The organism is Halosimplex rarum, from assembly GCF_047715405.1.
Taxonomy (GTDB): Archaea; Halobacteriota; Halobacteria; order Halobacteriales; family Haloarculaceae; genus Halosimplex; species Halosimplex rarum.
Genome location: NZ_CP180412.1, coordinates 1,279,420 through 1,334,643 on the forward strand (window position 1 = coordinate 1,279,420; position 55,224 = coordinate 1,334,643).

The 55,224-nt window shown below is 66.0% G+C and carries 55 protein-coding genes, 3 tRNA genes and 2 pseudogenes (1 of these 60 only partly in view); 18 read left to right on the plus strand and 42 right to left on the minus strand.

Going from position 1 to position 55,224, the window contains the following annotated elements:
- The 13 genes from ACMGFH_RS06200 to ACMGFH_RS06260 form a co-directional block, all read right to left on the minus strand.
- Positions 1–55: the beginning of a DJ-1/PfpI family protein gene (locus ACMGFH_RS06200; RefSeq protein WP_415381975.1), read on the minus strand. It extends 536 nt beyond the left edge of the window; only the first 55 of its 591 coding nucleotides appear in the window; it begins with the start codon at positions 53–55; its stop codon lies off the left edge, out of view.
- 108 nt (positions 56–163) lie between these two features.
- Entirely contained in the window at positions 164–976 is an 813-nt protein-coding gene (locus ACMGFH_RS06205; RefSeq protein WP_415381976.1) for an HAD-IIA family hydrolase, read from the minus strand.
- Between the two features lie 129 nt (positions 977–1,105).
- Positions 1,106–2,545, minus strand: a complete 1,440-nt coding sequence (locus tag ACMGFH_RS06210) for a hypothetical protein (protein WP_415381977.1) — start codon at positions 2,543–2,545, stop codon at positions 1,106–1,108.
- On the minus strand, positions 2,542–3,333 hold the full coding sequence (locus ACMGFH_RS06215; RefSeq protein ID WP_415383210.1) for an ABC transporter ATP-binding protein: 792 nt from the start codon (positions 3,331–3,333) through the stop codon (positions 2,542–2,544). The genes ACMGFH_RS06210 and ACMGFH_RS06215 overlap by 4 nt, the downstream gene beginning before the upstream one ends.
- 191 nt (positions 3,334–3,524) lie before the next feature.
- Positions 3,525–4,448 (minus strand): NAD-dependent epimerase/dehydratase family protein, encoded by a 924-nt coding sequence (locus ACMGFH_RS06220; RefSeq protein WP_415381978.1) that lies wholly within the window; start codon positions 4,446–4,448, stop codon positions 3,525–3,527.
- 85 nt (positions 4,449–4,533) lie between these two features.
- Positions 4,534–6,225: a PH domain-containing protein gene (locus ACMGFH_RS06225; protein WP_415381979.1), complete on the minus strand. Its 1,692-nt coding sequence runs from the start codon at positions 6,223–6,225 to the stop codon at positions 4,534–4,536.
- On the minus strand, positions 6,222–6,974 hold the full coding sequence (locus ACMGFH_RS06230) for a PH domain-containing protein (RefSeq protein ID WP_415381981.1): 753 nt from the start codon (positions 6,972–6,974) through the stop codon (positions 6,222–6,224). The genes ACMGFH_RS06225 and ACMGFH_RS06230 overlap by 4 nt, the downstream gene beginning before the upstream one ends.
- Positions 6,975–7,105: 131 nt before the next feature.
- Positions 7,106–8,254, minus strand: coding sequence for a PQQ-binding-like beta-propeller repeat protein (locus ACMGFH_RS06235; RefSeq protein WP_415381982.1), 1,149 nt, complete (start codon positions 8,252–8,254; stop codon positions 7,106–7,108).
- Positions 8,255–8,333: 79 nt separating this feature from the next.
- Complete coding sequence (locus ACMGFH_RS06240) at positions 8,334–9,308, minus strand: aldo/keto reductase (protein WP_415381984.1); 975 nt, start codon at positions 9,306–9,308, stop codon at positions 8,334–8,336.
- Between the two features lie 80 nt (positions 9,309–9,388).
- Positions 9,389–10,516 (minus strand): ABC transporter permease, encoded by a 1,128-nt coding sequence (locus ACMGFH_RS06245; RefSeq protein WP_415381985.1) that lies wholly within the window; start codon positions 10,514–10,516, stop codon positions 9,389–9,391.
- The gene (locus ACMGFH_RS06250) at positions 10,506–12,497 is read right to left on the minus strand and encodes a PrsW family intramembrane metalloprotease (RefSeq protein ID WP_415381986.1); all 1,992 of its coding nucleotides are present in this window, start codon (positions 12,495–12,497) and stop codon (positions 10,506–10,508) included. Before ACMGFH_RS06250 ends, ACMGFH_RS06245 begins: the two co-directional genes overlap by 11 nt.
- On the minus strand, positions 12,494–13,393 hold the full coding sequence (locus ACMGFH_RS06255) for an ATP-binding cassette domain-containing protein (RefSeq protein WP_415381987.1): 900 nt from the start codon (positions 13,391–13,393) through the stop codon (positions 12,494–12,496). The genes ACMGFH_RS06250 and ACMGFH_RS06255 overlap by 4 nt, the downstream gene beginning before the upstream one ends.
- Positions 13,394–13,933: 540 nt before the next feature.
- On the minus strand, positions 13,934–14,359 hold the full coding sequence (locus tag ACMGFH_RS06260; protein WP_415381989.1) for an ArsR family transcriptional regulator: 426 nt from the start codon (positions 14,357–14,359) through the stop codon (positions 13,934–13,936).
- Positions 14,360–14,496: 137 nt separating this feature from the next.
- Between ACMGFH_RS06260 and ACMGFH_RS06265 the strand changes: the two genes are divergently transcribed.
- Together ACMGFH_RS06265 and ACMGFH_RS06270 are read left to right on the plus strand one after the other, a co-directional pair.
- Entirely contained in the window at positions 14,497–15,144 is a 648-nt protein-coding gene (locus ACMGFH_RS06265) for an aminopeptidase (RefSeq protein WP_415381990.1), read from the plus strand.
- 66 nt (positions 15,145–15,210) lie between these two features.
- Positions 15,211–15,642: an SRPBCC family protein gene (locus tag ACMGFH_RS06270; protein WP_415381991.1), complete on the plus strand. Its 432-nt coding sequence runs from the start codon at positions 15,211–15,213 to the stop codon at positions 15,640–15,642.
- 64 nt (positions 15,643–15,706) lie between these two features.
- On the opposite strand, the gene ACMGFH_RS06275 is transcribed toward ACMGFH_RS06270, so the two are convergent.
- The 3 genes from ACMGFH_RS06275 to psmA all read right to left on the minus strand — a co-directional run bounded on the left by ACMGFH_RS06275 (position 15,707) and on the right by psmA (position 17,667).
- Positions 15,707–15,946 carry an HVO_2901 family zinc finger protein gene (locus ACMGFH_RS06275; RefSeq protein ID WP_415381992.1) on the minus strand — a complete coding sequence of 80 codons (240 nt, stop codon included), beginning with the start codon at positions 15,944–15,946 and terminating at the stop codon, positions 15,707–15,709.
- 140 nt (positions 15,947–16,086) lie between these two features.
- Positions 16,087–16,812 (minus strand): ribosome assembly factor SBDS, encoded by a 726-nt coding sequence (locus tag ACMGFH_RS06280; RefSeq protein ID WP_415381993.1) that lies wholly within the window; start codon positions 16,810–16,812, stop codon positions 16,087–16,089.
- 87 nt (positions 16,813–16,899) lie between these two features.
- Positions 16,900–17,667, minus strand: a complete 768-nt coding sequence (gene psmA, locus ACMGFH_RS06285) for an archaeal proteasome endopeptidase complex subunit alpha (RefSeq protein WP_415381994.1) — start codon at positions 17,665–17,667, stop codon at positions 16,900–16,902.
- 261 nt (positions 17,668–17,928) lie between these two features.
- Here psmA and ACMGFH_RS06290 point away from each other — a divergent pair, with 261 nt between their 5' ends.
- On the plus strand, positions 17,929–18,258 hold the full coding sequence (locus ACMGFH_RS06290; protein ID WP_415381995.1) for an L-rhamnose mutarotase: 330 nt from the start codon (positions 17,929–17,931) through the stop codon (positions 18,256–18,258).
- A 54-nt stretch (positions 18,259–18,312) separates the two neighbouring features.
- Here the strand turns inward: ACMGFH_RS06290 and ACMGFH_RS06295 are convergent.
- The 5 genes and pseudogenes from ACMGFH_RS06295 to ACMGFH_RS06315 form a co-directional block, all read right to left on the minus strand.
- Positions 18,313–18,657 (minus strand): annotated as a pseudogene (locus tag ACMGFH_RS06295) (Rpp14/Pop5 family protein); the annotation flags it as partial.
- Positions 18,654–19,334 carry a class I SAM-dependent methyltransferase gene (locus tag ACMGFH_RS06300; protein ID WP_415381997.1) on the minus strand — a complete coding sequence of 227 codons (681 nt, stop codon included), beginning with the start codon at positions 19,332–19,334 and terminating at the stop codon, positions 18,654–18,656. The pseudogene ACMGFH_RS06295 and the gene ACMGFH_RS06300, both read right to left, overlap by 4 nt.
- Before the next feature lie 39 nt (positions 19,335–19,373).
- Positions 19,374–20,087 (minus strand): RNase P subunit p30 family protein, encoded by a 714-nt coding sequence (locus ACMGFH_RS06305; protein WP_415381999.1) that lies wholly within the window; start codon positions 20,085–20,087, stop codon positions 19,374–19,376.
- Positions 20,088–20,120: 33 nt separating this feature from the next.
- Positions 20,121–20,546, minus strand: a complete 426-nt coding sequence (locus ACMGFH_RS06310) for an RNA-binding protein (RefSeq protein ID WP_415382000.1) — start codon at positions 20,544–20,546, stop codon at positions 20,121–20,123.
- Between the two features lie 10 nt (positions 20,547–20,556).
- On the minus strand, positions 20,557–20,739 hold the full coding sequence (locus ACMGFH_RS06315; protein ID WP_415382002.1) for a DUF1918 domain-containing protein: 183 nt from the start codon (positions 20,737–20,739) through the stop codon (positions 20,557–20,559).
- A gap of 275 nt (positions 20,740–21,014) precedes the next feature.
- Here ACMGFH_RS06315 and ACMGFH_RS06320 point away from each other — a divergent pair, with 275 nt between their 5' ends.
- Positions 21,015–21,578 carry an NUDIX hydrolase gene (locus ACMGFH_RS06320; RefSeq protein ID WP_415382004.1) on the plus strand — a complete coding sequence of 188 codons (564 nt, stop codon included), beginning with the start codon at positions 21,015–21,017 and terminating at the stop codon, positions 21,576–21,578.
- Between the two features lie 58 nt (positions 21,579–21,636).
- On the opposite strand, the gene ACMGFH_RS06325 is transcribed toward ACMGFH_RS06320, so the two are convergent.
- The 4 genes from ACMGFH_RS06325 to pyrB form a co-directional block, all read right to left on the minus strand.
- Positions 21,637–22,464, minus strand: a complete 828-nt coding sequence (locus ACMGFH_RS06325) for a hypothetical protein (protein ID WP_415382006.1) — start codon at positions 22,462–22,464, stop codon at positions 21,637–21,639.
- 321 nt (positions 22,465–22,785) lie between these two features.
- Positions 22,786–23,616 (minus strand): manganese catalase family protein, encoded by an 831-nt coding sequence (locus ACMGFH_RS06330; protein WP_415382007.1) that lies wholly within the window; start codon positions 23,614–23,616, stop codon positions 22,786–22,788.
- Positions 23,617–23,725: 109 nt separating this feature from the next.
- On the minus strand, positions 23,726–24,187 hold the full coding sequence (gene pyrI / locus ACMGFH_RS06335; RefSeq protein ID WP_415382008.1) for an aspartate carbamoyltransferase regulatory subunit: 462 nt from the start codon (positions 24,185–24,187) through the stop codon (positions 23,726–23,728).
- Entirely contained in the window at positions 24,184–25,098 is a 915-nt protein-coding gene (pyrB, locus tag ACMGFH_RS06340) for an aspartate carbamoyltransferase (RefSeq protein ID WP_415382009.1), read from the minus strand. The genes pyrI and pyrB overlap by 4 nt, the downstream gene beginning before the upstream one ends.
- Positions 25,099–25,249: 151 nt before the next feature.
- Between pyrB and ACMGFH_RS06345 the strand changes: the two genes are divergently transcribed.
- Positions 25,250–25,894, plus strand: coding sequence for a MinD/ParA family ATP-binding protein (locus ACMGFH_RS06345; RefSeq protein WP_415382010.1), 645 nt, complete (start codon positions 25,250–25,252; stop codon positions 25,892–25,894).
- Positions 25,895–25,922: 28 nt separating this feature from the next.
- The gene (locus tag ACMGFH_RS06350) at positions 25,923–26,552 is read left to right on the plus strand and encodes an RAD55 family ATPase (protein WP_274323675.1); all 630 of its coding nucleotides are present in this window, start codon (positions 25,923–25,925) and stop codon (positions 26,550–26,552) included.
- A 478-nt stretch (positions 26,553–27,030) separates the two neighbouring features.
- Here the strand turns inward: ACMGFH_RS06350 and ACMGFH_RS06355 are convergent, their stop codons facing one another.
- On the minus strand, positions 27,031–27,549 hold the full coding sequence (locus ACMGFH_RS06355; RefSeq protein ID WP_415382011.1) for an NUDIX hydrolase: 519 nt from the start codon (positions 27,547–27,549) through the stop codon (positions 27,031–27,033).
- Between the two features lie 125 nt (positions 27,550–27,674).
- Here ACMGFH_RS06355 and ACMGFH_RS06360 point away from each other — a divergent pair, with 125 nt between their 5' ends.
- Positions 27,675–28,073, plus strand: coding sequence for a hypothetical protein (locus ACMGFH_RS06360; RefSeq protein ID WP_415382012.1), 399 nt, complete (start codon positions 27,675–27,677; stop codon positions 28,071–28,073).
- Positions 28,074–28,095: 22 nt separating this feature from the next.
- Here ACMGFH_RS06360 and ACMGFH_RS06365 read toward each other — a convergent pair whose 3' ends face one another.
- From ACMGFH_RS06365 to ACMGFH_RS06380, 4 genes are all read right to left on the minus strand, one after another.
- Entirely contained in the window at positions 28,096–29,076 is a 981-nt protein-coding gene (locus tag ACMGFH_RS06365) for an FKBP-type peptidyl-prolyl cis-trans isomerase (protein ID WP_415382013.1), read from the minus strand.
- Positions 29,077–29,126: 50 nt separating this feature from the next.
- Positions 29,127–30,053, minus strand: a complete 927-nt coding sequence (locus tag ACMGFH_RS06370; protein ID WP_415382014.1) for an SMP-30/gluconolactonase/LRE family protein — start codon at positions 30,051–30,053, stop codon at positions 29,127–29,129.
- Positions 30,053–31,021, minus strand: a complete 969-nt coding sequence (locus ACMGFH_RS06375) for a mannonate dehydratase (protein WP_415382015.1) — start codon at positions 31,019–31,021, stop codon at positions 30,053–30,055. The genes ACMGFH_RS06370 and ACMGFH_RS06375 overlap by 1 nt, the downstream gene beginning before the upstream one ends.
- A 67-nt stretch (positions 31,022–31,088) precedes the next feature.
- Positions 31,089–31,967: a hypothetical protein gene (locus ACMGFH_RS06380; protein WP_415382016.1), complete on the minus strand. Its 879-nt coding sequence runs from the start codon at positions 31,965–31,967 to the stop codon at positions 31,089–31,091.
- Between the two features lie 250 nt (positions 31,968–32,217).
- Between ACMGFH_RS06380 and cyaB the strand changes: the two genes are divergently transcribed.
- From cyaB to ACMGFH_RS06425, 9 genes and pseudogenes are all read left to right on the plus strand, one after another.
- Positions 32,218–32,814, plus strand: a complete 597-nt coding sequence (gene cyaB / locus ACMGFH_RS06385) for a class IV adenylate cyclase (protein WP_415382017.1) — start codon at positions 32,218–32,220, stop codon at positions 32,812–32,814.
- A gap of 60 nt (positions 32,815–32,874) precedes the next feature.
- A complete protein-coding gene (locus ACMGFH_RS06390) occupies positions 32,875–34,077 on the plus strand; it encodes a methionine adenosyltransferase (protein WP_415382018.1) in 1,203 nt (400 codons plus the stop codon).
- A gap of 96 nt (positions 34,078–34,173) precedes the next feature.
- Positions 34,174–35,391, plus strand: coding sequence for a tRNA sulfurtransferase (locus ACMGFH_RS06395; RefSeq protein WP_415382019.1), 1,218 nt, complete (start codon positions 34,174–34,176; stop codon positions 35,389–35,391).
- Positions 35,392–35,415: 24 nt separating this feature from the next.
- Positions 35,416–36,063, plus strand: coding sequence for a DUF5804 family protein (locus ACMGFH_RS06400; protein ID WP_415382020.1), 648 nt, complete (start codon positions 35,416–35,418; stop codon positions 36,061–36,063).
- Positions 36,064–36,147: 84 nt separating this feature from the next.
- Positions 36,148–37,746: a hypothetical protein gene (locus tag ACMGFH_RS06405; RefSeq protein ID WP_415382021.1), complete on the plus strand. Its 1,599-nt coding sequence runs from the start codon at positions 36,148–36,150 to the stop codon at positions 37,744–37,746.
- A 91-nt stretch (positions 37,747–37,837) separates the two neighbouring features.
- Positions 37,838–38,596: a hypothetical protein gene (locus ACMGFH_RS06410; RefSeq protein WP_415382023.1), complete on the plus strand. Its 759-nt coding sequence runs from the start codon at positions 37,838–37,840 to the stop codon at positions 38,594–38,596.
- Between the two features lie 44 nt (positions 38,597–38,640).
- Positions 38,641–38,741: transfer RNA gene (locus ACMGFH_RS06415), tRNA-Ser, on the plus strand.
- Between the two features lie 313 nt (positions 38,742–39,054).
- Positions 39,055–39,174, plus strand: a pseudogene (locus ACMGFH_RS06420) (NAD(P)-dependent oxidoreductase); the annotation flags it as partial.
- 263 nt (positions 39,175–39,437) lie between these two features.
- Positions 39,438–39,629, plus strand: coding sequence for a hypothetical protein (locus ACMGFH_RS06425; RefSeq protein WP_415382024.1), 192 nt, complete (start codon positions 39,438–39,440; stop codon positions 39,627–39,629).
- Positions 39,630–39,671: 42 nt separating this feature from the next.
- Here the strand turns inward: ACMGFH_RS06425 and ACMGFH_RS06430 are convergent, their stop codons facing one another.
- From ACMGFH_RS06430 to ACMGFH_RS06445, 4 genes are all read right to left on the minus strand, one after another.
- Positions 39,672–41,657, minus strand: coding sequence for a DUF262 domain-containing protein (locus ACMGFH_RS06430; RefSeq protein WP_415382025.1), 1,986 nt, complete (start codon positions 41,655–41,657; stop codon positions 39,672–39,674).
- A gap of 245 nt (positions 41,658–41,902) precedes the next feature.
- Complete coding sequence (locus ACMGFH_RS06435) at positions 41,903–42,193, minus strand: hypothetical protein (protein ID WP_415382026.1); 291 nt, start codon at positions 42,191–42,193, stop codon at positions 41,903–41,905.
- Positions 42,194–43,736: 1,543 nt separating this feature from the next.
- Positions 43,737–44,198, minus strand: coding sequence for a hypothetical protein (locus tag ACMGFH_RS06440; protein ID WP_415382027.1), 462 nt, complete (start codon positions 44,196–44,198; stop codon positions 43,737–43,739).
- A 103-nt stretch (positions 44,199–44,301) separates the two neighbouring features.
- Positions 44,302–45,399, minus strand: a complete 1,098-nt coding sequence (locus ACMGFH_RS06445; RefSeq protein ID WP_415382028.1) for a tyrosine-type recombinase/integrase — start codon at positions 45,397–45,399, stop codon at positions 44,302–44,304.
- 139 nt (positions 45,400–45,538) lie between these two features.
- On the opposite strand from ACMGFH_RS06445, the gene ACMGFH_RS06450 reads away from it, so the two are divergent.
- Positions 45,539–45,622 (plus strand) — tRNA-Ser (locus ACMGFH_RS06450).
- A 96-nt stretch (positions 45,623–45,718) separates the two neighbouring features.
- On the opposite strand, the gene ACMGFH_RS06455 is transcribed toward ACMGFH_RS06450, so the two are convergent.
- From ACMGFH_RS06455 to ACMGFH_RS06485, 7 genes are all read right to left on the minus strand, one after another.
- On the minus strand, positions 45,719–46,063 hold the full coding sequence (locus ACMGFH_RS06455) for a hypothetical protein (RefSeq protein WP_415382030.1): 345 nt from the start codon (positions 46,061–46,063) through the stop codon (positions 45,719–45,721).
- Between the two features lie 339 nt (positions 46,064–46,402).
- A complete protein-coding gene (locus ACMGFH_RS06460; RefSeq protein ID WP_415382031.1) occupies positions 46,403–47,170 on the minus strand; it encodes a Nif3-like dinuclear metal center hexameric protein in 768 nt (255 codons plus the stop codon).
- Positions 47,171–47,307: 137 nt separating this feature from the next.
- Positions 47,308–48,249 carry a hypothetical protein gene (locus tag ACMGFH_RS06465; protein WP_415382032.1) on the minus strand — a complete coding sequence of 314 codons (942 nt, stop codon included), beginning with the start codon at positions 48,247–48,249 and terminating at the stop codon, positions 47,308–47,310.
- Positions 48,250–48,346: 97 nt separating this feature from the next.
- Positions 48,347–49,153: an agmatinase gene (gene speB, locus ACMGFH_RS06470; RefSeq protein WP_415382034.1), complete on the minus strand. Its 807-nt coding sequence runs from the start codon at positions 49,151–49,153 to the stop codon at positions 48,347–48,349.
- A gap of 1 nt (position 49,154) precedes the next feature.
- Positions 49,155–49,529 carry a translation initiation factor IF-5A gene (locus ACMGFH_RS06475; RefSeq protein WP_415382035.1) on the minus strand — a complete coding sequence of 125 codons (375 nt, stop codon included), beginning with the start codon at positions 49,527–49,529 and terminating at the stop codon, positions 49,155–49,157.
- Between the two features lie 171 nt (positions 49,530–49,700).
- A complete protein-coding gene (locus ACMGFH_RS06480; RefSeq protein ID WP_415382036.1) occupies positions 49,701–50,777 on the minus strand; it encodes an aminotransferase class I/II-fold pyridoxal phosphate-dependent enzyme in 1,077 nt (358 codons plus the stop codon).
- Between the two features lie 48 nt (positions 50,778–50,825).
- Positions 50,826–53,030, minus strand: a complete 2,205-nt coding sequence (locus ACMGFH_RS06485; RefSeq protein WP_415382037.1) for a DUF4350 domain-containing protein — start codon at positions 53,028–53,030, stop codon at positions 50,826–50,828.
- Positions 53,031–53,265: 235 nt separating this feature from the next.
- Here ACMGFH_RS06485 and ACMGFH_RS06490 point away from each other — a divergent pair, with 235 nt between their 5' ends.
- Positions 53,266–54,810: an HVO_2922 family protein gene (locus ACMGFH_RS06490; RefSeq protein ID WP_415382038.1), complete on the plus strand. Its 1,545-nt coding sequence runs from the start codon at positions 53,266–53,268 to the stop codon at positions 54,808–54,810.
- Between the two features lie 266 nt (positions 54,811–55,076).
- On the opposite strand, the gene ACMGFH_RS06495 is transcribed toward ACMGFH_RS06490, so the two are convergent.
- A tRNA-Glu gene (locus tag ACMGFH_RS06495) sits at positions 55,077–55,151 on the minus strand.
- Between the last annotated feature and the right edge of the window lie 73 nt (positions 55,152–55,224).

The following is a 55,224-nucleotide window of genomic DNA, read 5'->3' on the forward strand; positions in this document are numbered from 1 at the left end:
CTTCGAGGTCCTCCCCGAAGTCGCCGGTTATCAGCAGGATTCGCTGTCCACTCATGGTTCTGTGACCCCCGCTGGATCCACGTAGTAGTTGGCTGCGCGACAGTATAAGCGTGTCTCGACCTGTCGGGATCGGGACGGAAACGAGCCCCCTCGTGGTCCGAATCTACGCGATAACGGACGGGAGATCGGCCAGCGAGTCGAGGACGAAGTCTGGGTCGACCTCGCTCTCGGCGGCGTCGGCGCGGTCGGAGACGCCGGTGAGCACGAGCGCGGTCGCCATGCCGTTCCGGGCGCCCATCGCGAGGTCCGTGTCCAGGCGGTCGCCGACGACGAGGCAGTTCTCGGCGGGGACGCCGAGGCGGTCGAGGGCGTCCGCGGTCGCTTCCGGGGATGGTTTGCCGAGGACGCGGTCGGGTTCGCGACCGACCGTCCGGGCGATTGCCCCCGTTATCGCACCGGACCCGGGCACGAACCCGTCGGCGGTCGGGATGGTGCGGTCCGGATCGGTCCCGAGGAACGTCGTCCCGTCGTCGATGCCCGCCAGCGCGTCGGTCATCGCGGCGTAGTCGAACGTCTCGTCCCACGAGGAGACGAACACGGACGCCTCGGCGGGGTCCTCGACCAGGTGCTGGCCTGACTCGCGGAGGTAGTCGGCGAGCGACGCCGAACCCACGAGATAGGTCGGGTCGTCCGCGTTGTGGTCCCGCAGGAAGTCCCGCGTCACGGTCGAGGCGGGCAGGATCATCGATTCGTCGGCCTCGATGCCCATGCCCGCGAGGCGGTCGACGTACTCGGCCGGCGTCTTCGTCGGGTTGTTCGAACAGAAGCAGACGCGGATCCCGCGGGAGCGCAGTTCGGCGATGGCGTCGGCGGCGCCCGGGAGGACGCCCTCGCCGCGGTACACTGTGCCGTCGAGGTCGACGATCACGCCGCGCACCTCCGAGAGGTCTCGCGTCGGTTCAGCGGTGTCCGTCATTCGGTTAATCGGGCGCGTCTACGGACCGTCGGGTCAATAGCCCACCGGTGGGTGCGGCGAACGCGCGGCCGGGGCGGCGCCGCGAGTGGGCGACCGCGACCGCGCCGGCGCCACGAGGTGCTCGCCCCGTCACCGAAGTTTCCGGTTCCAGCGCGGGCCGGCGCGCCGTGAGAGCCCGAGACCGACGAGCGCGGCGACGAGCGAGACGCCGAGCGCGACACCGGTCGCCGTCGTCGGCGCCTCGCTGTAGACCAGCGCGGCGACCACCAGCGGGGTAGAGACGACGGCTAGCGCCGCGCCGAACGCGGCGAATAGCGGCGTGTCGAACAGGAGTTCGTTCGGCGAGAAGCCGGTGACGTACGCCGTCACGCCGAAGACGTAGACGGCCACGAGCAGGAACACGACGGCGCCGATGGCGACCTCGGCGGGGGAGAGCCAGACCAGCGAGAGCGCGAGGTAGAGCAGGCCCGCGGGCACCGACAGGAGGAGGTAGGCGGCGCGCTTGCCGGCGAACACTTCGTCCATCGGGACGGGATAGCGGAGGTACTCGTCGGCGCTGTCGAACTGCGTGACCCAGCTGTAGGTCGTGAAGGCGCCGAGGCCGAGGAAGGTCCCGACGGCGATGCCGTAGGAGGGCGCCAGCGCCGTCGCGTCGGCGACCTGCCGGACGAGCAGGACCGTGACGCCGAAGAGCACGCCCATCGAGAACAGCACCTTCCAGACCGACCCGCTGGAGCGGGCGACCTCCAGTACCGTCCGCGTTGCGATCCCGCGGTCGTCCCCGACCGCCGAGCGCAGACGACTGTACCGATCGGGCGCCGAGCGAGTTGCCCCGTCGTCCCCCGGCCGGAACGCGAGTGGACCGACGACCGCGAGCGCAACCGCCGGGCCGAAACCCGATAGCGCCGTTCGGAGCGACGGGTCGAGGTAGAACCCGTAGGGCGACAGCGTCGCGAGGTCCAGCCGTCCCGTCACGACGCCGGCGGCCAGTGCCGCGACGAGCGCGAGGACGGCCGCCCGGCTCCGAGTCCCTACGCCGGAGAGCGTCAGGCTCGTCCCGACGCCGAGCGCGAAGGTGCCCGTCGTGGTCAGCCAGAACAGGCCGATCCGCGCCGGGGGGATCCCCACCGAGAGCGCGACCGCGGCGTATCCCACGGCGAGCGGCGCGAGGAAGAGCCCGGAGTAGTACAGCAGGTCCTTCACGAGGAACACGGCCAGGAGCCGCCGCCAGCTCACCGGGAGCGTCCGGGCCGAGAAGACGAGCAGCGTCACGTCGCCCAGTACGTCACGCAGCGCGTCGCGTCCGACGAGGCCGATGGTGCCGACCTGCAGGCCGAAGAAGAAGACCAGCCCGTGCATGCCCGCGGCGACGGCGTCCATCGGTGTCCCGGTCAGAGTCAGCAACCACACGCCGACGCCGGCGAACGCGGCCACGGCGAACGGGAACGCGGCGAAGCGATCGCCGAACAGTTCCGCCTGCAGGCGCCACTCCTCGCGCATCATCCGGGCGAGCAGGCGCGTCGAGAGGCCGCCCCCTGGGCGGTCGGACGCGCCGGCACTCTCGCTCATCGGTCAGTCTCGCCGGCCGCTCCGAGCGGCCGGCCGCCGCCGTCGGTCGCTGCGGCTTCGGTGTCGGTCTCGGCCGATCCGGACGCTTCGACTTCCTGCCGGAAGTAGTCGAGGAGCTGCTCGTCGCCGTCGAGGTCGCTCGGGTCGCGTTCGGCCACGAAAGCGCTGTCGCGGATGATCCCGACCGACGTGCACAGCTCCTCGGCGACTTCGAGGAAGTGCGTCGAGAGGAAGAGCGTGTTGCCGCGCTCGCAGTACTCGCGCATGTGGTCTTTGACCTCCGCCTGCATGATCGGGTCGAGGTTGACCAGCGGCTCGTCGATGAACACCAGGTCGGGCTCGTGGATGAACGTCTGGGCGAGCATGACGCGCTGGCGCTCGCCCTCCGAGAGGTCCGTCGAGAGGGTGTCGAGCTTGTGGTCGAAGCCGAGGCGGTCGGCCCACTCGCCGATGCGGTCGTCGACGGCGTCGAACCCGCGGACGTCGCCGACGAACTGGAGGTACTCCCGCGGCGTCAGGAAACTCGGCGGGTCCTCTCGCTCGGGTAGGATCCCGACCGCCTCGCGGACGGCCTGCGGGTCGGCCACCGGGTCGTGGCCGAGGACCCCGGCGGTCCCCTCGGTCGGGTCGAGCTGTCCGGTGAGGATCTCGATGGTCGTCGTCTTGCCGGAGCCGTTCGGCCCGAGCAGGCCGAACAACTCGCCCTCGGGGACCGAGAGCGACAGGCTGTCCAGCGCCGTCACGTCGCCGTAGCGTTTCGTCAGGTCGTGAGTCTCGATAGCTGCCATGGTGAGTGCCCTGAACCGCCCGATTCCCGCGACGGGCGGCCCCTGTGCGTACGGCGCGTACATCTGGTGTCAGAGACCATAGAACTTCGGGGATTCCGACGCCCGTCGGTGTCGGAATCGCGTCTTTCCACGCCCCACCCCGCTGTGGACCGACCCCGCTCGCTCTGCCGCGCGCCGCCCGGACGGCGCGCTCACCGCCAGCCGATCCCCGGCGAGGCAGAGTCGTCCGCCTCCCGCCAGGAGTAGGCGGGCTCCCACCCGAGTCGCTCTCTCGCCTTCTCGTTCGAGAGCGCGGCCTGCTCTCCCTCCAGGTCACAGCGTTCCGGCAACTCGCCGGCGACCGATTCGATTATCTCGGCCGTCGGCTGGCCCAGGTAGTTCTCGTCGGCCACGCAGAGGTACGTCTCGTGACCCTCGTCGTCGCTCGCGAGCGCTGCCTCGACCATTCGGGCCACGTCGCGCACGTCGACGTACGACCAGAGGTTCCCGCTCAGCGAGCCCGACTCCAGGTCGAACCCCTCGCGCTGCGGACGGGCGCGGTACGCCTCGGGGGCGTAGACCGTCGCCGGCCGGATCGTCGTGACTGACACGCCGTACTGCCGCGCGACCATCCCGGCGATCGCCTCGCCGCAGTACTTGGACGTGCCGTAGGGGTCCTCTGGCCGTCGCTCGTGGGCCTCGTCGACCGGCAGGTAGTCGGGGAGCCACGGGTCGTCGGCGAACAGCATGCCGTAGGCCGCCTGGGAGGAGGTCCAGACGACCTCGGCATCGGATCTGCCCGCCGCCACGAGCGTGTTGTAGGTGCTCATCGTGTTGTTCTCGAAGACGCGAGTGCCGGGGTCGTCGAGCGGCCCCGAGATGGCCGCGGCGTGGACCACCGCGTCCGGATCCGCCTCGTAGATCGCCTCCCACGCCTCGCCCTGGTCGGTCAGGTCGACGGCGCGGAACTCCGCGTTCGCCCGGTCGCCGTCGGGCCGTTCCAGGTCCACCCCGACGACGTGGACACCGCTGTCGGCCAGTCGCTCGACGATCCAGGGTCCCAGAGCACCAGTCGCGCCGGTCACGACCGCCGTCTCGACGCCGTGGTCGAACTCGCCGCCGCCGTCTCGTGACATACGCTACCATGCGTCGCCCACCGCCGAAATACTTGGGTCGAACGCGTCAGACAGCCCTCGCGGGGTCGTGGTGGACCGACGGGGCTCAGTCGCCCGTCGGCCCGTCGGCCACGCCCGTCGGGCTTCGATCTCGGGCGTCCGTCCCCGATGCGGACCGGCGACGGGCGAGCGCGCCGTAGAGCTCGTCGGGGACCCGTTCGCGGATCCGATCGGCGGTCCCGACGTCGACGTCGACGGCCTGTGCGTCGTCGCCGGTGATGCTCTGGGAGCCCGCGGTGTCGATCGTCACCGTCGCGAGGTCGCGCCGCCGCTGGAAGATCGTCTCCGTCGTGAAGACGGTCTGGACGCGGTGATAGGGGACGACCTTCTGCTTTCGCACCCAGAACCCGTTGCGCGTGACGACGTGTTCCTCGCCGAGCGCGTAGCCGCGGTTCGCCCACTTGAGGTGGGCCGCGACGGGGACGAGCGGTAGCCCGAGCAGCGGGACGTACCAGAACAGCCCGTAGTCGGTGACGACCGTCCCGAGGTACAGCAGCGCCACGACAACTGCGAGACCGATTGCGTACCGGAAGGCGTAGCGGAGCCGCGCGCGCTTTGGCGGGCGCTCGAAGCCCGTGGCGTCGAACGCTTCGAGCGAGCGGGCCAGGCTGACGACGCGGTCGCGTTCGGCGACCGGGATGGCGGACTGCGAACCGTTCGATTCGCCGCTCGTGGGCGTGTAGCCCGCAGTCTCGATGGTCAGCGCCGCGTACCCCAGCGCCCGGGCGAGGACGTTCTCGCGGACGGTGAGCGTCTGCACCTTCGAGAGCGGGATCGTCCCGCGGAACCGCTGGAGGAGGCCGCGTTCGTAGCGCAGTTCCTCCTCGCCGCGGTCGAGCCTGAACCCGTAGTAGCGGGCGGCGTTGAGCGCGCCGGAGATCAACGCCAGCACGAGGATGCCGACCAGCGCCGCGGCCGGGCCGAGGACCGCCCCGAGGATGCTCTCCAGTCCGATCCCGTACTCCCAGATCGACTCCGGTTCGAACGCCGAGACGGCCGAGGGCGCGAATATCGACGCGCCGAAAAAGAGGAACGAAGCGATCCGGAGGTCGACCGATATCAGCGCCAGCACTCCGAGCTCCCGCTGGCTCATCTCGAAGATCGTGTCGAAGCGCTCGGCCTCCGGTTCGGCCGTCTCGCCGTCGGCCGCCTCGACGGCCCGGCTCAGTCGGCTGATCTCCGACTGGAGCCGCTCGGCCTCCTCGTCGCCGACGTAACGCAACTGGGCCTCGGTCTGGCCGCCGCCGGCGGTCTCCAGCCCGACTTCCGCGATGCCGAGGAGGCGCTGGACGACGTTCTGGGAGATATCGACGTTCTGGATCCGCCGCAGCGGGATTTCGCGCTTGCGGCGGGAGAACACGCCCGACCTGATGTCGAACGTGTCCGACGTGAGTTCGTACTCGAAGCGACGGTAGCTGGCGACGAGGTAGCCGACGATGGCCGTCGCGCCGAGGACGACCGCGAGCGCGGCGGCGATCGCGAGCAGGCTGCGGCCGGACCCGAACAGCGCGGAGACGCCCGGGACGCCGAAGACGACGAGCGCGATGGCGATGCTGATCCCCTGCTGCGCGATCTGGTAGGGCACGGTGAGAACGTGCAGCGACCGCGGCCCCTCGATTCGGGGCGTCGTGGACGAGCCGCTCTCGGACCCGGTATCGGTCGCTTCCGCTCCGCTCGGGTCGTGGCCTCGGTCCGCGCCGGGCGTCCGGTCCGCGTCGGGTGTGTCGTCTCCGCTCATACGGCGTCTTCGTCCTCGGAAGCGATCGCGAGTCGTTCGAGCCTGGACTGCAGGTCCTCGGCGGTGTCCGGTTCCAGTCCCGGGATCGTCACGTCTGCGCCGCGGGACCCGGCGGTGTAGACCACCAGCGTCGAGAGCCCGAGCACCCGCTCGAAGGCCGACCGGCGGGTGTCGATGTGCTGGACCCGGACGTAGGGGACGACCGTCTGGACCTTCGTGAAGACGCCCCGAGTCAGGTACAGTGACTCCTCGCGGACGACGTAGCGCCAGGACCGGTAGAGGAGGATCGACCGGACGATCCCGTAGAGCGTGAAGACCGCGAACACCGCAACCGCGACCGCGGCGGCGCTCTCGAGTCGCCCGAGCGGGAGGAACTCGTGGGCGACCGCCCACGTCACCGCTCCGACGATCAGCGCCATGACGGCTGTGCCGATCAGTGGCCCGACGATCCACTCGTATCGGACCGTGGGGTCCAGCGTTCGCGGCTCGCCCGGCGTCTCGACTGACTCGACGCCGCCGGCGCGACCGGTGGCGGACCCGGTGGTCGACCCGCTCGACTCCGCATCGGTCGATTCCGCGGCCTCAGACGTTCGGGATCCGGTCGCGTCCGTCGTCTCGGTCGACGAATCCGTGGGCTGTGGATCCGTCGGCCGCGGGTCCGAAGTCTCCGACTTCGTCTCGGAGTCGTCGGCCGTCACGCCGTCGGGCGGCGGGTTCGAGCCGTCGCCGTCGTCGCGGGGATCTGTCATTGAATCGTCCGTGGGCCGGCCCCGATAAAGTCGTACCGACGGCTCACTCGTGGCCGGCCGAGTTTCGTGGTATCGGCGTCGTCGCCGCTCGGTGGACGTCCGTTCGCGAAGTCGTCCATCGCGGGAGCCTCCTAGTCGACGAGCCCGCCGAACAGCCGGATCCGGTTCCAGGTCGTGAGGATCACGCCTTCGCCGCGTCCGGCGAGCCCGCTCGCGACCCGGGGGCCGAGCGGCCACCTGCACCGGTCCCCGTCGCGGTTGTGGGCGACGAACCATCGGTCCGCCACCTCTCCGCTCTGCGGATCGACGCGGTACAGGTGCCCGGCCTGGTCTATCGCCCAGGTGTACTCCTCGGCGACCGCGACCGCGCCGACGCGTTCGCGGAGTTGCGTCCGCCACTGGACGGTGCCGTCCGCCGTGACTGCGGTGAGTTCCCCCGTCTCGTCGCCGACGAGCAGGCCACCGTCCGTCCGGTCCAGCGCGGTCGGGTTCCCCGAGAGCGGTCGCCGCCAGCCGACACCGTCCGGTCCGACGCCCGCGACGCCGGGCGAATCACCGCCCGTCGCGAGGAACACCCGATCGTCGCCAGCGAGCGGCCGCAACGGTTCCGATCCCGGGACCGTCTCGCGCCACAGTTGATCGCCGGTTTCCGCGGCGACCCCCGAGACGGCTCCGTCCGCCGTCGCCACGACCACCGTGTCACCCGATTTCGCCGGTGGAAGATACGCACTCCCGGGAATGTTGGTGCGCCAGCGGACGGCCCCGTCGGCGCGGTCGAGGCCGACGACGAGCGACTCGTAGCTGTCCCCCTCGGTCCTCCGAGTCGCGGCGGTTACCACGCTTCCGGACGTCACTATCGGCCGATCGAACAGGCCGACGGTTCCCTCGCCGGCGCCGTCCGCCTCGAAGGACCAGCGGCGGTGACCGGTTTCGAGTCCGAGCGCGCGCACCTCTCCGTACCCGACGCCCAGAAACACTGTGTCCTCGTGGACCCGCGGAATGCCCGCTCCGGAGTCGACTGCGGTGTCGATCCACTGTGGACTCCCGGTTCGGGCGTTGAGACAGACGATCCGCGACTGCGGGGAGAGCGTGTAGCCGTACTGCTCGCTCGCGAGCAGGAACTTTCCTTCTCGGACCGGGGGCGACCAGTGGGTGCCCTCGAAGGCCCAGGTCGGGGATTCGGGAGTCGGGCAATCGGTGGACGCGAGCCAGTATCCGGTCCCCGCCGCGCCCGCGCCCGCTGTCCCCAGCAAGACCCGCCGCCGTGTCAACTCGACCATACGAAGCCGGCGGCCGTGTCTGTCAAATGTTTTCTGAACCGACACTCGAAAATTGCCGGATAGCGCGGTCCCCGACGGATCACTCGTGACCGGACACCCGGACCGGCTCGTACGGTTCTTCGAGGTATTCGACGTCGGAGTCCGACAGCGAGATGTCCAGCGCCTCGACGGCCTGTTCGAGGTGCTCGATACTCGTCGTCCCGACGATGGGCGCGTCCACCCACTCCTTGTCCAGCAGCCAGGCGAGGCCGATCTGGGCCATCGTGGCGCCGTACTCGTCGGCCAACTCTTCCACGCGCTCGTTGATCTCGCGACCGCCGCCCTCGAAGTAGGGGTGTTCGCGGGCGTAGTCGTCGGTCTCGCCGCGCGTCGTCGCGTCGTACTCCTCGTGGGGCCGGGTGAGATACCCGCGCGCCAGCGGCGACCACGGGACGACGCCGACGCCCTCCTGCTGGCAGTAGGGCAGCATCTCCCGCTCTTCCTCGCGGTAGAGCAGGTTGTAGTGGTTCTGCATCGTGACGAATCGCTCCAGCCCGAGGCGCTCGCTCGTGTGCAAGGCGTCCGCGAACTGGTGGACCCACATCGAGGAAGCGCCGACGTACCGCACCTTCTCCCGTCGGACCGCGTCGTCGAGCGCCCGCAGCGTCTCCTCGATGGGCGTGTCGTAGTCCCAGCGGTGGATCTGGTACAGGTCGATAGTGTCCATCCCCAGCCGCTCCAGGGAGTTGTCGAGTTCCTGCTCGATGGCCTTCCGCGAGAGGCCGCCGGAGTTCGGGTCGTCCTCGTCCATCTGGAAGAACCCCTTCGTGGCGACGACGCTCTCCTCGCGGTGGCCCTCCAGCGCCTTCCCGAGGACGCGTTCGGACTCGCCCCGGGAGTACATGTTCGCCGTGTCGAAGAAGTTGATGCCCAGGTCTCGGGCGCGTTCGACGAGTTCGATTCCCTCCTCCTCGTCTAAGACCCACTCGCGCCAGTCGCTGTCGCCGAAGCTCATACAGCCCAGGCAGATGCGGCTGACCTCGACGCCGGTCGAACCGAGCGTGGTGTACTCCATGCGCGAGCGCTTCGGGCCAGCGGCGCAAAAAGGTGCGTCTCGCGGTCGCCGTCGCCGATAGCGGGCTATCGCCGAGCGGTTCAGAGCCCTTCGGGATCGGTCCGCGCGACGAGCCGGCGGGCGAGCCCGAACACGACGGCCGCGGCGACGGCATAGGCGGCGACGTGGACCGTCGTGGTCGTCGTCGGGCTGTCGACGGCCAGTTTTGCGACTGTCGTTGCGGGGTGTTCGGGCGCGAACGTGAGCGCACCGAACCCGAAGATCACGAGCACGGAGTACAGCAGTTGGGCCTGCCGGCGTTTGGCGGTCAGGACGCCGAGCGAGAGCCCGAGCGTGACGACCAGCGTCGTCAGCGCGGTCACGACGACCAGCAGCTGACCCACGTTCGCGATGTCGATGCCGTTGAACCCGAGCAGCCCGATCCACAGCAGCGCCTGCAGCGGCGCGATCAGCACCATCGCCAGCGCCTTCCCGTCGACGATGTCGACGAGCGACATCGGCGCGACTCGCAGCAGTTCGAGGGTGCCGCGCTCGATCTCCTCGGTCAGCGAGTCGACGGCGACCGAGCCGCTGATGAACGGCGGGAGGAAGAGGAGGAGCGGCACGAGCACCGTGTAGGTGAACCCGTAGTACGGGCTCGCGTCGACCTCCTCGGGCAGCGGGACAGGCGAACGGTCGAGGTGCTCGGCGCGGACGACCCGCTCGTTGCGCTCGACCTGTTCGAGGAGCGTCCGCACCTGGTCGACGATCAGCGTCGTCTCGATGCTCTCCGTCGGCGCGATCACCGTCACGTCGATCCGATCGCCCGAATCGCCCGCTACCATCACGGCGTGGACGTTTCCGCTCTGGTACGCGTCGCGGGCCTCGTCCGGGGAGGGATAGGTTATCGCGCGGAGCCCTTCCTGGTCGTTCGCGGCCCGGACGAGCGCGTCGTCGTGCTCGCCGGCGACGCCGACGACCACCTCGCCCGCAGAGACTGACCCCGGGCTGTACAGCGAGGTCAGGCCCACGACGAGGAACGACGAGAACGCGGCGACGAACAGCTGGATGAGCAGCGCGAGGACGATCGTCTTCTCGCGGCTGAGCGACGTGAGATCGCGCTTCGCGATGGTGAGTCTGGCGTCCGAGAGCAGGGTGCGGTCCGTCGAATCCTCAGGGGTAGACGCCGAGGCGGACGGTTCGACGGGGGGCGGGGACTCACCCGACAAGGGCGCTCACCACCGTTAGGTTGTACGCGACGTGGACGCCGACGGCTATCACCAACGCAACCGCGTACGAGCGGCGACCGCCGCGCGCGCCGACCGCGGATATCGACGCCGTGACGACGTGGAGCGCGAGCGGCGCGAGCAGGAGCGCGCCCAGGACGACCGGCAGCGGCAGCCCGGCGGAGAGCGCCGCCTGGCTCCCCATCTGGGCCTGCCCGATGGGCAGGCTCTGGAGGTCGGCGAGTCGGACGATGAGCGTGAACTTCTCGGCGACGAAGAAGCCGAGGCCGCTGAACGCGCCGACGACGAGCGCGCTGCGGAGTCGCCCGTCGAACCGGGCGTGGGCGTACCCGGCGTAGACGTGCAGGCTCTTGGCGAGTTCCTCGATGACCGCGATGCCGACGAACGCGACGACGAGGACCACCTCCAGGCTCACTCCCTGGCTGAGGGGATAGAGGAACGCGACCAGCACGAGCTCGCCGACGAGGACGAACGGCAGGAGCACCGCCGTGACGAGCGCGACGCTCCGGCGGCGCTTGATCGGCCCCGCCAGCGCGTCGAGCACCTTGTACGGGATCGGCCGCTGGGTGAACATGTCTTCCTCGCGGTACAGGCCGGCGCCGAGGCCGAAGCAGACCAGCGCCGTCAGCGTCGGCGGCAGCGTCGAGAAGGCGAACTGCCCGAGGCCGATGGCCTGTCCCTGCAGGTCCCGAACCACGAGCGTCAGCGGCGAGATGAGCGCGATGGGTGTCACGTCCGTGAATATCGCCGGGACGAACGCGTAGGACGTCAGCGTGACCGTGATCGTCACCGTCACGAAGGTCAGCTCCTTGAACGACCGGGCGAACATCGCGCCGAGGAACGTCGCGGCGAGGAAGAGGAGCGCGAGCGGAACCATCGCCAGCACCGAGACCGCCGAGCCCTGCAGCAGCAGGGTGATCACCGTCGCGACGCTCAGCGCGGCCGCGAAGTACGGCAGGGTCTTCCCGACGATGATGTCGCCGCGGGAGACCGGCGCGACCAGCAGGAGCTCACCCCGGCGGTTGATCCGCTCGCTGAGGACCGTCGACCCGTACGCCTGGATGACGAAGTTCAGCGGTAGGACGAACACGAACGCGAGGACGAGCGACCGGAACGGGAACGGCGGCGTGATGTCCGAGGGCGCCCCCGAGGTGGACCCGCCCGTCAACCGCGCGCTGATCGACGACCCAGCGACGTTGCTCCCCTCGCTCGGCCGAGTCACGTCGGCCGATCCGTCGCCACCGGTGTCTCCGTCGTTCGTCCCGTCGCCGTCGTCGCTCGATCCGTCGTCTCCGCCGTCGGCTGCCGGACCGTCGTCTTGCCCGTCCTGCCCGTCGTCGGGCCCGTCAGTCCCATCGCCGTCGTCTCCGCCCTCTTCGCTCCCGATCGTGATCGCCTGCTGACCGGGCGCGATGACGCGGCTGGCCTCGCGGTCGACGTACGTGAGGTTCACGGTGACGGGGAACGCCGCGGATTGGTTGTCCTCCAGGTCCATGATCCCGTCGTTGTACCGCATCGTCGACGACCGCAACTCGTCGACGGCCGCGCGGCCCTTCGTGGAGTTTGCGTACTCGCGGACCTGCGGACCGACGATCCTGATCTCCTGATACCCCGCCTGGACCGCGGCGGAACTCGGGTCCTGCACCCGGAACGTCGGGTCCAGGTAGACCGGGTCGTAGTAGGGGTCCTCCTCGACCACGCCGACCCGGTAGATCCCCTGGTCGAGCGCGACGCCCTGGCTGACCGCCATCGGCGCCATCGCGCCGAGGCCGAGGACCGCCAGCAGCGCGATGGCGATCGTCCGCCGGTCGACGCCACCGGCGTTTTTCGTCACTTCCCAGCGGGCGATCCGACCGACGTTCTCCGCCCGCGTGCGAACCCATCGGCCGAGTCGTTGGACGACCGATGGACGGGGACCGTCGGTTCCCGATTCGCCGCCGGACGGCGGTCGACCTCCGCTCACGGTTGCGCCCCGGAACCGCGTTCGGCCCCGGAGTCCGACTCGGCGACGTTGAGGAAGACCTCTTCGAGGCTGGACTCCTCGGTCCGGATGTCGACGACCTCGCCGCCCGCCGCCTGTGCGGCCTCACGGGTCTCGTCGACGGCGTCCATGCTCTCCACGACCCGTCGGTGGTGGCCGTTCTCGCGGGCGCTGCCCGGCACCTCGACGGTCGTGTAGACGTGGTACTCCGTCCGGCCGTGCTCGGCCTGGAGCTCGTCGAGGTCGCCCTTCGCGACGATCTTCCCCTCGTTCATGATGGCGACGCGGTCGCAGATGCTCTCGACGTGGTAGAGGTTGTGCGCGCTGAAGACGATGGTCTTGCCCTGTTCGCCGAGTTCGCGCGTGAAGTCGATGATGTAGTTCGTCGTGAGCGGGTCGAGGCCGCTCCCCGGTTCGTCGTAGATGAGGACGTCCGGGTCGTTGATGAGCGACCGGGCGATGGCGACCTTGCGCCTCATGCCTTTGGACATGTCACCGAGCGGGCGCTCGCGGTGGTCGAGATCCAGGCGTTCCAGTGTGTCGTGGATCCGCCGGTCGGCGACGCCGTCGGGCACGTCGTAGAGGTCGGCGAAGAAGTGCAGGTACGAGAGGGGTGTCATCTCCTCGTAGAGCGGGGACTCCTCGGGGAGAAAGCCGAGGCGGCGGCGCATCTCCGGTTCGCCGGCGTCGAAGCCGGCGACCGAGACGTCCCCGGCGGTCGGCTCGACGAGGCCGGCGAGCATCTTCAGTGTCGTCGTCTTGCCGGCCCCGTTCGGGCCGATGATGCCGAAGACCTCGCCCTCCTCCACCGTGAACGTGCTGCCCTCCACCGCGACGAACCCTCCGTACTCCTTGCGCAGGTCGCGGGCCGTGATCATTCGGCCGATGCTTGCGGGGCGGGGGTTGTATAGGTTCGTCTCCGGTTATCGCATGTTGGTCTCGGGGTAGCGTGTTCGGGAGGAGACTCAGCGAACGGACAGTGGTGGCGCGCGCTGTCGCGAGTCTCGTCTCGCGACAGTAGTCGTGCGAGGGATGAGCGAGCGCAGCGAGCGAATCGGCTGGGGAGGTGTGAGGCCGTCTGCGGTGTCGTGCGTGGCGGTGCTGTCCCTGGTGGAATGAAAGGGCGAGGCGCGCTCGCGCCGCCCTCGTGAGCGAAGCGAACGAGGGCTCGGAAGACTCACTCCGTTCGTCTTCCGGTGTAGGGGAGCCGCTGGGCGGGCACTATCCGATGAGCGGAGCGAACGAGGATATCCCGCTCAGCGACCGCGAGCGGGCTGAGGGCTTTCATCGGTTGTTGTTTATAGCGAGAACAGATGTTCCTAGCGAGCCCGCCGAGGGCTTTCACCGTCAGATGTCGCCAGAGATCAGCACAGATCGACCATGACCCAAACCAGAGCAGACCGAATCACCGACTCACCTCACTCCTCCGGTCGAGGCATCGCTTCGAGCTCGCGGATTTCGGCGGTCTTCTCGACGCGCTCGTACTGTCGTCGCCACGCCTCGGCCGGGAAAAGCCCGTTGCGGTCGAACAGGTCGCGCGCCGCGTCGGTCACCCGGTAGAACTTGTAGGGGTACCCGCGCGTGCGCTCGCCGGTCGGGACCGTCAGCTCCTCGACGACGCCGGCCTCGCGGAGCACCTTCAGGTGGTTCCGGATGGTGTCGGCTTCGAGGCTCGGGTTCATGTAGTCGAGCTCGTCGACGCAGGGCGCGCCCTCGGGGTGGCCGACCACGTCCGCGACGATGTTCGCCCGCGTCGAGTCGGTGACCCGCTGGAGCGCGAGCCAGGCGTCGAACCTGTCGCTCGCTCGCTCCCCGCCGCCGTTGTCGGCCGTCTCGGGTCTCATACGCGTCTGTACTCGCCCCACCGCAATAAACACTTGGACGCTGAGTGCGAGTGGTACTCGACTGTTTCCACAGCGATCACCGAAACGGTTTCGGAATAGTCAGAAGACACATAACGGATCCGGGAGTCGCCGCCGACATGGACGATAGCGACGAGGGGGCGCCGAGCGACGGCGGAGGCGGAGACGGGGGACAGAGGCGCGACGACCGAACGTACCTGAACGGCGTGGACGAAGGGGAACTCGTCGACGCGAGCCCGGACGCGCTCTCGCTGACGCCGGCACAGCACGAGCGACTCAAGGACCACCTCCACGGTGACCGGCTCGACGATATCAAGTACAGCGACCGCCGGTACCTCGTCGTCGGCCGCGGCGGGGACGACGGTCCCGGTCGCCGTCGCACGCTCGTTCGCGACCTGCTGGACGAGCGACGCGAGGCGACGGGATTCATGCTCGAAGACTTCGGGCTCTCCGGCGACGAGATCGACCTCTGGGCGCCCGCGTTCGAGATCCTCTGCGCGCAGGCGACCCACGTCGTCGGCGTGCTCGAAGACTACGACGGCGGCCACGTCTGGGAACTCGGCTATCTCTACCACCAGCAGAGCCGCGTCCGCGATATCCTCTGGCTGCTCAAGCGCGTCTACGGCGACGAGTCCACCGAGCGCGAGCGCTACGACAACGGCATGGCCGCCTCGCACCTCGCCGCCCTCGAACGGGCGGCCGGCGAGCGCGTCGTGACGTGGGACGACGAATCCAGCCTGCGTCGTGCCGTCGGCGAGATCCCCTAACGACTGACTGTCGGGGAGGGGGCCCCGACACTCAAGGCCAAGGCCCGTCGGACCCAACAGGGGCGTATGGTCGCGCTCCCGCGGGTCGAGCGAACGCCCGACGGTCGGCGTCTGGTCGTGGACCGCGTCGTCGGCGCCGACGCGGAGGCGGTGTGGACGGTCTTCACCGATACGGAACGCTGGCCGGAGTGGGGTCCGAGCGTCAGCGCCGTCCGCTGCGACGACCGCTTCGTCGAACGGGGCGCGACCGGCGAGGTGCAGGTCGCAGGCGGGCCGTGGATCCCGTTCGCGGTCGACACTTGCGAGAACTACCGGTGGACGTGGCGCGTCGCGCGGATCCCGGCGACGGGCCACGCCGTCACGCCACTGGCCGACAACAGAGCCCTCGCCGCGTTCGAGGTCCCGCTGTACGCCGCGGGCTACGCTATCGTCTGTCGACGCGCGCTGTCGCGAATCGCGAGCATCGCCGAGCGCGCCACCGAGGACGCGACGGAGTGACGGATCGGACCCGAACCGAGAGAAGTGAGGGGCCGCGGCCGTTAGGTCGGTCGGTTCGTCCGGTTCAGACGGATTTCTCGAGTCGTACGTTGCTGACCTTGTGGATGTCCTCGCCCATCCCCTCGCCGTCGCAGTCCTCGCTCGGGCACCGATAGTGCCAGCCGTCTTCGGTGGCCGTTCGCTCCGCGAAGCGCTCGCCGCACTCGTCGCAGAACAGGTCGCCCTGTGTGCACGTATCCAGGTGGAGTTCGAGCTCCAACTCCGTACTGAACGTACGTTTGCAGTTCCGGCAAATGTGGGTCATATTCTGAGATTCGTAATCGCCCCATATATCAACACCGGAACGTTCACGTCTGCGACTGCCGATTCCGAACAAAGTCGAATCGCGAGACGGCGGTGGGTAATCTCCGACGAACTGTCGGTGGTGTGCCGACCAATCGCAGCCTACCGGGTGTCGATGTCGTCTTCCTCTTTGAGGATCCGGGTCTCGGCCTCGCCGCTGGAGACCTCGTTGACCAGTTCGTAGAACTCGTTTTGCATCCCGGCGGGGAACTCGACGACGCCGACCCACGAGCCGTCGGGCTGCCACTCCTCGCGCTCGAGGTCGCCGAACTCGCGGATCTGCGCCTGCCCGCTGCCGGCGTAGTCGGGCGGGAGCTGCGCGGCGACTTTCACCGTGTCGAAGCGGATAGGGATCACCGGGCGCAGCGCGTCGAGCGCGTCGTCGACCTGCCGCTCGACCGGTTCCATCGGGTCGATCTTGAAGTCGGCCTCTTCGAGCGCGCTCTCGATGCGGTCGGGCGGGTGCGGCGCGTCGTCCATCTGCGGGTTGACCGCGTTGCGCGTGATCCGGTTGACCAGGTCCCTGTGCTTGCGCTCTTGCATCTCCTTGCGCTGTTCGGCCGTGATCTGTATCTCCCCGCGTTCGACGACCTCGGGGATGATTTCGAGTGGGTCCGTCGTCCCGAACACCTCTTCGAGCGCGTTCTCGGGCGGGCGGTCCCCCCGGGAGGCGTTCTCGAAGATGTCTTCGGCGGCGATCACGTCCTCCAGGTCCCCCTCGAACTCGCCGCGTTTCATCGCGAGCGCGGCGTCGGGGTCGACGAGCACCTCGAACCGTTCCCCGTGGGACTCGAGGCGCGCCGTCACTGCCTCGTCGAGCGATATCATACCCTGAGGTTACACCGGGCGGGTAAAAAGGTGTGTGGCGTCAGCGAAGTGGTGACCGCGGGCCGGCGGGGCCCGTAACGGGGTCGATTACTCCTCGGTCTCTTCGTCGTCTTCGTCCTCGTCGGTCTCCAGCAGACCGAGCTCGTCGAGGTGGGACTCCTTCTCGGCGTCGCTCATCTCGGTGAACGTCTCGTCGTCGACGCTGATGGTGGCGATGCCGATGCCCTCGGGGGCGAGTTCGCCGTCGTTGACGGAGGCCAGCGCTTCGAGCGCGAGGCCGACGCCGCCGTCGAGGTCCATCTCCTCGCTGTAGTTCTCTTCGAGGTACTCGCGGATATCACCGCGGTCGGCGCCGACCGCGAGGGCCTTCCACTCGTAGGGGGTGCCCGACGGGTCGGTCTCGTAGAGGCGGGGCTCGCCGTTGGCGATGCCGCCGATGATGAGCGCGACGCCGAACGGGCGGGCGCCGCCGACCTGGGTGTACTGCTGGATGTGGTCGGTGACAGACTTCGTGAGCGTCTCGACGCCGATGGGCTCGCCGTAGCGCAGCTGGTTGACCTGCGCCTGGCGGCGGGCGAAGTCGATGAGCTGGCGCGCGTCGGCGACGTGGCCGGCGCTGGCGATGCCGATGTGGTCGTCCGCCTTGTGGATCTTCTCGACGCTGGATCGCTCCATCAGCGGCGAGCGGATGCGCTTGTCGACGGCCAGGACGACGCCGTCGCTCGTTCGTACCCCGATGCTCGCCGTGCCGCGCTTGACGGCTTCGCGGGCGTACTCGACCTGGTAGAGCCGACCGTCCGGCGAGAAGATGGTTATCCCGCGGTCGTACGCCTGCTGTTGCGATTGTCCCTGCATAGTTATATTCCGAGTTCGGTCGCCCCGAAGACATCCCGACCGGCCGGCACGTCGACGCCAGTCGCACGGAGGACGGCTCGCCGCTCGGTCCCCTCGGTGACGACGTTTCTCTGGTCTGTTGGTTCCGGTCGGCGTCCTATATACTTTTCTTGTCGTGCTCCCGCGGGCGTCGTCGGCGCGGTGACTTGGCCGATCCCGGACCGCTGAGCGGCACCCGCTCGCCGCCCCAACGCTCATTCGTTCGGGTTGCGATCACGCCACATGACCGAGCGCGCGGTGTACGTGCAACGGCTGGACCCGGACGAGCGAGACGCCTACGTCGACGCGCACGACGACGTGCCCGAGGGCGTGACCGACGCGATGGACCGCGGGGGCGTGACGGACTTCGAACTGTACGTCCGGGGGGACCTGGCGGTCTGTATCCTGGAATGTGAGGACCTGGACGCGTATCTCGACGCAGTCGACGGGGACGACGCGGTCGCCGAGTGGGAGGCCTACACCGGCCAGTTCAAACGAGCGGGTGTCGATCCGGACGCCGACCCGGACGAGGGGATCCCGTTCATGGAGCGGGTCTGGTCGTTCAGATCGTAACCGGGACCCTGCGGCGTCGATATCGCGGGAACCACGCGGTCAGCCCGCGATATCGCCGAGGTGGTCCTCGACGCAGGCGCGGACGGTGCCGCTGGTCCCCCGGACGCGGAGGCCGAGGTCGTCGCCGTCGACGTCGGCGATACAGGCCAGTACCGCTCGTCCCCGACTCACCTCGCCGCGGCGGACGCGGACGACCGCGTGGCCGCTCCCGTCGCTGAACTCGAAGCGGAGCACCGACAGGTCGGCCTCGGCGCTCCCGGCGTCGCCGACCAGGTTCTGCGCGGCGAACCACACCTCCCGCTGGAACGTGCTCCGGTCGAACCCCGATCCCGGCGGTCCCCGGAGTTCGACCGCGAGGTACCGCCAGCGCGGCTGGAGGTGCTTCGGCAGGTGCTTCACGAGTCGTCGACTCCACCGGAGTCGGTCGCTCCGTCCGGTTCCGCCGCTGCGCTCCCGCCGGCGCTTGTACCCGCTCGCTCGGCGACGAGGACGCCGACCTGCTCGTGAACCATCTCGACCGCCGTCAGGGCGTAGCCGGCGTCGGTGAACGCGTCGGCGAGCACGCCGACAGTCGCCGGGTCGTCCACCGCAGGGCTGTAGAACGGTTCCTCGGGGTCGGGCTCGCCGAAGAACATCACGTCGCCGAGGACGATACGCTCCGGTTCGAGCGCCGCGATCACGTCGACGGCCTCGCGCTTCTCGGCGTCCGAGAGGTGGTGCATCGCGAAGTTGCTCGTCACGACGTCCACGTCCGCGTCGTCGGGGACTGCCGGCTCGCGGAACCGACCCTCGCCGAACTCGACGGTCTCCAGGCCTCGTTCGGCGGCTTTCTCGCGGGCCTGTTCGAGCATTCCCTCGCTGATATCGCGACCGATCACCCGTGCGGCGTCCTCGGCCAGCGGGAGCGCGATGGCGCCGGTCCCGGTCCCCAGGTCGAGGACCGTGTCGTCCGGACCGGGCGCGGCGTGGTCGACGACGAGCGACGCGCAGGCGCGGTACTCCTCGCTCTTCGACTCGTCGTACTCGCCCGCCTTCTCGTCGAAGCGGGCGGCGTGGTCTTCGAGCGGTTGCTTCATGCGGAGCGATCCGACCCGGGGGGCAAAGAACGCCCCGCTCTACCGGTCTGGGTCTTCGGCGGTGCCCGTCCCGCGATAGACGCCGGGTTCGACGAACGCGTCGCTCTGGAGCCGCCGGTTGCGCTCGACGATCCGCCCCCACTCGGCGAGGCCGGCCTCGACCTGCTCGGCGTCGAACCCGATGACTTCGCCGACCGCCACGAGTTCGCGGGGCGCCCGCAGGTGCAGGTCACTCCGCGGGTCGGCGCTGACGACGTACGGTGCGTCGCAGGCCTCGACGAGTTCGCGGAGCTTCCGGAGCCCCCGGATCGCCTTGACGCGCTGGCCGCCGTCCGCACGCAGGACTCGCCGGAAGGAGAACTCCAGACGGACGCCGTTCTCCGCGGCGGCGTTCGCGAGGACGTGGTTCACGTCGCCGTCGCCGACCATGGGGTGGGCGAGCACGTCGACCGCCGGCTGCTCCACGGCGAAGCGGTTGATCGCTGGCGTCCCGCCGTGGACGGCGACGACCGTCTTGCTCTCGCGGTGGTTGCCGACGAACCCGCTCGCCCGCGAGGGGTCGTCGGCCCGCACCTCGACGCCCTCGACCACGTCGATACCGTGTTTCTCGGAGAGCGCGCCGGCGTCGAACTCGGCGAGGGCGTCCCCGTGGTTACGAACGACGACGCCGTCGAAGCCGTACTCGGCGGCCGTCTCCGCGTACCGCTCGACGGACGCGTCGCCGTCGGGGTCGGCGTGGACGGCTTCAAACATCGCTCGGAGAAGTGCTGATCACGGCTCGGGTCCTCAGAGCCCCTCGAAGACCTCGCGGGCGTTCTCGACGGCCTCGGGCTTTTTCGCCGGGTACGCCTCGACCTTGCTGCGGAAGGTGATCCCGTCGCCGCGCCGGACCTCGCCCGAGAAGGCCGCCTGCTTGTCCAGCGTCAGATAGAATGCGCAGTTGTCGTCGACCCGCTCGTCGAGTTCCTCGACGACGGCGTCGAGGTCGTCGAGTTCGCCCAGTCGGCCGAGAACGTGACGGATCCCGTCGGCGCGCTCGACGCGCGCGGAGAGGACGACGATGCGGTCGCCGTGGTGCCCCTCCGAGACGGCCCGTTCGACCGCGAAGTCCTCGGGGAGGTATGCCCGCAGCGCGCGCTCGACGCGCTCTTCGTCCTCGGTGGCGTAGCAGAACGCGCGCAGGTCGACGTAGTGGAGCGGGACGGACGCCATCGAGTCGTCGCTACTCCTCTGCGGCTTCGAGGCTGTCCTCGGAGACGCCAGCTTCCTGGCCGTCCTCGAAGGAGACCGTGTAGTTCTCGTCGCCGAACATCGTTTCGACGACCTGCTCGATCGTGCCTTCTTCGCCGTCGTAGTCGCTGTGCTCGTCGTGCAGGATGACGCGATCGTCCTCTTCGAATGCCATGCGCGGCGGTACTCGATGCCCGACCAAAAAGGGACTGATCCGACTTACTCGCCGTCGCTCGCCCCACGCCGTGCCGTCTCCGGATCGCCACCGCGTGAGACCGGCGTCGTCGCCGCCGCTCCGTCCGACGGCCGGCTCCCGTTCGGCACGCGACCGGGGTCGAGAGGTCGAAAACTTATGCCGGAGTCCCGCGAACAGGGGGCCATGATCGATTTCGCGCGCGGGACGGTACGACCGCACAGGCGGAGAGCGCTCCGGTTCGCCCCAGCGGGCAGATGACCGCCGTCGACAACCTCTGGTTCCTCGCCAGCGAGGCGCGCCAGGAGGCCGAACAGGTGTACCACCGATTCGCCGACGAGCACGACGCATACGTCGAGTTCGAGACGACTCGCACGGTCTCCCGCGACCGATTCCGGACCGTCGCCGAGCGCATCGAGGCGCAGGGACTCCCCTACGGCGCGCACACGCTCGCCTACCGGCCGTCGGGCGAGCTGCTCCTCGTCAAGCAGGAGGCGATAGACACCTGGGTGCTCCCCGGCGGCGAGGTCGAACCGGACGAGTCCGTTCGCGAGGGCGCCCGCCGCGAACTCCGCGAGGAGGCCGGGATCGACGTGACCTACGACGGTCTCGGCGTCCTCGGCGAGGTGCGGTTCCTGAGCGACGGCCACGAGACGTGGGGCGTCCTCCCGGTCTACGAGGGCGAAGCGGCGTCGACCGACCTCGCGGTGCGCGACCCGGACGGCGAGATCACCGACGCGCGGTGGTTCGAAGAGCTGCCGGAGAACACCCGGGACCGGGCCGTTCTGCGGGAGTGGCGCCGCGAGCGCTTCGGCGGGTAGGCGCCGCCGTGTGCGGTTCAGCGAGTGGGCGTCGTGGGCGGGGTCGGCCGTCCTCGGCTCACTCCGGGCCGAACTGCTCGCCCTCGCGGGCGTCGGCCTCCAGCCGGCGGACCGTCGCGCGGGCGTTGCTTGCGTCGTAGCCGAACAGCACCGATTCCGCGTACTCGTCGGCGACCTCCGTCGCGTGAACGAGGTTGTCGATGTCGACGTCGACGGCGTAGAGTTCGATGCTGAACGGCGTCTCCAGTTCGTCTTCGAACCCCTTGGCGATGATCTCCAGCCAGTAGGTCGTGGTGTACGCCATGTCGTAGACGGGGACGACGAACTCGTCGACGTACTCGGCGAGCGCCTCGGGGTCCGTCCCCGCGCGGTCGAAGATGTGGCCCGGGTACGGGTCGGGGTAGAGCGTCACCAGGAGGTCACCGGGCACCCGCTCGCGGGCGTCGGCGACGAACTCGGTGATGACGTTCGCGCGCCAGGCGCCCCAGTCGTCGAACTCGCTGTCGGCGAACGCCGCCTCGCAGCGGTCGCAGTGGCAGTACTCCTCGCGCGGGAAGCCGACGTCGTCGAGGCGGACGTTCGGGTTGACCTCTGCGGCGTCCTCGATTATCTCCAGCAGGCCCTCGCGGTAGCGCTCGTGGGTGGGGCAGACGTAGGCCCAGTCGAAGTACGGGCGGTCGCGCGTCGCCGGTTCGCCCTCGTCGCTAACGGGGACGAGGTCCGGGTTGTCGGCGGCCGCCTTGTTGTCGCCGAAACAGGAGACCATGTTGACGGCGTTTGCGACGGGTTCGGCCGCGCGACCGGTCACGTCCTTGACCTCGTAGAACCCGCGGTCGAACTCCGTCCACTCCAGCTCCGGCTCGTTCCGCGTCACGACGCCGTACATACCCGTGGGTACTCGGCCGCGGGTGTAAGTCGTTCGAAAAAGCGGTCGGAAAGCGATACCTCACCCCCCGTCACCGGCACGGGACCGGCGGCCGACGGGACCAGAGGGCGGTCGCCGCCGTTACTCGCCGAGGGCGGTCTTGTAGACCACGGCGATGGCGAGCAGAGCGACCACCAGAAGCAGTGATTTCTTGGGCATCCATCGATCGTTCGTGGCAATAGATTAAAGGGTTTCTGGTGACCCGCCGCGAGTTCGGGGAGTGGGCCCGCTCCGCAACGGTCACCGCAGTCGCGTCTCGGAAGGGTCAGCCGTCGCCGGCGGTCACTTCGTTTCGTTGTGCGTGTTCGGGTCCGCCTTCGAGATCGACCGTTCCGCGCCCTCCATGTCGAGTTCGTGGAGGAACGAGAACTCCTCGTTGCCGTCGACGGACGGGCCCTGGGTCCACGGCGCCTCGTACTCCTCGCCGTCACGGGTCGTCGACATGAACGAGTAGTCGAACTCGTCCGGCATCTCTTCTTCCGGGAAGGTGTTCGGCACCGGCAGGTGGTCGAACGGATCGTCGGCGTCACCGAGCGAGTGCAGCGCCTTCAGCCATTGATTCTGGTGCATCGCGTCGCGGGCGACCAGATAGGAGAGCATGTCCTTCATGCCCGGGTCGTCGGTCATCTCCCAGAGCCGCGCGGCGAGCAGCCGGCCCGTGGACTCGGCCATCACGTTCGCGTACATGTCCGCCGCGAGGTTGCCGCTGGCGACCACGTAGCTCGCGTTAAACGGCGTGCCATTCGCATCGACGGGCATCGCGTTCAGCCCCGAGGAGAGGTACTGCCGCGGCATCATGCCGGACATCGCCGCGTCGACGGCGCCGTCCTGGCTCATCTGGTCGCGCAGCTCCGTCGGCGCGCCTTCGAGGTTCTTGGCCACGGCGGTCGCGAGCATTTCGATGTGGCCGATCTCCTCGACGGCGGTCTCCATCAGGAGCTTCCGATACTCCTCGTGTTCGTCCGGCACGCCGAACGCCTGGAACATGTACTGCAGGCAGACGCGCATCTCGCCCTCGACCCCGCCGATCGCTTCCTGGAGCATCTTCGCGAACTCCGGGTTCGGTTCCTCGACTTCGACCGGGTACTGGAGTCTGTCGTCGTGGTAGAACATCGGAGGTCCCGACGTGTCACACGAGCGGATTTTCAATAGGCTGCGGGCCTTCACTGGCAAGCACTACTCGTGATGGCGATCACAACAGCCTACAAAAGCGGGCGCGCGTTCAAGCGACGTCGATCTGCTCGGGAATGCTGTCGCGGACGATGGTGTCGCAGTACGCACAGCGGATGCCGTCGTCGAGCACGTCGAACCGGGACTGGACGGGCTCGTCTTCGGTCGTGATGCAGTGGCGGTTCGGACACGACAGGACGCCGACGACCTCTGTCGGACGCTCGACGCGGTGTTTCTCGACGACGTCGAAGTCGCGGACGATGTTGATCGTCGCGGCGGGGGCGATGAGCGACAGCACGTCGACCTCGTCCTGGTTCAGCTCGCGGCCCTCGACCTTGACGATGTCTTTGCTGCCGAGGCGGTCGCTTGGGACGCGCATCCCGACGCTGACGGTCTCGCCGCTGTCGGCGTCGATACCGAGGATCGCGAGGACGTTCAGCGCCTGCCCGGCGCTGATGTGGTCGACGACGGTGCCGTTGCGGATCTTGGAGACGCGGAGTTCGCGGTCGCTCATCGCTGTCCCTCCAGCACGAGGTCCAGCAGCGCCATCCTGACCGGGACGCCGTTGTGCGCCTGCTGGAAGTAGTGGGCGTGGTCGGTTCCGTCGATGTCGTGATCGATCTCGTCGACGCGGGGGAGCGGGTGCATGACGGTCAGATCGTCGCGCGCCGCTTCGAGCGTCTCGGCGTCGATCTGGTACTCGCCGGCGACGGCCCGGTACTCGCTCTCGTCGGGGAACCGCTCGGCCTGGATCCGCGTGACGTAGAGCACGTCGAGTTCGGAGAGCACCGGCTCCAGTTCGGTGTGTTCGCGGATCGTCGCGCCCTCCTCGTGTAGGTCGTAGCGGACGCTCCGCGGGAGCTGCAGGCTCTCCGGACTGATGAAGTGCTGGTCGGCGTCGACGGTCGTCAGCGCGTGAGCCAGCGAGTGGACCGTCCGGCCGTACTTCAGGTCGCCCATGATCCCGATGGTGAGGTCGTCGAAGCCCGCCGACTCCCGGATCGTGTAGAGGTCGAGCAGCGTCTGGGTCGGGTGCTGGCCGGCCCCGTCGCCGGCGTTGATGAGCGGTACGTCGACGAACTCGCTCGCCATCTGGGCCGACCCCTCGCTGGGATGGCGAAGCACCAGCGCGTCGGCGTAGCCCTCGACCACCCGGACCGTGTCCGCGAGGCTCTCGCCCTTCTTGACGCTGGAAGACTCGACCGTGCCCATGTCCACCACGTCGCCGCCCAGTCGCTTGACGGCGGCGGTGAAGCTCATCTTCGTCCGCGTACTCGGCTCGAAGAAGAGCAGCCCGAGCAGGGCGTTCTCGTGGCGGTCGGCGAAGGCCTCCGGGTCCGCGGCCACCTCCGCGGCCCGGTCGAGCACCTCCTCGATGTCCGCCCGCGAGAGTTGTTTCGCACTGATAATGTGGTCGTGACGCATCGAATAGAGTCGCGCCCTCGACTGTCTTGAATCTCCCGACACGGGACCGACCGCCGTCGCGAACCGGCGATCCCCCGCCATCGCGACGCGCCGATCCCCTGCCGTCGGTCGCCCTGTAGATTCAAGGCGGAAAGCGCGACCACGCTCGCCCATGCTCGCTATCGCCGGAGGCAAAGGCGGCTGTGGGAAGACGACGACCGCGCTCGGGCTCGCCGCGGCGCTCGCGCGAGACGGGCAGCGACCGCTCGTCGTCGACGCCGACTGCGACATGCCCAACCTCCACACAATGGCCGAGGTCGCCCGTCACCCCGGGGTCGACGCCGTCGACGACGGCGAGTCGATCGCCATCGCCACCCACCGGTCGGACGTCGCCCCCGGTGTCGACGTGCTCCCCGCCGGGAGCGCCACCGGACCGATCGGAGAGACGGCGTTGCGACGGCTCGCCCGTGCACCACAGCGGGTCATCCTCGACTGCCCCGCCGGCGCGACCGACGCCGCAGCCGCTCCCCTTCGCGGTGCCGACGCCGCGCTGGTCGTCTCGACGGCCGATCGCGCCAGCCTGTCCGACGCCGTCAAGACCGCGCGGATGGTCGAGGCCCTCGACGCGAGGGCCCTCGGTAGCGTGATCACGCGGTCGCCGTCGCAGTCGCCGCTGCCGCCGGACAGCGACACCGCTCGCGTCCTCGAACCGGTTCTCGCGACGGTCCCATCGGTGGACGGCGCCGTCCTGCGGAGCCGGGTCGGACGAGCGTCGTACGATCGGCTCGCAACGGCGCTAGCGAGGCGGAATATTTAATCTGGTGGGTGTAAAATAGGTCGCTACGATGGTCAACCGGCTACACACGGGCATCGACGTCCTCGACCGGAAGCTCGGGGGCGGGATCCCGGAGGGAAGCATCGTCGCCCTCAGCGCACAGCCGGCCAGCCAGGCGGAGCTGTTCCTCTACGAACTCACAGCCACGCGCGGCACGCTGTACCTCTCGCTGGACCGCACCGCCCAGTCGGTCACCTCCAGCATCGAGCAGTCGCCGGCGACCACCGGCGATCCGACGGTCCGGCACATCTCCGGCGAGGCACCGCTAGACAACGCCGGCAAGCTCGTCAGCGCCCTCCCCGAGACCTCCAACCTCATCGTCGACCCGCTCGACGTCCTCGAAGCCCAGGAGCCCCCGTCGCGGTTTCGTTCGTTCATGAACGACCTCCAGAACCACATCGTCAACACCGGCAGCCTCGGCATCGTCCACTGTCTCGACGGCCGGTCGGTGCCGCCCCTCCGCGACACCACCGAGCACTTCGCCGACGTCATCTTCCAGCTCGAGACCACGACGACCAACGACGAAGTGGAGAACCGACTCGCCATCCCCAAGTTCCGCGGCGGCCGCGCCCCGACCGACATCATCAAACTCGACCTCGTCGAGCAGGTCTCCATCGACACCAGCCGCGATATCGCCTAACCATCTTTTTCCCGGCCGGGTTTCCTCGCGCGCCTGCGGCGCGCTGCGGGAACCCGACCGGCAAAAACATGGGTGAAAAAGGCCGGAACCTCGCTCCGCTCGGTTCCGGTGAATCGCGCTCGCTCCGCTCGCGCGAATGCTCAGCACAGCTCAGAGACTGACCAATCGCGGTGGCGCGCGCTGTCGCGGGTTTCATCCCGCGACAGCAGTCGCGCGAGGGATGACCGAGGGAGCGCAGTGACCGAGGGAATCGGTTGGGGAGGCGTGAGGTGCTGGGCGGTGGCTGTCCTGGCGGACTGAAAGGGCGAGGCGGGCTCGTGGCGCCCCGGCGACGCAAGCACCGCAGCGGAGCGAGGAGCGCAGCGAGCCGCGGCGCCACGAGCCCGCCGAGGGCTTTCATCGCGTGCTGTCAGTCACGGTCGATCCCGATCCACTTTCATTCCCCACTCATCCACCGATCCCTCACAACGCCACACTCTCACCCGCTGTTCTCGCACCGCTCGTACACCGGTTCGAACAGGTCGGGATTGTAGACGTCGTCCGGAAGGCCGTCGAACCACTTCGCATCGGTAATCTCCTCGCCGTCGAGCCCGAACTCCTCGCCCAGTTCGACAGATTCGGCGACCGCCTCGAAGACGACCAGCGTCCAGCCGATCGTCTCGCCCGTCTCTTCGTTCACGAACGAGAACTCGTCCACTCCGCGGGGAGCGATGGGGTCGATATCGACGCCGGTCTCCTCCCGGAGCTCCCTGGTGGCGCCCTCGGCGAGCGATTCGTCCGGCTTGAGCGCGCCGCCCGGACAGATCCAGCCGTCCGCCCACGGCTGTTCGATGAGCAGGACGCGCCCGTCGTCGTCGAACGCGAACGCGGTGACCACCCACCCGGCCGTCACCGCCTCGGACTCGGCGGCGTCCGCGAAGTCGTCCGGCGGGAGGGGCGCGCTGCTCTCGGAGACGTAGAGGTCGTCGTTCCGCTCGCGCGGATCCGTCACCTGCATACGGGGGCGTTGCCGGGGATCCGACAAATACGTTCGCGTTTGGTGACAGGAGGGGGCGCGACGCGGGCAGTTGCCACGGTCGAGATGCCAACACGCCTAAACGTACCTATCCCGATAGAGGGGGTATGCCCGCGAACCGCTATCAGCCCCTCCTCAAGTTGGTCCACAGCCGCGCCGGCGACGCGTTCCGGGGCGCGATCCGGTACGGCGCCGACGACTGGTCCGTCCTCTACCTCCGTGACGACGTCGCGACCGAGCGCCTCCGCGACTCGATGGAAACCATCGTCGGCCGGGCCCGGGCGGCAGCACCGATCGTCCCCCAGGAGGCGTACGACCGCATCGGCGAGACCCAGGCGACCGTCGAACTCCACGACCGCGCCGCCTTGCTCCACTTCCGCGAGGCGCCGACCGACGGCATCGTCGTCTCGCTCGACCGCGACGTGGCCAAGGGTCTCGGCCAGTTCGTCAACAGCTGTAACGCGGTGCTTGACGAGCGCGGAGAGCCCGACGGCTCGAACGGCTGAGAACCGCCGAAAACGGAACGACTTACTCCTCGGCGCCTTCGAGTTCCTCGACGATCTCTTCGGCGTCGATGTCCTCGTCCTCGAGGGCTTCTTCGAGTTCCGCACCGCCGCCGCCCATGCCGCCCATCATACCGCCCATGCCGCCCATCATGCCCATGCCGCCGCCCAGTTCCTCCTGGACGATGATGCGGTCGATGTCGAGCAGGTTGGTCAGCTGCTGAGCGATCTGCTGTTTGCCCATCATCCACTGCTGGTTCATCGTCAGCTGGGGCGTCGCCTCGATGTAGAGCGTCTCCTTCTCGACCTCGACGGTCTCGTACTCGGGTTCGCTCTCCTCGTCCTCGTCCTCGTCCTCGTCGTCGTCCTCGTCGGACTCGACGAGCTGCTCTTCCTCGACCGTGTCAGTCTCGAACCAGACTTCGAGATCCATGTCGAGGAAGACGTCGAGGAGCGCGCCGGCGCGCGCTTCGCGGTCGGTGACCTCGTCGAGGACCTCCCACTCGTACTCGATGTCCTCGCCGGCGAGGGGGTGGTTGAAGTCGACGCGGGCGCGGCCGCCGATGATCGTGTTGATGTGCCCGTGCTCGCCGTCGATGTCGACGTGCGCGCCGGGATACCGGTCGTCCTCGGGGATCCGGTCGGCGCTGATCGTCCGGACTTCGTCGTCGTCGAACTCGCCGAAGGCCTCCTCGGCGTCGACGGTCACGGTGCCGGTATCGCCGACCTCGCTGCCGACGATGTCCTCTTCGACGGCCCCGAAGACGTGGCCCTCGCCGAGGACGATTGTGCGCGGGGAGAACTCCTGGTCCTCGCCGACGCCCTCTTCTTCCGCGACCTCGGGGTCGGTCGTGTCGACCAGATCGTCGCCCTCGACGGTGCGCGCGGTGTAGTCGAGTTCGATGAAGTCGCCGTTCTGGAGACCGGTGGTCTCCTCGGCCGCTTCGCTCTCGGCTTCGTCGGCTGCGTCCTGCTCGGCCTCGTCGGCCTCGGACTCGTTACTCATACGATCACGGACTGGCGTTGCACTCTTAAGAACAACGTTTCGGGCCCGGCTCACTCGCCGACGGACGAGCGGAACTCCGGAACCCCTCCCACGCCGAGGTCGACCTCGAAGAGCGCGCCCGCGCCGTCGCCCTCCTCGTCGCGAGTGCCGGCCGCCCCTTCACCGGGACCGAGCGCCGTCGTGACGTACGCCGTCTCGCAGTCGGGGCCGCCGAAAGTGACCGCCGACACCTTCTTCGCCGGGAACTCCACGCGGCGCTCCTCCGTCCCGTCGGGCGCGTAGCGAGCGATCCGGCCGCCGTCCCAGAACGCCGACCAGACGTGGCCGTCGGCGTCGACGGTCATCCCGTCCGGGAAACCGGAGACGGCGCTCGCGTCGACGACCGTCTCGCGGTCCGAGAGGTCACCGGTCGCCCGGTCGTACCGGTACCGATAGATCGCCTCCGCCTCGGTCTCGGTGAAGTACAGTCCCTCACGGTCGGGCGTGAACCCCATTCCGTTGGGGATCTGCACGTCGGTCTCGAGCGTCGTCAGCGACCCGTCGGTGTCGAGTCGATAGAGGCGCCCGCCCTCCTCGGCGGTCGGCATCGTCCCGCAGTAGACGCGCCCCTCCGGGTCGGCGATGACGTCGTTGAAGCGCGACTCGCGCTCCTCCGGGATCTCGTCGACGACCGGGTCGCCGAGTCCCGAGTCGCGACTCCACGGCAGGATCGTCCCGCGGTCGCAGAACAGGAGCAGGTCGCCGGACTCCTGGATCGTGTAGCCCCCGATCTTGCCGTCGTACTCGAGGACGCGCTCGTATTCGCCGACGCCGGCCTCGCCCGTGGCGCTCCCGCCCTCGTACCGGAACAGGTCGCCCGCCGGGATGTCCAGCCAGTAGAGGGCCTCCTCGTCGGGGTGATAGATCGGGCCTTCGCCCGTGTGGCAGTGCGTGTCGGCGATGCGGCGGATCTCGTCGTCGCTGTCGGAGCGGCTCATCACGACGCACCTCCCGCTGCCGACTCCAAAAGTCCGCGCATGTATCCGATCGCGAACAGCCGGCCTTTGGTGTGATAGCCGGGATTGGAGTTGTCCTCGCCGGCCATCGTGGGCACGTGGTCGGGGCGCATCGGCCCGTCGAAGCCGACGTCGACGAACGCGTCCATCGCGGCCTGCATGTCGGTGGGGCCGTCGTCGTGCCACGTCTCGACGAAGCGGTCGGCGTCGCCCTCCACGTCGCGGAAGTGCGCGAAGTTGATCTTCTCGCCGAAGTGGTGGACGGTCTCGGGCACGTCGACGCCCATCGCGGTGAAGTTGCCCTGGCAGAACGTCACGCCGTTGTATTCGCTGTCGTAGATGTCGAGGATGCGGTCGTAGTTCTCGACGCTGTTGGCGATCCGGGGAATCCCGCGGACTTCGTCGCGCGGGGGGTCGTCGGGGTGCAGTCCGAGTTTCACGCCCGCTTCCTCGGCTACTGGGACGACTGCTTCCAGGAAGTACTCGATGGCCTCCCACAACTGGTCGCGGGTCACGTCGGCGGCGTCGGCCGCGGGGCCGCCGCTGTTTTTCGCGTTGTCGTAGCCCGTCGTGAGCGACCCCCCGCGGGATTCGACGTGGGCTTCCGTCCGGGCCCATCGCACGCCCGCCATCCAGTCGTAACAGACCACGGGGATGTCGAGTGCGCCGCAGTCCCGAACGAACTGTTTGAACTCGGCGATGTCCTCGTCGCGGCCGTCCAGGCCCAGGCGGATGCGGTCGGTCAGCGGAACGCTCCCTTCGATGACCGAGAAGGTCAGACCGGCGTCTTCCAGCCAGTTTTTCGTCCCGAGGAGGTCGTCGTACGACCAGCGGGTCTTGCCGTCGCCGACCTCCAGGGGGTGGATCACGGCGTCGGTCACGCCCATCTGCGTGGCGAGTTGCCAGCGCTCGTCAGGCTGGCGGGGAAGTACCAGCGATAACTGAACCATAGTCGACAGTTGCGCGCGACTCCGTTATCGGCGTTCCGATCGCGGAAACGTCCGCGGGAGCGACCGCCTACTCGTTCGTCTTGCCGGACTCACAGATGTTGCCGGTCACCCACACTTCGTTGTCCTCGGTGAGTTCGATCCCGATCCCGATCCTGTTGATCTCGGGGTAGTTGAGCACTTCCTTGTGGACGTAGTTCGAGGTCCACTCCTCGAAGATGTCGCGGGCGACTGCCGTCTCGTTCTCGTGGTACACCGTCTCGCCGCCGTCCTGGTAGTTGCGGCCGGCATAGGTCCTGTGGAGAACCTCGAACTGGTAGGCGTCGTTCTTCGGATGGACGATGTACTGGGCGTCCTGCTTCTTGAACTTGCAGCGCTCGGCGAGGTCGAAGGCCTCGTACCGCTGGCCGACCGTGAGGCCGTGCGACTCGTGGACCAGCTCGTCCTTCTCGGACATGGCGACGCTGTGGTTCGTCGCCATCCGGTCGATCTGGGTCACGAGGCTCCCGTTCGCGTTCGTGAACGGCTGGAGGCCCTTCCGCTCGCGCCAGTCGTTCAGCATCCGACGGAGTTCGGTCTCGATCTTCTCCTCGCTGAAGCGACGGGGTAGCTTCGCCGTCCGCGTCGGGACGTCCGTGGGCGTCGGCGCGACGGTCGGCGTCCCCGTCGGCGTCGGAACAGACGTGGGCGTCAGCGTCGGGAACGCCGTGCCCGCAGGCGTCGCCGTTCCGTTCGCGTCCGTCCCCGTCGTGCCAGTCGCGGGTGCCTGTGTCGGTGTCGCCGCCGATCCGCCTCCGCCGTCGGTGTCGCCCGAACCGTCAGATCCGTCCGCGCCCGTGTCGTCTCCGCCGCCACCGCCGCCGCCGAGCAGCATGGCTCCCGCGACTCCCCCGACGAGAACGACGCCGACGGCGACTGCGACGACGACCACCACCTTCCGGTCGACCATGTGTTCCCGGAACCGGACTCGGGACTTAAATCTTGGCAATATCTCAGTTCTCATCGACAGGTCCGCTGTGGTCGGTCGCGACGTGACCGCAGGATGACCTGACGGCGGGATGACGGTCCCCGCCGACCGGGCGCCACCCAGGCGGAATCCATCGCGGCCAGCATCGGGTCCAACCTGGACCCGCTACGAGCGGAGCGAATCCGCACCCGGGAACAGCGGGCTTTTGCCGCCGACGCGCGTCCGCCCGGCCATGTACGAGGTCGAAGTCAAGGTCCGGGCGGACCACGCCGCCGCCGAGGCCGCGCTGGAGCGGGCGGGCGCGACGCGCGTCGACGCGGTCGTGCAGGAAGACACCTACTACGACGCGCCCCACAGGGACTTCGCGGAGACCGACGAGGCGCTCCGGATCCGCCGGGAGTGGGAGCCCGAGGCGGCCGGCGACGGCGTCGATACCGACTCAGACGGACAGGGAGGATCGCCGGCGACGACGCGGATCACCTACAAGGGGCCGCTGCTGGAGGCGGAGTCGAAGTCCCGAGAAGAGCACGAGACCGCCGTCCTGGACGCCGACGCCGCGGTCGGCATCTTCGACGGCCTCGGGTTCGAACCGGCGGCGACCGTTCGCAAGGAGCGGGACCACTACCGCCTGGACGGCTACACGGTGACGCTGGACCGCGTCGACGGCCTCGACGAGTTCGTCGAGGTCGAGACCGAGACGGACGACGACAGCATCGAAGCGGCGCGAGACGGCGCGCTGGCCGTCCTCGACTCGCTCGGCCTCGATCCGGACGCCCAGATCCGGACATCGTACCTCGGGCTGTTGCTCGAAGCGGATGCACAGCAGTAATGGAAACGACCGTTCTGGTTTCCGCAAGTTATACGAGTAGGGGTGTCCAACCCGGACGTAATGACGAACAGGAACGTCAACGTCCAACCGGCGGCGGGGCGCGCCGTCGAGGACCAGGCAGTGGAGATCGTGGAGCGGAAAGGGTTGGGGCATCCGGACTCGATCTGCGACGGTATCGCCGAGAGCGTCTCCCAGGCGCTGGCACAGACCTATCTCGACCGGGTGGGGACGGTGCTGCACTACAACACCGACGAGACGCAGCTCGTGGCAGGCGACGCCGCGCCCGCCTTCGGCGGCGGCGAGGTCCAGGAGCCCATCTACCTGCTCATCGTCGGCCGCGCGACCAAGGAGTACGAGGGGACGAAGATCCCCGCCGAAACTATCGCGCTCGAAGCGGCTCGCGAGTATCTGGAGGAGAACTTCCCGCACCTCGACGTCGGCACAGACGTCGTGGTGGACGTGCGCCTCGGGGAAGGGAGCGGCGATCTCCAGACCGTCTTCGGCGAGGAGGGGTCCGTCCCGATGGCCAACGACACGAGCTACGGCGTCGGCCACGCGCCGCTCACGGAGACCGAGCAGATCGTCCTCAACGTGGAGCGCCGGCTCAACGGCGAGTACAGCGACGACAACCCGGTCGTCGGCCAGGACATCAAGGTCATGGGCAAACGCGAGGGCGACCAGATCGACGTGACCGTCGCCGTGGCCGCCGTCGACGAGTACGTCGCCAATCTCGACGAGTACCGCGACGCGGTCGCCGCGATCGGCGAGTACGCCGAGGAGGTCGCTCGCGAGTACACCGACCGCGAGGTGACCGTCCACGTCAACACCGCCGACGACTACGACGACGGCGCCATCTACCTCACGACGACCGGCACGTCCGCCGAGCAGGGCGACGACGGCTCCGTCGGCCGCGGGAACCGCGCGAACGGCCTCATCACTCCGAACCGGCCGATGAGCATGGAGGCCACCAGCGGCAAGAACCCCGTCAACCACATCGGGAAGATCTACAACCTCCTCTCGACGGAGATCGCCCAGTCGGTCGTCGCCGATGTCGACGGCATCCGCCAGCTCCAGATCCGCCTGCTGAGCCAGATCGGCAGCCCCATCGACGAGCCCCACGTCGCCGACGCCACCATCGTCACGGAAGACGGCGTCTCTGTGTCTGACATCGAGGACGAGGTCGAGGCCGCTATCGACGCGGAACTCGCCGACGTCACCGACATCACCCGCCGCGTCATCGACGGCGAACTCTCCACGTTCTGATCGGGCTGCCGTCCTTTTTCTCTCACTGGCTCGGCCGGCCAGCGGCCGCGCCCGCTGACGAAGCCTGTTTATACGTCCGGTCGGCAACTGGTAGCCATGCAGCCGCCCGGCGCCGACGTGGTCGTGGTCCGCCACGGCGAGATCGGCACCAAGAGCAACCACGTCGGCAAGAAGATGGAGCGCCAGCTCCGCGAGAACCTCGCGGCGATGTTAGCCGATCGGGGCGTCGAGGGCGAGGTCGAACAGCGCCGCCTCCGCCTGCTCGTCCACACCGACGACCCCGAGGGCGCGACCGCCGCGGCCGCGGACACCTTCGGCGTCGTCTCCGCCAGCCCAGCTAGCCGCGTCGAACCCACTGTCGACGCCATCAGTGAGGGGCTGCGCGGGGCCGCCCGCGAGCACTACGACGGCGGGACCTTTGCCGTCTCAGCCCGCCGCGCCGGCGAGGAGTCGGCGCATCCTTTCTCCAGCACGGACATCGAGCGCGAGGGCGGCAGCGCGATCTGGGAAGCCGCCGAAGCGGGGGAGGTCGAGCCCGAGGTCGACCTCGACGACCCCGAGACGGAGTTTTTCGTCGACTGCCGAGCCGAGGAGGCGTTCCTCTTTCTCGAAAAACGGCCGGGTCCCGGTGGGCTCCCGCTGGGGACGCAGGACCCGATGATCGCGTTGATGAGCGGCGGCATCGACTCGCCGGTCGCCGCGTGGGAGGTGATGAAACGCGGCGCGCCGGTGATCCCGCTGTACGTCGCGCTCGGCGACTACGGCGGTGTCGACAACCAGGCGCGGGCGCTCTCGACGACCGAAACGCTGGCGAGTTACGCGCCGGACCGCGACATGCGTCTCCGGATCGCGCCGGCTGGTGACGCGGTCGCGGCAGTCGCCGACGCGGTCGAAGTGGGGCGGATGGTCGTCCTCCGCCGGTTCATGTTCATGGTCGCGGAAGCGGTCGCCGAGGAGGTCGGCGCCGTCGGTATCGTGACCGGCGAGTCGATCGGCCAGAAGTCGAGCCAGACGACCGCGAACCTCGCGGTGACGAGCGCGGCCGTCGACCTGCCCGTCCACCGCCCGCTCGTGACCGTCGACAAGACGGAGATCACCCAGCGGGCCGACGCCATCGGGACGTTCCACGAGTCGACGATCCCGGCCGGCTGCGACCGGCTCGCGCCCGATTATCCCGAGACGCGGGCGCGACTGGACGACATCGAGGACAGGGAGCCCGACGGCCTCCGCGAGCGAGCGGGGGCGGTCGCCGCGGAGGTCGAACCGGTCGCCGAGTCGGCGGCGAGCGATCCCGGGGAAGGCGAAACCGCTTAGGGGCGCCCGGTTCACCTCACCACCATGACGCGGGTGTGTCTGGTCGGTTCCGACGACGTGAACCTCCGCTACGAGTTGCTCTCCCGCGAGACGGCCCGCGACGCGCTCGCGACCTACGACCTGCGCGAACCGTTCGAGAACGCGGTCGGCCTCGAAACCGTGAGCCTCGGTGCCGCGGTCGCGCTCCTGAACGACCTCAACTGGTACCTCGTCCGCTTCGTCGACGAGGCGATGGTCCTCGAACCGAGCGTCAGCGACGACGAGTGGCTCTCTCGCGACCTCGCGGCGGCCATCCGCGACGACGATGTCGGTCCAGAGGAGGCCGCCCGCTTCCTCAAGATCTACGGCCTCGAATCGCCCGCCGAAGCGGAAGAGTCCGCCCCGGACGGCAAACCCGGTGAATCGTCGGCGGGCGGCCAACCAGGGGATACGTCCTCGGGCGCCGCATCTCCGGGCGGCCGAGCGGACGGCGGCCCCTCGTCGGGGGACTCGGAAGCGGGCGCGGACGCCGCGGACGGCCCCGCCTCACGCAGCCGGCGCGGCGACGAACCGAAGCGACTCGTCGAACCGATGTTCGTGACGCGGACCGGCGACGCCCTGCCCGAGTACGACCTGCGCGACGTCGAAGCGACGGTCGTCGAACGAGTCACCGAATCGGAGTTCGGGGCCTGAACCGGCCCGGATCCCGAGACCGGGGCCCGCACCCGTCGGGTGCCGCCAGCAGTTTTATGCGACTTTGTGACACACACCTCTAGCGTGTCATCTCTCCGATCGGTCGCCGGGATGGCGGTGGTGCTCGTCCTCGCGAGCGTCGTTCCGGGACTGGTCGGTGGGGCGGTCGTCGGAGGTCCCAGCGCGAGCGGCGGCGGGGCCGTCGCCGGTGACGGTCTACCGTCGTCGGTCGGTAGCGCCGGTGCCGCAGGGGCCGCAGGGACCGTCAGAACCGCCGGCGACGACAACGAGAGCGCGGCAACGGTCGTCCAGACCGTCACCTACCGCCGGATTCCGAACGCGACGGGGACGATAAGCGCGACCCATCGCTATCGCGTCAGGGGGAACGTGTCGGCGCTCGTCGTCTACGGCTACAACGACGCGGAGGTGACCGGCGCGACCGGGTTCACCGAGCGAGCGAACGGTCGGTGGCTGTGGAACGGGACGACGGCGCGACCGAACCTGACGCTACGGGTCAGCGTCAACCGATCCAGCCGTCACTTCGACGGGCTGCGCTGGGTCGACGTGGGGAACTGGTCGCTCGCCAACCCGCGCACCGAGTTCGCCTACCGCGACGAGAACCGGAGCCGTTGGGTGTACTCCTGGGAGGAGACGCCGCTTATCGACCAGCGAACGCGCGTCGGGCCCGAGGGCAGCGGGTTCGCCGGTCCGTCGGTCGTCTATCTCGGCCAGTACGAATCTCACAGGACCAACGCGACGAAGCAGACGATCCGGTTGATACGCCCGGCGAGCGCCGAACTCGCCGGCTCTCCCGAAGACGTCCTCGACGCGCTGGGCGCGGTGTCAAACCAGCTCCGCGTCGGCGCGCGCGACGAGGTCGTGAACGCGTTCGCCGGCCCCTCACCGCTGCGCTACGGGGGGACGGCAGCGACCGGTGCCGCCGGCCGGCAGGACTTCTGGGCGTCGGCGCGCGCCGAGGCGGGGACGCCTCCCAGCATCTGGATCCACGAGTACGTCCACACCCGCCAGTCGTTCGCCCTCGGCTCCGACATGACGTGGTTCCGCGAGGCGAGTGCGAGTTACTACGCGGCCGTCTGCTCGCTACGGACGCCTACCGACCGGCCGGGGTCGTTCGACCGGTTCGTCGACACCCTTCGAACCGACGACGGCGCGAACGCGACGCTGGCCGACCAATCGTCGTGGTCGTCGACCTACGTCCCCTACGCGAAGGGCGCGCGCGTCCTCGCCGCGCTCGATGGTCGGATCCGCAACGCGAGCGGCGGCGACCGGACGCTCCAGGACGTCTTCCGGCGGCTCAACCGCCACGACGGACTGGTGACCTACGACGTGTTCGCCGGCGTGGTCGGCAACGTCAGCGGCGAGTCACAGCGCGAGTGGCTCGACGACCACGTCCGCGACGGCGAGCAGGCGACGCCCCCCGAGTCGCCGTACGCGTACACTGTCCCCGGCGGCGAGTACGACGCCGACGGCGACGGCGTGACTGCCGCCGCGGAGCGACGCAACGGAACTCATCCCTTCGTCGCCGACACCGACGGCGACGGCGTCGACGACGGGACCGAGTCGCGCCTCGGGAGCGATCCGACCGACCCGTACTCGACGCCATCCGTCGTCAACGCGACGGTCGGCGCGTCGACGGCCGGGGACGCACCAACCGGGTCGTAGCTCTCGGGCGCGACGCGCACGGCCGGCGCGGTGGTGACCGAACGGCGAGCGGAACGGCGCTTTCAAGGCGCCGTCGCTCGCTCCTTCGAGTATGACCACCGTCGCCGTGTTCGTTCGGCCGCCGGAGTCGGGGACAGTCCTGCGGAACTGCGTCGACGCCGGAGCCGTGACCGCCGCGGAGGCGACCGACCTCTACGCCGCGATGGCCCGCGACGTCTGCGCCGCCGTCGAAGCCAGCGGCGCGGAACTGCTCGTCAATTACCGGCCGGTCAACGCCGACGACCCGACGGCCCCGGAGGAGGACGAAGACGCACTGGAGGCCGTCCGGGACGTCGTCGACGACGCGCTCGCGGACCCGGGGAGCGCTCGGTACGAGGTGCAGGTCGGGTCCAGTTACTCCGCTCGCGTCGGGAACACGGTCACCCACCTGCTCGAACGCGAGGAAGTCAAAAGCGCCGCGGTCGTGCGGCCGACGGCGGCCCTGCTCGAACGCCGCCACGTCGATAGCGCGGCGATGAAGCTCCGTCAGTCGGAGGTCGTCCTCGGGCCGGCCACGGACGGGAAGCTCTCCTACGCGGCGTTCACCGAGGCCGTCGACTTCGAGGACGCGTTCACCCCGCCCGAGGTGGAGACGGTGACCGACCGCGCACGCGACGCGGGACTGGACGTGGACTTCGTCGAGATGCTGCCCGTCGCCGAGACCGCGGGCGGATTCGCGACTCTCATCTCGCAGATCCGGGCGCGCCAGCGCGCCGAGCTACGGGTTCCGCCGCGGACGAGCGCCGTCCTGGACGAGCTCGGCTTGCGCGCGGACGCGGTCGACGACCGCCTGGCCGTCGGTCGAGACTGAGCAATCGACAGGTCTTAGAGTGGACGAGCGATAGGCCAGAACGCGGTGGGATAGCGAAGTGGCCTAACGCGCCTGCCTTGAGAGCAGGTGTCTTCACGGACTCGATTTCCTGCGGAAATCAGCGATTTCGGACCTTCTACCACCATCTTAGTTTACCCGTAGGGATAAAACAGGCGGTTCGGTAAGACAATACAATTACCAACAGGATTGAGAAAATCCGCGATTTCACTGATAGAGAGATATTGATGAGCCAGTTCTGATGTATTGAAATTAGACTATTTCCTGATTTCCTCACCGACCAACTATTGGAACTAATCCCTATCTTCAATGTCTGGGTTTCTCAACGATAGGTCCCTTTCGAAATTTCGAGCCTACACCGAAGAAACTCGATAAGGGCGCGGACGACCCATCATACCGCTCCGGTGTTGTTCTACTGAATCCGTCTCCACCAGAGGAGCATCTCCGGCAACGACCGGAAGTACTACTCGCTGGAACGTGCTCGCGAGGTGCTGGGATACGACCCCCAGGACAACTCCGCAGAGTGGGACGCCGACGAGAAAGTCGCCGAAGGCAGCTAAGGCCGTTAGAGAAAACCGGGATTAGCCCGGCTTCTCGCCATCCGCTTTCGTAGTCATACACGGCGTATCGGTGGGTGGTCGCCATCTGGTGGTTCACTCGTAGTCTGTTCCTGAAGGGTTCTAGTTCTTTCGATAGTTTGGATTCTCTTGATGCAAAGCTACTAGAATTTGCTCAGGTATTCAGCGCGCCATCCCTTTGAGTGGCCTTGCATAAGCAAGCAACCGGCAAAGTGACTTTATTCATTGAACTTCCAGGTTATTATATGTCTGATGAAATTGGAAAGGCGATTTTCGTTGGGGCAGTGGGCCTCGCGGTTATCTGTGTCCTTGCTGTTGCCGTACTTGGTGGCGATGTAAGCCAAATGGTTGAGGCTGCGAATGGAATTATTATCTTTGGATTCTTTATAGCAATTGTAGTTATTTTCGCTGGAGCAGTAGTAAACGCTGTAAGCTAATTTAAGAAAGTTGCCAGACGATTTATAAACTACTTCATACCGCTACCATCTTTGCTCAATAAATGGAAGAAGTTCTGCCTCTTCTCGGTCATTAATGTCATCAACGGAAAAGTCTGGTCCAGACAAGTCCCGTAGAATTTTGAGCGAGGATTCCTTATATATGTCCTCATACTTATGCTCAAATGATGAATTTCCTTTCGAGCCATTTTCTTGTGCGCTTAATACAGCTAGATTACCTAATCTGTCTTTGTTGCGGTCGTGGTTTGATAGTTTATTTCCTGCCTCGGCATTCCTTGGTACAAGGTGTTCTACTTGGAAGTTCTCTCGGAACTCATGATAGGGGGAAAGAGATAGTAAACCAGATTGCCCCCTCAGAGAGCGCTCATACTCATACATGATGTATTTGACCACCTCATTATTCCTTACACCCCCCCATCCAGACGTATAGTGCCCATTCAGTATATCTCGCTCACGCAGATACCCAGAGATAACATCTTCCATAGGGGCTATCCGTTCTCTCTTTTCCTCAAGCCGTTTGATGCATTTCTTTATACCCAGTTCTTTTGATTTATGTCCAATATAACGGTTCGATTCTGAATTGAATATCTCTTCTACTTTTGAGGGTTCTATATCCGACCAATATATATCATTAGCAATTGATGATAGCGCACTTTTGTATCCCTGCGCCCCATGTGTCATTACCAAACTAAATCTAAATACAAGCTTTTCTAATTCTGAAACGACATCTGCGAACTCCTCTGAAACAACGTCGAATTTTTCAGCTACAGAAATAAGTAAGGGGGCTGTCGCACTTTGAACTGCTGGGTGCATATATATTAGTTGAATCTTCTGTATTGTGTCTTCCATCAGAATATCTTCTGATTCACCAATCATATTAGAATACTCACTTGCAAACTTCTTTCTATCCGTGAGATACGGATATCGTTCCGAGAACCTCTCTAATGAATTTATATAGGGGGTAATGAACAGCTCGTAGTCTTCTCGTTGGACACTGGCATAATCATCTAAATCAGAGAGACGTCTGTGTATCTCTGATGGACCCGCTCGCTTAGCACGGGAGTCTGACCTTTCGCTGGTAAATACGGCCCAGTGAATACGAATTAGGTCATCAACTTCAGCATCCGAAAACCCGTCATGTATTGTGATATTCTCTATAATATTATTAAATTTATTGTATATGTTTTCTGAATCCATTCTTGGGGATTGAGATGCGCAGTATACAAGGTGGCTCCGCACTTTGTCGTGTAAGCTCAGTCCCCTGCCCCTATTGTTTATCACCTTGAACATCCGCGCCGCTTCGTCAACATCCTCAACAATTTTAACATTCACTTCAAACCGCTGGGTTAGAATCTTTACAACATTGTTTAGGAATTTATAATAGGAGGAATATCCAGAGTTATTTTGGTTGAACTTTTCGTTTTTCCATTCCTGTAATTTTGAGCTTGCTACCTCTTTAGCCTGGAGGACTTTTCTTTCTGCCTCAACAAGCTCTGAGCTTTCCAGATATGATTGGGCTTGACAACTGCCTAATATAACATCATCGTACGCCTCTTTTGCTAATCCGCCGAGACTAATCCTCTCTATACCCTTGTATTCGATGTATTTCTCTTCAATGTCGTTACTCCTTTGTCTAATCTTTTCCTCAATCTCGTCCCCAATATCGTCTTTAGATGCAATAGCCTCCATCTCATCAACAATGGCAGATATGACTATAGAAACCGTGGCCAATCTTTGTTGGCCGTCTACAATCCCAAAGACGTCATAATCTTCGAAGTCAGTCGGTTCAACGGAGCCTCTTTCTTCAAATACGATAGTTCCAAAATAATGGTCGAGCTTTTCGCTCTTATGTGTCGATTTGTTTTGCTCGTAAACAAAGTCAATATCTTCGAGAAGGTCATTCACATTAGATTCGTCCCATGCATAATCTCGCTGATAGTTCGGAATTACAAAATAGGATTGGCTGAAAATCGACGAGAGCGAAAAGTTGTCGTCAGGGTTACCATCCATGTCAGGAACAAATGATTGGGTGTGATAATTATTCTTTGGGTATCTACTTAGTAGTTGAATAGTGCCTGGAGAGCATATATGTCAACCACGCACGTTCTGATAAGTAGATAGCTAGTATTTCGCCTTAGAAGTATGGCTTCACGCGAAAGTCGCTTAGCGAAATTTCTCACCGAGAAGGCGGCAGTATCCCAGACTAAGAAATATCGCCGCGATAACACCAAGACTACCTATCAGACGGGCAAAACCTATCTCCAGTCTTTGAACTCTACGCGGAAATACTGGTCTATCTCGCATCTATCAAGGACATCGGCACCATACCGAAGGAACTCGATAAGGTCCGCAGTCTCTTCAATCCGATACTCTTCACTGAGAGCGCGCTCAAGGCCCGATGCAAAGTCTCGACCTTCGCCAGCAGAATAGAACACAGACTCGCCCCGGCAGGCGACCATGATGCCCCCTTTCTCAAGTACAGCGTTCAGAGACGTAGATGGGTCCGCTATCTGGGACTGTAGTATGAGCTCGTGGAGCAAGGTCAAGTGAGGAGTATCGTCCCATAGCGGTGAGTTCGCAGGTTCGTAACCGATAAGGGCGCGCCGCACCCGCAAGCGGTCTCGGTCTTACCGTCACCAATGAGGTCGGCAATTAGATGAAATGCCTTGGCTTGCTTCTGAAGAATGAAATGTAGTGTAACGGTGAATCGACATTGATACAATTAAATTCGTACAGTGACGACCTCTATCTCACGATATAATCACCTTTGCTATGAGCGGCGCATCGGGGGCCTTGAAGGGGAACTATTCGTAGATGTTTGATGGAAGGTTGTTACATTGGATGACCCCACCTCCATCTTATAATTGGTAACCTTGGTTATCTGCTAATATGGCTTTTGCCGGATTTTTTAGAGTCTCTCAGTGTCATCCGTGACTCAGAGAGGATAGCTATGTCCATCCCACCATTGGCCTCATAACCACCATATAGAATACTAATTCTCTATAATGACAGAGATATTATTCAAACCGGTACCGGTTACATCTGTTCGGCCTTCACTTCAAAACTGCCAGATGCTCTATGGGAAAAACACTCTCAATTTTCAATTTTCCTTAATACCACCACAGCCCGCCGTGAGGGGATTTCGTAGTTTTATGAAGGGTAGAGTCACAAAAGAGAATCAAATGCGACACCGCGGCTAAGAGGCTGCTTAAAATTGAATTTGAACCACAACCATCGCAGAAATCTATACCGGGACCCGGACTACACTATTTTTCTTTGCGTTAGAGACCACGTGGTCGAGACGGATAAACATTCTATTCACAGCGTCAGAGAAGGGATAACCTGCACAGCATTGATTTGAGGGTGTAGGACTTACAGTAAGTACCCTGCAGTATTAGACTCGGCCGGCCTTATCGAGGTTTAATACCGCAAAGTTTGATACTGCTATACTACAGCAGCTGTGCTGTATGCTGTAGCGGCCCGGCACCTTATCGAGGTTAAACTTGGCTGAGGTAAATACAACAAAGAGTATACTATATATACTATAACAGCACAGCTACCGCAGCGCACACGCGAGGCGGTCCCTGTGGATTCATCCAATTTTAATTCGAGATGTGTACTGTTGGCAGTCTATGCAGACGCAGAGCACGACATTGAGAACCGGAGAATCGGAGAGTTTGATTGGGTATCGGAAGCTCGTTCTCAACATTGTCTTCCCATCTCTCAACTTAATAACAGACACACAACAATAGAATACGCAGAAGTATATGGTTTGAATATATTATTGGTATATGGTATATTATGGGGTCGAAAGCAGGGTGCTGTTACTAAACTCAGTAGGACATATATCCCTTGTTCCGGACCAAGAATATCGAGACCCCGGCCCTTCCCGATGTGAAGCCAGCTATCGGCATGCGGCTGCTTGGCATATTCCTCGTAGCTCGCTCCTACGGTGCATTCCAAGCGGTCGCGGCTACGGGCCTTATCGAGGTAAAACGTCAACAGCCTTCGTAGGGAAGTAACTTCAAACGAATTAGTGAGGCCGTCCTATTAGATTGTATGCTGAAAGGGTGACTGAGCACCTACCACTCAGCCTGACTCCTCATTATCTCTCTGCCCAATCATGTTCTGTAGGAAAGTCAGAATTGACCCGAATAGCGTCCCAAGAACAAATGTGAATGCATCGCCGCTGAGAGCATCACTATATGTCATCCATGCGGCGATACCAATTACAATTAGAAAAGTTCCAGCGGCGGTTAAAACAATTCGCTGTTGATGTTTGAAGTAACTCTGCTTTCTTTCGTTTTCGACCCGTTTATTTTCTCTCGACTGTTCAAAATATTCCCGAATCAGATTGGTTACATCTTCCAGATTTTCGATTAGAGTGTTCCAATCAACTTGTTCATCTGTCGCTTGGCTCACTTGTGCTGCTCTTTGGCTTGTTGTATCCCCCGTATCGCTTTCGCCCTTGGCGGTCTCGACGTCATCAAACAACTCTTCCACCGATTCTTGCGGTTCAGAGTCCTCCTCATTGTCCGTGGGGTCACTCATCGGCTCACCTGTTAAGACTAATAGAATATACATCTGATGCACGACAATTATACGAAGTAGAAGTTTCTGTTCGGCTTTTCAGAATAGTAAGCTCAAAGAAATTCTATCCTATACGGTCCAGCGCATCTCTCCTATCTCCGACTGGCGCTTGGTCATATTTCATAGTTGTCTCCTCTCGGCGATGTCGCAGTTGCGATTGAGCGGCCGCAAGGCCTTCTTCACGCGCCATGTAGGTTCCAGTTGAGTGACGGATGGCATACCACGAAAAGTCGCGCTCGATGCTTGCTATCTCCCTCAGATTGTTCAGTAGAACACGAAGTGACTTTCCGGAGTAGGGATTTCCATGGCGTGTCAACCATAACTGGTCCGTATCATCATACTTGGCGTACATCTCTCGCTCATCAAGCCAATGAGCAAGGTACTCCGTTGTCTCTTGAGTAAGGCTCACAGTCCAATTATCGGCGTTCTTTGATGACTCATCTTCTGGAATCCGAAGAGCGGCGTTCTCGACGTCTACCCAGTAAGTCTTTGCACGCCCGACTTCCACAGGCCGAAGTCCTGCGTCCAGTGACGCATTGACGATACTCACGTATTTGAAACCATTCGCACGGTCCCAGTCGTCTTTCCCTACGTCATTCATCGGCTTTCCAAACCGGCTTGCAAGGTGTCGCTTCCACTCTTGGCGCTTATCAGGGTCTAATCCTGCGTAAGCTGGAACACTCCCATATTCGAGGACCGCTTCACGGAGCGCCTTCCGCTCATCGTCGGACACGAAGTCCTTCGGTTGAGAAACCCTTGATTTAGATGGGATAGTGATGTCAGGGTCCCACTCGTCCCCAGCGAACCGAAAGTACGCTTTCAGTGCCAGCTTAGTATTGTCCAGATGGCTCGATGAGTAGTCTTCGTCGCTAAGAATCTGACCTCGTAGATATTGTTCGGCGTGTTCCTGCGTGAGATTCAGCGTGAATCGGTCTTGGTCTGTCCATACGTAGCGGTGGAATTGGTCAATTAGGGTCGAATAGGTATTACAGGTATCGTAGGCATAGCCGGCCAGCTTATCGGGGTCTTTCCCTTGTCGTGCGAGCCATTTGATTAGCTTTTCACGGTGACTTCGATATGTAACGCGCTGGCGCTCGTTGAGAAATTCTTCAGTTGGCTCGCAAATGAGAACGATACCTTCAACTTTCTCCCGCTCATTCATCGTAACACGCCCCAAGTCGTGCGATATCGGTAGTTTCGGGCCGGTTCAATCGGGATGGAATGGAACTACGGTGTTTCATCGTTGGTTGGCCAGAAGGTCCAAAATCGCATGACGGCGCGGGGCTGTCCGTGCTGCGTATGGTGGGATAGCGAAGTGGCCTAACGCGCCTGCCTTGAGAGCAGGTGTCTTCACGGACTCAGGGGTTCAAATCCCCTTCCCACCGCTTTCTGTCGCGAACAGTTCGGCGAGCACCGCGGAGCGTGTACTCGCCAGCGTGAGCGACGAAACCGGCGCGGGGATCCGACGGAGACGGTCCCGGTCACTCCCGTTCGTCCTGTAACTCTCGGATCGCGTCTTCCTGTTCCTTCCGGGCGATACCGCCGCTCTCGGCGTGGCGACCGGTGTACTGCGAATCGGGGATCGCCGACCAGACGGAACCGCCGTCACCTCCCCGGGTCCGCGTGAACAAGACCGCGCAGATCGCCAGGTAGAGGAGCACCGCGGCGGCGAGACTGGGGAGGTAACCGCTCTCGACGAGGCCCAGTCCCTCGACGACGAGATCGAGGAGAGCAGCGACGCCAGCGACGAATGCGCCGCCGATCAGGAGGAACACGAACGCGACGTGTACCCAGCGGGGGACCGAAAGGTCGACCGTTCGCGGCATATCCCGGGGTTCGCGACGGCGGGAAAAAGGTCTTCTGTCTGACTACTCCCGACCGTTCAGAGTGACGTGCGAACTGGGTGGTTGATTTCGGTGGACGAGTGGTGAAGGGACGTGGATCCGGAGCCCGTATGAGGTAGCAGACTCTCCTGAATCCGGATCGTTTCGCTCGTCGGGACGTCGGGAACCGCACGGCACAGCACCGCACCACTCGTCTCCCAACCGACCGCGTTGCTCACTCCTGGGACACCGTACTCGACCGGGGCGCGAACCCGGCCTTTTTGCGCATGTTTCTGGCTTGAGAGCGCGAGCAACCCGAGCGTCCCCCGCGAACGGAGGTGGTCACAGCCCGGTCGGGTGGTCGACGTAGGTCGTCTCCAGTCCCCACTCCGCGGCGAGCTCCTGCAGCGCCTGCACCCCGAAGGTCTCCGTGGCGTAGTGCCCGCCGAGAAAGACGTTCACGCCTGCGTCGCGGGCCTGATGGTACACCTTCTGTTTCCCCTCGCCGGTGATAAACGCGTCCACGCCGGCCTCGACGGCCTCCTCCAGCCAGTCGGCGCCGCCGCCGGTGACGACGGCCACGTCCCGGATCTCGTCGGGGCCGAAGTCGAAGTACTGGACGCCTTCGCCGCCGGTGTCGAGTTCGTCTTCGAGGACCGCCGCGAGTTCCTCCGGTGTGTACCCGTCCGGCGCTCGACCGCGCTGGCCGATGTTGACGGGCCCGATGGCGCCGAACCCCTCGCGGGCTTGCAGTCCGAGCACGTCGGCGACGCCGGCGGCGTTCCCCAGTTCGTCGTGGCCGTCGAGGGGCAGGTGCTGGGCGTACAGCGCGAGGTCGTTCTCGACGAGGGGTTCGATCCGGTCGTAGGCGAGGCCGGTCACGCGGTCGATACCGCCCCAGGAGAGGCCGTGGTGGACGACCAGCAGGTCCGCGCCGCGGTCGACGGCGGCCTCTATCGTCGCGCCCGCCGCGTCGACGGCGAAGGCGACGGTTTCGACCGACGCCGAATCGGGGCCGACCTGGAGGCCGTTGGCACTGGCGTCCACGTCGGCGTATTCGTCGGGCGAGCACTGCTCGTCGTACTTGCCGCAGAGCGTCGAGAGGTCCATACGTCACCGTTCGACGGACGAAGTGGTAGTGGTTGCGGCTTCGCGGGGGCCTCGCGAGTCGACGGCGTGGAAATCCGCGAGAGGGGGCGAGTGAACTGGAGGCGGACTCGGAAGAAAAACCTGACTCTGCGGGACGCCTACGAGTCGCTGCCGTACAGCTGGCCGTTCTCCTCGCGGAGGAGACCGTGCTCGACCGCGAGGTCGATCACCTTGTCGCAGTCGTCGCGGGAGACCTGATAGGCGTTGGCCGCGACGGTGACGAACTCGTCTCTGTCGACCGGGAACTCCCTGTTCTCCAGCAGGCGCATCACTTTCGTGTTCTCCAGGCGCGTCATCGACACGTCGCGCTGCTGACCGCTCGCGCCGTCGTCGGTCGTGCCGTCGCCGCTGGCGCCGGATCCGCCGTCGGCCGGCGACGCCGAGCCGCTGTCGGCTGTTCCGGCAGATTGGCCGCTCCCAGCGGAGCTACCACCGGTCCTGCTTTCGTCGTCGGTGCTCTTGTCGTCGAACGCATCGCCGGTGAGGGAACTCGAATCCGACGAGTCGTCGTCATCCTCGTCCGAGAAGGCTCCACCGGTGAGCGACCCGGTGTCGACCGGGCCGTCGTCCTCGCGACGGAAGCCGGCGCCGCGCGACTTCGTGTACTTCGGTTTCTTCGAGCGGTCGTCAGTCGAGTCGTCCGCCGAGTCGTCGTCTGCCGTCTCCGCGGGGTCTTCGGTAGCGTCGTCGTCCTCACCGATCGGGGTCAGGATGTCCTCGTCGTCGCCGAGCGTCGACTCCAGGTCGTCGCCGGAGGGCGGGGACTCCCCGGTTGCCGGAACGGCACCGTCGGAGCGTTCGTCGGTCGGTCGATCGGCGTAGGCAGCGTTCGCACCGGGTGCGACGTCGTCCGCGCCGTCTTCGACGGCGTCGAGGACGGTCCCGAGGACGGCGTCGAGCTTGCGCTGGCAGGTGACACAGAGGACGACGGTCTTCTGGGAGTCGGTGCTGGGGCGGAGCGTCGAGGGGACCACAGGGCGTTCTTCGAGCGTGGCGTCGAGGGCCGCGCCACAGAAGTAACACGACGAGAGTCGGTCCATGTCTCCACCCTGCATCCCGGCGGACGTAAAACGGTCGGTGCCGGCCGGCCAGCCCCGGCTCCGACTCCGGAGGCCGTCAGCGCCGTCGCCGCTCCGTCTATCGATCCGACGCGTGCGCGTAGACGAACGCGCGGAGCAGTTTCGCCGCGAGCACGGCCGACTGACCGTCGTCCCGGTCGTTGACCTCGACCACGTCGAACCCCTCGACCGACGGCGCGAGCTCGCGGACGATCCGCCGCCCCTCCCGGGGCGAGAGCCCGAACGGCTCCATCGTCCCGGTCCCGGGCGCGTAGCCGGGGTCGAACCCGTCGACGTCGATGCTCAGATACGCGGACTCGTCGTCGGCGAGGGAGGGGCGCCAATCGCTCACGTCGGCCGGCGCGACGACGGTCACGTCCGGCTCGCTCGCGCGCTCCCACTCGCCCTCGCTCCCGGTGCGAGCGCCCAGGATCACGGCGCGGTCGGCCACGTCGAGGGCGTGGCGGGTCACCGTCGCGTGGCTGAGGGGGTCACCAGCGTACGAGTCGCGGAGATCCAGGTGAGCGTCGACGCAGACGAACACGTCGGGGTCGACGGCGCGAACCCCGGCGACGGTCACGGTGTGCTCGCCGCCGACGACGAGCGGGACGGCGCCCTCTTCGCGGAAGTCAGAGAGCGCGCCGCGGAGGAAGGTGAGGTACTCGGCGACGTCGGCGGTCGGGCCGACGTCGCCGTGGTCGTAGACCGCGAGGGAAGAGAACCGCTGGTCGGTGTGGTGGTCGTAGTCGTCGAACTGCTCCGAGTAGTGGCGGACGCGGCGGGGGCCGAAGCGGGCGCCTGGCTCGAACGACGTCGATGCGTCGAGCGGCGCGCCGACGAGCGCGTAGTCGGCCTCCTCCCGCCGGGCGTCCGCGCCGGGGAACATCCTAAACGATCTTGCGCTGCTCTTCCATCTCGAGGTACTCGATCTCGTCGTCGGGCTCCATCGAGACGCCGTCGGGGAGGGCGAGCGTGAACGTGTCGAAGGTCTCCAGGTCCATGACCTGCGCCTCGTCGCCGGAGGTCGAGACGACCTGGCCCTGCTTGCGGTTGATGATCGGGACGCGGATCTTCGCGTCGACCGGCTGGGAGAGGCTGCGCTTCTTGCCGTCGAAGACGCCCTCGGCCTCGACGCGGGCCTTCGCGCTGCCGTGTTTGCCGGGTTTCGCCGTACTGTAGGCGTTGATCTTGCAGGGTGCGTCGTCAATCATGACGTAGCTCCCTTCGTCCAGATCGCGAACCTCGACCTGCTTCGTTGCCATACCGCGGCGTAAACGAGCGACCGGTATAAACGGTTTGGAACGCGTCTCCGGGCCGGAAACCCCGACAGGCCGCGCCAGCGCAGTGCCCACGGATCCCACACCGGCGAGCACCGAACGCGGCGATCCCGTGGGACGCCGACCGTTGGAGTCACGAATCCACGGCAGAAACCGTCACGCGGAGCGGCGGTCCTCGATAACTCGGCCCATTCGTTCGAGCCCGTCGGCCACCGTCGCCCGGTCGGCCCCGAAGCCGACCCGGACGTACCCCGGCCGGTCGAACGTCTCCCCGGGCGCGACGACGACCCCTTCCTCCACGAGCGCCCGACAGAACGCCTCGCTGGACTCGAACGCCTCGGGGACGGTCAGAAACCCGGTCGCGCCGGCGGGCAGGAGCCAATCGAGCCCGTACTCCTCGACGAACTCGGCCACCAGTTCGCGGTTCCTGCGGACGTGCGTCCGGTTCTCGGCCAGGAGTTCGTCCTCGCGCTCGATCGCCTGGCGGCCGACGTGCTGGCCGAATGCGGAGGGTGAGATCGTCGTGTAGTCCTTCCACTCCCAGGCGGCGGTGACGACCTCTTCGGGGCCGGCGAGCCAGCCGAACCGCAGCCCCGGCAGGCCCCAGCCCTTCGAGAGGCCGCACGTGCTGACGCCGTGCGGTCCCATGCCGGCGACGGGTTCGACCCGCTCGTCCGGCTCGGCCAGCGGTCGGTACACCTCGTCGGCGAGGAGGTACGCGTCGGCGGCGGCCGCCAGGTCGTAGACGGCGTCGACCATCTCCTGCGGATGGATCTTCCCGGTCGGATTGTTCGGGTTGTTGAGGACGATCAGCTCGGTGTTCGGCTCGATCGCGTCGGCGACGGCGTCGGGATCGAGCGTCCAGTCGGGCGCGGCGAGTTCGACGCGCGTCACCTCGCCGACCGCGGCCGGCAGCGAGTGCAGCGACTGGTAGGTCGGCGTGACGCAGACGGCGTGGTCGCCCCTGTCGAGCGTCGCGAGGACGGCGAGCAGGTTCGCCTCCTGCGTGCCGCAGGTGAAGAGGAGTTCGTCGGGGGCGCGGTCGTATCGGTCGGCGACCGTCGCCCGCAGGTCCGGGTCACCGTTCGTCGGTATCACGTACCCGAGCCGCCCGGGGTCGGTGTCGAAGCGGTCGGCCTCCAGCGGTCTGACGCCACTGTCCCCGAGGTTCACGGCCGCGCCGTGTTCGTGTTCCGCCAGCCAGCGTTCGAGCGCGAACGACTCGATGTCCATACCGGACACTGCGGCCGTCCGCGGGTTAAGCGTCCGGTCGGAGCGAGATTACTTTTGCTGGCCCTTGCCACCGCCCTTCCCGTTCCCCCTGCCCTTGCCGCCGTTCTTCCCGCGGCCTTTCCCCCTGCCCGGGCCGAAGTTCCCCGTCGTGACGACGCCGGGGTCGTCGTTCAAGTTCGACGTCTCGTCGACGACGCGCCCGGAGCCGAGTCGCAGGTCCGATCCGATACCGCTCGCAACGTCGTCGAGGTACGTCCGCTGTGCGGGCGGAGCGAGTCCGCTACCCATGAGGACGACCGCGCCGCCGTCGTCCGCGAACGACGACACCGCGTCGACCTCGTCGTCGGTGAACTCGTACATCGGCGCCGTGACGATCAGTGCCTTCGCGTCGTCGAGTCGCTCGGCGGCCGCCGACGAAGTCACGTCGTTGACCTGTTCGAACTGCGTGTCGAGCCCCTCCAGATAGCGCTGGTAGTAGGCGGCGTCCTCGCTGGACAGCGAGTAGTCGAGGTGGAACTGGTTGTGTCCGCCCTCGATCAGGACCGGCCCGTCGTCGTCCGCCAGTTCGTCGATCAGGTCGGTCACGAACGCGAAGTTGTCGTAGCCGGCGGTGTCGACCGGATACCCCTCCGCCGCCTCGTAGTCCTCGCTGATCAGGGGCGCGCCGAGGTACGCGACCCCGGCGCTCTTGTCAACGGCCGCGAGCGGAATCTCGCGGCGATACCTCGTGTCGGCGTCCCGCTGCTCGGCGCTGGACTCGGCGAACACCCGGACGTGACCCGGCGGCACGGTCCCCGACTCGCGGACGACGCTCGCCGGGTTCGGCGCGAAGACCTCCGCGACGGGCCCGTCGCGGATGGGCGGGGACTCCTCGGGGTTGCTCGCCGCCCAGAGGCCGGCCTCCTCCTCGCGGGCCGCGTCTTCGGCGGCCCAGAACTCGTCGTGGCGGCTGTAACTCGACCCGTAGACGCGGGCGTACCCCTCCCGGACCGCCTCCTCGTTGTACAGCGTCTCGCGGTCACCGTCGCCGGACCGGTCGTACTCCAGATAGCCGAGGATCCGGCCGAAGTCGTCGTACACCTGTGCCTTCGGGTCGAACGAGAGCGTCGCGCGCGTGCCGACCGGTAACTCCTCCGCGGCGAACTCGGCGGCCTTCGCGCCCCACGACGCGAGATACGGGTACTCGGCGTCGAGCGGGGCCGCGGACTGGTTGTCGCCGCTCCCGCCCTCCGGCGGCTGGGGAGCGTCGTCGGCGATGCCCTCCCACTCTTCCGGTCGTTCCGCGTCGGCCGCGCCCGATTTCTCGGGCGTGTCGATCCCGAGCACGCGGATCGACTTCTGTGGCCGGCCGGACTCATCGACGAAGGCCACGTCGACGGTGTCGCCGTCTGTCACGTCGACGACCTCGACCTCGTAGGTCTCGGTCGGGTCGAGGTCGAGTCTGAGTCCGTCGCGGTTCTCGAAGAACGGGAAGGAGTCGTCGAACTCGGTCGTCGTCGGGACGTACGGGGCGCCCGCGTTGTTGGTCTCGTCTTCGACCTGGTCGTCGTTGAACCGGAAACCGACGTCGAGGGCGGACGCGACGTCGTTCAGGTTCTCCGTTTGGTCGAAGTCACCGTAGTCCGACTGGTCGTGGAGGAAAACCGCGCCGCCGTCGTCGACGAACTGGGCGAGCGCCTCCGCCTCGCTGTCCGAGAACGACTCCGCGGGCGAGGTGATCACCGCGCCGTCGGCGTCCGAGAGGTCGTCGGCGAGACTCTCGGTCGCTTCGACCGCGTAGCCGTTGTCCTCCGCGTAGCTCTCGAACGTCGAGAACCCGGGACTGCCGTCGGCGTTCGACCCGTCGAGCGTGTAGTACTGGCCGTGGCTCTCGTCCCAGAGGACTGTCCCCGAGCCGACGAGGTCGTCCCACACGTTGAGGAGGAACTCCTCGTTGCCGAACCGGAAGTCCGTGCCGTCGGGCGCGAGCATCGCGCCGAAGCCCGCGACCGAGCCGTCGACGGCGACCAGCGGGATGGACTGGCCGTCCGCGTACTCGACGGCGTCGCCGTTTCCGTCGGAATCGACGTTCGTCGCCGTGCTCTCGGCCCACACCGCGACCAGCGAGCCGTCGGTCAGCGGTTCCCCCGCGGCGTCGAGCAAGCTCGACGTCGAGTCGAAGGCCAACTCCGGGATCGTCTCCGCCCCGAACACCCGGCCGATGCCGCGCTCGGCGAGGACGCCGCCCGCCGCCGTGACTGCCGTCGTTCGCATGAACATTCTCCGGTACACGGTGTCGTGTCGGAGGCGAAATACTTGTCACTTTATAATGTCTGCACGTGTGGATATATACCAGTCAAGAATCTGTCGAACGAGTTCCGTGCCTCCCGGAACGGTCGGGCCCCGCACTGACCACCCGACAACCTCATCGAACGACCCCTTCATATTAGAATTCTCATACTACTGTGGAACTGTTTAAATAGTTGCCGTGTATTTATACTATGGAAACATGTCTTCCGAAACAAACGACGGATTCCTGTACGGGGTGTATCGGAGCCGGGTCGGCGAGCCGACGACGCACGACGAGGTGCGCGGCTACTGGGTATTCCTGACGGGGCTCGTCCTCGGGACACTCGGGATCATCCTGTTCCTGCCGAGCACGTCCGCGGTCGGCAGTTCGGGGTTCACCATCCGCGAGGCGAGCGTCTTCATCGCGGCGATCGGGCTGGCGATGCTCGTCGCGGGGCCGGTCATCAGACTCCCCCTCCAGCCGTGGGCCAACTACGCGGCGTACCTCGGCCAGGTGGTCTGTTTCGCCGCGGCCGTCTGGTTCGTCCTGGTGTTCCCCTCGGGATGGAGCGTCCAGACGGGGAACCAGCCGGTTATCGTCCTCTACGCCGCAGGGCTCGCGATCATCACGCTCGTCGGCCTCGTCGCACCGCTGCTCAGTAGCGGGACGCACGAAGAACTCGCCGCCAGCGAGGGCCGAACGAACGAACTCGAATCCGAGCTGTCCGCGGTCCGCGACGAACGCGATCGCCTCGAAGACGAACTCGCACAGGCGCGCGAGGAGTCCGAGGCGGGCGCGACTGCCCAGTCGGACCTGCAGGCGACGCTCGACTCGCTGCGGACGAGCCAGGCGCGGTTCGAACTCTACGAGGACGCGGCCGAGCAGTGGCGCTGGCGGCTCCGCCACCGCAACGGCAACGTCGTCGCCGACAGCGGCGAGGGGTACACGCGCAAGCACAACGCCCAAAAGGGCATGCAGAGCGTCCGGCGGAACGCCCTCGGGGCGACGACGCTGCTGTTCGAGCGCGAGGCGGAACTCCCCGACGAGGAAGCGGACTTCGAACCCGTCGAGGAACAGGAGAGTCAGGGGACCTTCGAACTCGAAGAAGACAGCGCCGGCGAGTACCGCTTCCGGCTGCGCCACGACAACGGCAACATCCTGGGCGACGGCGGCGAGGGCTACTCCTCGCGCAGTAACGCCAAGCGCGCCGTCGCCCGCGTGCGCGAGTACGCCGGCCCGGCCGACTACCTCTGGTTCGACCCGACCGGCTTCGAGGTGTACCGCGACGCGGCCGACGAGTGGCGCTGGCGGCTCGTCCACCGCAACGGCAACATCCTCGCCGACGGCGGCGAGGGGTACACCCGTCGCAACGACGCCAACCGGGCCGTCGACCGCATCCGCGAGAACGTCGACGACCTCGAGTTCGAGGTCTACGACGACAACAGGGGCGAGACCCGCTGGCGCCTCCACGGCGCCAACGGTCAGATCGTCGCCGACAGCGGCGAGGGATACAGTTCACGCGACGAAGCGGACGAGGCAGTCGACCGCGTGCGCGAGTACGCGCCCGAAGCGGACGTCCTCGAAATCGGTCGCGCGGCGTTCGAGATCTACGAGGACCGCGGCGGCGACCACCGCTGGCGGCTCCGCCACCGCAACGGGAACATCCTGATGGACAGCGGCCAGGGGTACGCCGATCGGTCCGGCGCCCGCGACGGCGTCGAGAGCGTCAAGCGCAACGCGCCGAACGCCGACCTAGACGAGTAGTTCCCTCGGGAGACGGATCGGCCACGTTGTAGGCGGTCGTGTCCGGTTCCGTCCGCCCATTTTCTGCACGGCAGTGCAGACCCCAGGCTGCCCCCGGGTTCCGTGATTCAGACCCCACAGCCCGCACCTCGACTCATCACGTCGGTCCGCGAGAAAATGCTCCGTCTGGGATTTGAACTCGATGCCAGACCTCGCTGTCCTCGGTCTGCCGTAGTTCAAATCCCAGCCATGCGCGTCTTTCTTCGTCACTTCGTTCCGCAGAAGGATGCTCCGTCTGGGATTTGAACCCAGGTCATCGGCTCGAAAGGCCGAAATGATTGGCCGGACTACACCAACGGAGCCCACGACGCGTCGACGTCGTATTTTGGAGATTGGACCGGTGGTATAAAAACTCGTCTCTCTCGGTCGCGTGTG

Bases quoted from the DNA above. Each gene is read 5' to 3' on its own strand.
- ACMGFH_RS06460 (WP_415382031.1), bottom strand. From the start codon at position 47,170: ATGGACCTCTCGACGCTCTGCGGCAAGTACGACGAGCAGTGCTCGCCC.
- ACMGFH_RS06325 (WP_415382006.1), bottom strand. From the start codon at position 22,464: ATGTACGGCGTCGTGACGCGGAACGAGCCGGAGCTGGAGTGGACGGAG.
- ACMGFH_RS06480 (WP_415382036.1), bottom strand. From the start codon at position 50,777: ATGGACATCGAGTCGTTCGCGCTCGAACGCTGGCTGGCGGAACACGAA.
- ACMGFH_RS06425 (WP_415382024.1), top strand. From the start codon at position 39,438: ATGTCTGATGAAATTGGAAAGGCGATTTTCGTTGGGGCAGTGGGCCTC.
- ACMGFH_RS06230 (WP_415381981.1), bottom strand. From the start codon at position 6,974: ATGACAGATCCCCGCGACGACGGCGACGGCTCGAACCCGCCGCCCGAC.
- ACMGFH_RS06215 (WP_415383210.1), bottom strand. From the start codon at position 3,333: ATGGCAGCTATCGAGACTCACGACCTGACGAAACGCTACGGCGACGTG.
- ACMGFH_RS06370 (WP_415382014.1), bottom strand. From the start codon at position 30,053: ATGAGCCGCTCCGACAGCGACGACGAGATCCGCCGCATCGCCGACACG.
- ACMGFH_RS06380 (WP_415382016.1), bottom strand. From the start codon at position 31,967: ATGGTCGACCGGAAGGTGGTGGTCGTCGTCGCAGTCGCCGTCGGCGTC.
- ACMGFH_RS06235 (WP_415381982.1), bottom strand. From the start codon at position 8,254: ATGGTCGAGTTGACACGGCGGCGGGTCTTGCTGGGGACAGCGGGCGCG.
- ACMGFH_RS06305 (WP_415381999.1), bottom strand. From the start codon at position 20,087: ATGTTTGAAGCCGTCCACGCCGACCCCGACGGCGACGCGTCCGTCGAG.
- ACMGFH_RS06310 (WP_415382000.1), bottom strand. From the start codon at position 20,546: ATGGCGTCCGTCCCGCTCCACTACGTCGACCTGCGCGCGTTCTGCTAC.
- ACMGFH_RS06355 (WP_415382011.1), bottom strand. From the start codon at position 27,549: ATGCAGGTGACGGATCCGCGCGAGCGGAACGACGACCTCTACGTCTCC.
- ACMGFH_RS06220 (WP_415381978.1), bottom strand. From the start codon at position 4,448: ATGTCACGAGACGGCGGCGGCGAGTTCGACCACGGCGTCGAGACGGCG.
- ACMGFH_RS06410 (WP_415382023.1), top strand. From the start codon at position 37,838: ATGACCACCGTCGCCGTGTTCGTTCGGCCGCCGGAGTCGGGGACAGTC.
- ACMGFH_RS06490 (WP_415382038.1), top strand. From the start codon at position 53,266: ATGTCTTCCGAAACAAACGACGGATTCCTGTACGGGGTGTATCGGAGC.
- psmA (WP_415381994.1), bottom strand. From the start codon at position 17,667: ATGCAGGGACAATCGCAACAGCAGGCGTACGACCGCGGGATAACCATC.
- ACMGFH_RS06290 (WP_415381995.1), top strand. From the start codon at position 17,929: ATGACCGAGCGCGCGGTGTACGTGCAACGGCTGGACCCGGACGAGCGA.
- pyrB (WP_415382009.1), bottom strand. From the start codon at position 25,098: ATGCGTCACGACCACATTATCAGTGCGAAACAACTCTCGCGGGCGGAC.
- ACMGFH_RS06270 (WP_415381991.1), top strand. From the start codon at position 15,211: ATGGTCGCGCTCCCGCGGGTCGAGCGAACGCCCGACGGTCGGCGTCTG.
- ACMGFH_RS06365 (WP_415382013.1), bottom strand. From the start codon at position 29,076: ATGAGTAACGAGTCCGAGGCCGACGAGGCCGAGCAGGACGCAGCCGAC.
- ACMGFH_RS06210 (WP_415381977.1), bottom strand. From the start codon at position 2,545: ATGAGCGAGAGTGCCGGCGCGTCCGACCGCCCAGGGGGCGGCCTCTCG.
- ACMGFH_RS06430 (WP_415382025.1), bottom strand. From the start codon at position 41,657: ATGGATGGTAACCCTGACGACAACTTTTCGCTCTCGTCGATTTTCAGC.
- speB (WP_415382034.1), bottom strand. From the start codon at position 49,153: ATGTTCCCCGGCGCGGACGCCCGGCGGGAGGAGGCCGACTACGCGCTC.
- ACMGFH_RS06265 (WP_415381990.1), top strand. From the start codon at position 14,497: ATGGACGATAGCGACGAGGGGGCGCCGAGCGACGGCGGAGGCGGAGAC.
- ACMGFH_RS06360 (WP_415382012.1), top strand. From the start codon at position 27,675: ATGCCCGCGAACCGCTATCAGCCCCTCCTCAAGTTGGTCCACAGCCGC.
- ACMGFH_RS06445 (WP_415382028.1), bottom strand. From the start codon at position 45,399: ATGAATGAGCGGGAGAAAGTTGAAGGTATCGTTCTCATTTGCGAGCCA.
- pyrI (WP_415382008.1), bottom strand. From the start codon at position 24,187: ATGAGCGACCGCGAACTCCGCGTCTCCAAGATCCGCAACGGCACCGTC.
- ACMGFH_RS06280 (WP_415381993.1), bottom strand. From the start codon at position 16,812: ATGATATCGCTCGACGAGGCAGTGACGGCGCGCCTCGAGTCCCACGGG.
- ACMGFH_RS06255 (WP_415381987.1), bottom strand. From the start codon at position 13,393: ATGATCACGGCCCGCGACCTGCGCAAGGAGTACGGAGGGTTCGTCGCG.
- ACMGFH_RS06205 (WP_415381976.1), bottom strand. From the start codon at position 976: ATGACGGACACCGCTGAACCGACGCGAGACCTCTCGGAGGTGCGCGGC.
- ACMGFH_RS06475 (WP_415382035.1), bottom strand. From the start codon at position 49,529: ATGGCAACGAAGCAGGTCGAGGTTCGCGATCTGGACGAAGGGAGCTAC.
- ACMGFH_RS06485 (WP_415382037.1), bottom strand. From the start codon at position 53,030: ATGCGAACGACGGCAGTCACGGCGGCGGGCGGCGTCCTCGCCGAGCGC.
- ACMGFH_RS06345 (WP_415382010.1), top strand. From the start codon at position 25,250: ATGCTCGCTATCGCCGGAGGCAAAGGCGGCTGTGGGAAGACGACGACC.
- ACMGFH_RS06395 (WP_415382019.1), top strand. From the start codon at position 34,174: ATGCAGCCGCCCGGCGCCGACGTGGTCGTGGTCCGCCACGGCGAGATC.
- ACMGFH_RS06330 (WP_415382007.1), bottom strand. From the start codon at position 23,616: ATGTTCTACCACGACGACAGACTCCAGTACCCGGTCGAAGTCGAGGAA.
- ACMGFH_RS06260 (WP_415381989.1), bottom strand. From the start codon at position 14,359: ATGAGACCCGAGACGGCCGACAACGGCGGCGGGGAGCGAGCGAGCGAC.
- ACMGFH_RS06400 (WP_415382020.1), top strand. From the start codon at position 35,416: ATGACGCGGGTGTGTCTGGTCGGTTCCGACGACGTGAACCTCCGCTAC.
- ACMGFH_RS06240 (WP_415381984.1), bottom strand. From the start codon at position 9,308: ATGGAGTACACCACGCTCGGTTCGACCGGCGTCGAGGTCAGCCGCATC.
- ACMGFH_RS06320 (WP_415382004.1), top strand. From the start codon at position 21,015: ATGACCGCCGTCGACAACCTCTGGTTCCTCGCCAGCGAGGCGCGCCAG.
- ACMGFH_RS06225 (WP_415381979.1), bottom strand. From the start codon at position 6,225: ATGAGCGGAGACGACACACCCGACGCGGACCGGACGCCCGGCGCGGAC.
- ACMGFH_RS06375 (WP_415382015.1), bottom strand. From the start codon at position 31,021: ATGGTTCAGTTATCGCTGGTACTTCCCCGCCAGCCTGACGAGCGCTGG.
- ACMGFH_RS06315 (WP_415382002.1), bottom strand. From the start codon at position 20,739: ATGGCATTCGAAGAGGACGATCGCGTCATCCTGCACGACGAGCACAGC.
- ACMGFH_RS06275 (WP_415381992.1), bottom strand. From the start codon at position 15,946: ATGACCCACATTTGCCGGAACTGCAAACGTACGTTCAGTACGGAGTTG.
- cyaB (WP_415382017.1), top strand. From the start codon at position 32,218: ATGTACGAGGTCGAAGTCAAGGTCCGGGCGGACCACGCCGCCGCCGAG.
- ACMGFH_RS06455 (WP_415382030.1), bottom strand. From the start codon at position 46,063: ATGCCGCGAACGGTCGACCTTTCGGTCCCCCGCTGGGTACACGTCGCG.
- ACMGFH_RS06350 (WP_274323675.1), top strand. From the start codon at position 25,923: ATGGTCAACCGGCTACACACGGGCATCGACGTCCTCGACCGGAAGCTC.
- ACMGFH_RS06465 (WP_415382032.1), bottom strand. From the start codon at position 48,249: ATGGACCGACTCTCGTCGTGTTACTTCTGTGGCGCGGCCCTCGACGCC.
- ACMGFH_RS06300 (WP_415381997.1), bottom strand. From the start codon at position 19,334: ATGAAGCAACCGCTCGAAGACCACGCCGCCCGCTTCGACGAGAAGGCG.
- ACMGFH_RS06390 (WP_415382018.1), top strand. From the start codon at position 32,875: ATGACGAACAGGAACGTCAACGTCCAACCGGCGGCGGGGCGCGCCGTC.
- ACMGFH_RS06440 (WP_415382027.1), bottom strand. From the start codon at position 44,198: ATGAGTGACCCCACGGACAATGAGGAGGACTCTGAACCGCAAGAATCG.